Source organism: Cupriavidus lacunae, from assembly GCF_003353055.1.
Taxonomy (GTDB): Bacteria; Pseudomonadota; Gammaproteobacteria; order Burkholderiales; family Burkholderiaceae; genus Cupriavidus; species Cupriavidus lacunae.
Genome location: NZ_QKWJ01000010.1, coordinates 1 through 57,479 on the forward strand (window position 1 = coordinate 1; position 57,479 = coordinate 57,479).

At 67.6% G+C, this 57,479-nt stretch carries 46 protein-coding genes, 1 tRNA gene and 4 pseudogenes (1 of these 51 running past the window's edge); 29 read left to right on the forward strand and 22 right to left on the reverse strand.

The window, feature by feature from the left end; all coding sequences use genetic code 11:
- Positions 1 to 35 precede the first annotated feature (35 nt).
- Together DN412_RS10870 and DN412_RS10875 are read right to left on the reverse strand one after the other, a co-directional pair.
- On the reverse strand, positions 36 to 662 hold the full coding sequence (locus DN412_RS10870) for an N-formylglutamate amidohydrolase (RefSeq protein ID WP_244222624.1): 627 nt from the start codon (positions 660 to 662) through the stop codon (positions 36 to 38).
- Positions 663 to 706: 44 nt separating this feature from the next.
- Positions 707 to 886 (reverse strand): annotated as a pseudogene (locus DN412_RS10875) (helix-turn-helix domain-containing protein); the annotation flags it as partial.
- Positions 887 to 1,170: 284 nt separating this feature from the next.
- Here DN412_RS10875 and DN412_RS10880 point away from each other — a divergent pair.
- Entirely contained in the window at positions 1,171 to 2,724 is a 1,554-nt protein-coding gene (locus tag DN412_RS10880; RefSeq protein ID WP_115014884.1) for a long-chain-fatty-acid--CoA ligase, read from the forward strand.
- Positions 2,725 to 2,801: 77 nt separating this feature from the next.
- On the opposite strand, the gene DN412_RS10885 is transcribed toward DN412_RS10880, so the two are convergent.
- From DN412_RS10885 to DN412_RS10895, 3 genes and pseudogenes are all read right to left on the reverse strand, one after another.
- A complete protein-coding gene (locus DN412_RS10885) occupies positions 2,802 to 3,593 on the reverse strand; it encodes a GntR family transcriptional regulator (RefSeq protein WP_244222625.1) in 792 nt (263 codons plus the stop codon).
- Positions 3,594 to 3,675: 82 nt separating this feature from the next.
- A pseudogene (locus DN412_RS10890) lies at positions 3,676 to 4,155 on the reverse strand (CoA ester lyase); the annotation flags it as partial.
- 95 nt (positions 4,156 to 4,250) lie between these two features.
- Positions 4,251 to 4,523: pseudogene (locus DN412_RS10895) on the reverse strand (hotdog family protein); the annotation flags it as partial.
- Here DN412_RS10895 and DN412_RS10900 point away from each other — a divergent pair.
- From DN412_RS10900 to DN412_RS10915, 4 genes are all read left to right on the forward strand, one after another.
- Positions 4,509 to 5,420 carry a CaiB/BaiF CoA transferase family protein gene (locus DN412_RS10900; RefSeq protein ID WP_244222626.1) on the forward strand — a complete coding sequence of 304 codons (912 nt, stop codon included), beginning with the start codon at positions 4,509 to 4,511 and terminating at the stop codon, positions 5,418 to 5,420. The pseudogene DN412_RS10895 and the gene DN412_RS10900 sit on opposite strands and share 15 nt — an antisense overlap.
- An 86-nt stretch (positions 5,421 to 5,506) precedes the next feature.
- Positions 5,507 to 6,673, forward strand: coding sequence for a thiolase domain-containing protein (locus DN412_RS10905; protein ID WP_078195901.1), 1,167 nt, complete (start codon positions 5,507 to 5,509; stop codon positions 6,671 to 6,673).
- Between the two features lie 17 nt (positions 6,674 to 6,690).
- The gene (locus DN412_RS10910; RefSeq protein ID WP_115015235.1) at positions 6,691 to 7,101 is read left to right on the forward strand and encodes a Zn-ribbon domain-containing OB-fold protein; all 411 of its coding nucleotides are present in this window, start codon (positions 6,691 to 6,693) and stop codon (positions 7,099 to 7,101) included.
- Positions 7,102 to 7,136: 35 nt separating this feature from the next.
- Complete coding sequence (locus tag DN412_RS10915; protein ID WP_115014886.1) at positions 7,137 to 8,876, forward strand: long-chain fatty acid--CoA ligase; 1,740 nt, start codon at positions 7,137 to 7,139, stop codon at positions 8,874 to 8,876.
- A gap of 257 nt (positions 8,877 to 9,133) precedes the next feature.
- Here DN412_RS10915 and DN412_RS10920 read toward each other — a convergent pair whose 3' ends face one another.
- Positions 9,134 to 9,838 carry a hypothetical protein gene (locus tag DN412_RS10920; RefSeq protein ID WP_115014888.1) on the reverse strand — a complete coding sequence of 235 codons (705 nt, stop codon included), beginning with the start codon at positions 9,836 to 9,838 and terminating at the stop codon, positions 9,134 to 9,136.
- 224 nt (positions 9,839 to 10,062) lie between these two features.
- Here DN412_RS10920 and DN412_RS10925 point away from each other — a divergent pair, with 224 nt between their 5' ends.
- Together DN412_RS10925 and DN412_RS10930 are read left to right on the forward strand one after the other, a co-directional pair.
- A complete protein-coding gene (locus DN412_RS10925) occupies positions 10,063 to 11,226 on the forward strand; it encodes a CaiB/BaiF CoA transferase family protein (RefSeq protein WP_115014890.1) in 1,164 nt (387 codons plus the stop codon).
- Positions 11,227 to 11,480: 254 nt separating this feature from the next.
- Positions 11,481 to 12,449 (forward strand): Bug family tripartite tricarboxylate transporter substrate binding protein, encoded by a 969-nt coding sequence (locus tag DN412_RS10930; RefSeq protein ID WP_115014892.1) that lies wholly within the window; start codon positions 11,481 to 11,483, stop codon positions 12,447 to 12,449.
- 33 nt (positions 12,450 to 12,482) lie between these two features.
- Here the strand turns inward: DN412_RS10930 and DN412_RS10935 are convergent, their stop codons facing one another.
- Together DN412_RS10935 and DN412_RS10940 are read right to left on the reverse strand one after the other, a co-directional pair.
- Positions 12,483 to 14,360, reverse strand: coding sequence for a LuxR C-terminal-related transcriptional regulator (locus tag DN412_RS10935; protein WP_115014894.1), 1,878 nt, complete (start codon positions 14,358 to 14,360; stop codon positions 12,483 to 12,485).
- A complete protein-coding gene (locus DN412_RS10940) occupies positions 14,351 to 15,232 on the reverse strand; it encodes a MalT transcriptional regulator family protein (RefSeq protein ID WP_133303043.1) in 882 nt (293 codons plus the stop codon). Before DN412_RS10940 ends, DN412_RS10935 begins: the two co-directional genes overlap by 10 nt.
- Before the next feature lie 327 nt (positions 15,233 to 15,559).
- On the opposite strand from DN412_RS10940, the gene DN412_RS10945 reads away from it, so the two are divergent.
- From DN412_RS10945 to DN412_RS10975, 7 genes are all read left to right on the forward strand, one after another.
- A complete protein-coding gene (locus tag DN412_RS10945; RefSeq protein ID WP_115014897.1) occupies positions 15,560 to 18,418 on the forward strand; it encodes a winged helix-turn-helix domain-containing protein in 2,859 nt (952 codons plus the stop codon).
- A 202-nt stretch (positions 18,419 to 18,620) separates the two neighbouring features.
- Positions 18,621 to 19,760: an acyl-CoA dehydrogenase family protein gene (locus DN412_RS10950; RefSeq protein WP_115014899.1), complete on the forward strand. Its 1,140-nt coding sequence runs from the start codon at positions 18,621 to 18,623 to the stop codon at positions 19,758 to 19,760.
- A 37-nt stretch (positions 19,761 to 19,797) separates the two neighbouring features.
- Entirely contained in the window at positions 19,798 to 20,985 is a 1,188-nt protein-coding gene (locus DN412_RS10955; protein WP_115014901.1) for a lipid-transfer protein, read from the forward strand.
- Between the two features lie 26 nt (positions 20,986 to 21,011).
- Entirely contained in the window at positions 21,012 to 21,452 is a 441-nt protein-coding gene (locus DN412_RS10960; RefSeq protein WP_115014903.1) for a MaoC family dehydratase N-terminal domain-containing protein, read from the forward strand.
- A gap of 14 nt (positions 21,453 to 21,466) precedes the next feature.
- A complete protein-coding gene (locus tag DN412_RS10965; RefSeq protein ID WP_115014905.1) occupies positions 21,467 to 21,883 on the forward strand; it encodes a MaoC family dehydratase in 417 nt (138 codons plus the stop codon).
- A gap of 40 nt (positions 21,884 to 21,923) precedes the next feature.
- A complete protein-coding gene (locus tag DN412_RS10970) occupies positions 21,924 to 22,748 on the forward strand; it encodes an SDR family NAD(P)-dependent oxidoreductase (protein ID WP_115014907.1) in 825 nt (274 codons plus the stop codon).
- Positions 22,749 to 23,028: 280 nt separating this feature from the next.
- Positions 23,029 to 24,177 carry a porin gene (locus tag DN412_RS10975; RefSeq protein ID WP_115014909.1) on the forward strand — a complete coding sequence of 383 codons (1,149 nt, stop codon included), beginning with the start codon at positions 23,029 to 23,031 and terminating at the stop codon, positions 24,175 to 24,177.
- Between the two features lie 50 nt (positions 24,178 to 24,227).
- Here the strand turns inward: DN412_RS10975 and DN412_RS10980 are convergent, their stop codons facing one another.
- The 3 genes from DN412_RS10980 to DN412_RS10990 form a co-directional block, all read right to left on the reverse strand.
- The gene (locus DN412_RS10980; RefSeq protein WP_115014911.1) at positions 24,228 to 25,103 is read right to left on the reverse strand and encodes a pirin family protein; all 876 of its coding nucleotides are present in this window, start codon (positions 25,101 to 25,103) and stop codon (positions 24,228 to 24,230) included.
- A gap of 140 nt (positions 25,104 to 25,243) precedes the next feature.
- Entirely contained in the window at positions 25,244 to 25,816 is a 573-nt protein-coding gene (locus tag DN412_RS10985; protein ID WP_244222627.1) for an acyloxyacyl hydrolase, read from the reverse strand.
- A gap of 192 nt (positions 25,817 to 26,008) precedes the next feature.
- A complete protein-coding gene (locus tag DN412_RS10990; RefSeq protein WP_115014915.1) occupies positions 26,009 to 26,764 on the reverse strand; it encodes a GntR family transcriptional regulator in 756 nt (251 codons plus the stop codon).
- 12 nt (positions 26,765 to 26,776) lie between these two features.
- Here DN412_RS10990 and DN412_RS10995 point away from each other — a divergent pair.
- The 4 genes and pseudogenes from DN412_RS10995 to DN412_RS11010 all read left to right on the forward strand — a co-directional run.
- Positions 26,777 to 27,289, forward strand: a pseudogene (locus DN412_RS10995) (GMC oxidoreductase); the annotation flags it as partial.
- Positions 27,290 to 27,382: 93 nt separating this feature from the next.
- A complete protein-coding gene (locus tag DN412_RS11000) occupies positions 27,383 to 28,750 on the forward strand; it encodes an amidohydrolase family protein (RefSeq protein ID WP_115014917.1) in 1,368 nt (455 codons plus the stop codon).
- A 25-nt stretch (positions 28,751 to 28,775) separates the two neighbouring features.
- Complete coding sequence (locus DN412_RS11005) at positions 28,776 to 29,651, forward strand: intradiol ring-cleavage dioxygenase (protein WP_115014919.1); 876 nt, start codon at positions 28,776 to 28,778, stop codon at positions 29,649 to 29,651.
- 244 nt (positions 29,652 to 29,895) lie between these two features.
- On the forward strand, positions 29,896 to 31,008 hold the full coding sequence (locus tag DN412_RS11010) for a porin (RefSeq protein WP_115014921.1): 1,113 nt from the start codon (positions 29,896 to 29,898) through the stop codon (positions 31,006 to 31,008).
- 46 nt (positions 31,009 to 31,054) lie between these two features.
- On the opposite strand, the gene DN412_RS11015 is transcribed toward DN412_RS11010, so the two are convergent.
- Positions 31,055 to 34,564 carry a pyruvate carboxylase gene (locus DN412_RS11015; protein ID WP_115014923.1) on the reverse strand — a complete coding sequence of 1,170 codons (3,510 nt, stop codon included), beginning with the start codon at positions 34,562 to 34,564 and terminating at the stop codon, positions 31,055 to 31,057.
- Between the two features lie 201 nt (positions 34,565 to 34,765).
- Between DN412_RS11015 and DN412_RS43390 the strand changes: the two genes are divergently transcribed.
- Positions 34,766 to 35,002, forward strand: a complete 237-nt coding sequence (locus tag DN412_RS43390; RefSeq protein WP_161563994.1) for a hypothetical protein — start codon at positions 34,766 to 34,768, stop codon at positions 35,000 to 35,002.
- Between the two features lie 78 nt (positions 35,003 to 35,080).
- Here the strand turns inward: DN412_RS43390 and DN412_RS11025 are convergent, their stop codons facing one another.
- Positions 35,081 to 36,010 (reverse strand): adenylate/guanylate cyclase domain-containing protein, encoded by a 930-nt coding sequence (locus DN412_RS11025; RefSeq protein ID WP_115014927.1) that lies wholly within the window; start codon positions 36,008 to 36,010, stop codon positions 35,081 to 35,083.
- 212 nt (positions 36,011 to 36,222) lie between these two features.
- Here DN412_RS11025 and DN412_RS11030 point away from each other — a divergent pair, with 212 nt between their 5' ends.
- Positions 36,223 to 39,639 (forward strand): adenylate/guanylate cyclase domain-containing protein, encoded by a 3,417-nt coding sequence (locus DN412_RS11030; protein ID WP_115014929.1) that lies wholly within the window; start codon positions 36,223 to 36,225, stop codon positions 39,637 to 39,639.
- 178 nt (positions 39,640 to 39,817) lie between these two features.
- Here the strand turns inward: DN412_RS11030 and DN412_RS11035 are convergent.
- The 6 genes from DN412_RS11035 to cysS all read right to left on the reverse strand — a co-directional run bounded on the left by DN412_RS11035 (position 39,818) and on the right by cysS (position 46,166).
- Positions 39,818 to 39,911, reverse strand: a tRNA-Ser gene (locus DN412_RS11035).
- Positions 39,912 to 40,037: 126 nt separating this feature from the next.
- Positions 40,038 to 41,288 carry an aspartate kinase gene (locus tag DN412_RS11040; RefSeq protein ID WP_115014932.1) on the reverse strand — a complete coding sequence of 417 codons (1,251 nt, stop codon included), beginning with the start codon at positions 41,286 to 41,288 and terminating at the stop codon, positions 40,038 to 40,040.
- 122 nt (positions 41,289 to 41,410) lie between these two features.
- Positions 41,411 to 42,868 (reverse strand): tRNA lysidine(34) synthetase TilS, encoded by a 1,458-nt coding sequence (gene tilS, locus DN412_RS11045; protein WP_425267407.1) that lies wholly within the window; start codon positions 42,866 to 42,868, stop codon positions 41,411 to 41,413.
- On the reverse strand, positions 42,834 to 43,805 hold the full coding sequence (locus DN412_RS11050; protein WP_115014937.1) for an acetyl-CoA carboxylase carboxyltransferase subunit alpha: 972 nt from the start codon (positions 43,803 to 43,805) through the stop codon (positions 42,834 to 42,836). The genes tilS and DN412_RS11050 overlap by 35 nt, the downstream gene beginning before the upstream one ends.
- Before the next feature lie 115 nt (positions 43,806 to 43,920).
- Complete coding sequence (locus tag DN412_RS11055) at positions 43,921 to 44,781, reverse strand: DNA-3-methyladenine glycosylase family protein (RefSeq protein WP_115014940.1); 861 nt, start codon at positions 44,779 to 44,781, stop codon at positions 43,921 to 43,923.
- Positions 44,778 to 46,166: a cysteine--tRNA ligase gene (gene cysS / locus DN412_RS11060; protein ID WP_115014943.1), complete on the reverse strand. Its 1,389-nt coding sequence runs from the start codon at positions 46,164 to 46,166 to the stop codon at positions 44,778 to 44,780. Before cysS ends, DN412_RS11055 begins: the two co-directional genes overlap by 4 nt.
- A gap of 241 nt (positions 46,167 to 46,407) precedes the next feature.
- On the opposite strand from cysS, the gene DN412_RS11065 reads away from it, so the two are divergent.
- The 4 genes from DN412_RS11065 (at position 46,408) to DN412_RS11080 (ending at position 49,168) form a co-directional block, all read left to right on the forward strand.
- On the forward strand, positions 46,408 to 47,124 hold the full coding sequence (locus tag DN412_RS11065) for a tetratricopeptide repeat protein (protein WP_115014945.1): 717 nt from the start codon (positions 46,408 to 46,410) through the stop codon (positions 47,122 to 47,124).
- A 72-nt stretch (positions 47,125 to 47,196) separates the two neighbouring features.
- On the forward strand, positions 47,197 to 47,781 hold the full coding sequence (locus DN412_RS11070) for a peptidylprolyl isomerase (protein WP_115014948.1): 585 nt from the start codon (positions 47,197 to 47,199) through the stop codon (positions 47,779 to 47,781).
- A 22-nt stretch (positions 47,782 to 47,803) separates the two neighbouring features.
- Positions 47,804 to 48,304 carry a peptidylprolyl isomerase gene (locus DN412_RS11075; protein ID WP_078195864.1) on the forward strand — a complete coding sequence of 167 codons (501 nt, stop codon included), beginning with the start codon at positions 47,804 to 47,806 and terminating at the stop codon, positions 48,302 to 48,304.
- Positions 48,305 to 48,370: 66 nt separating this feature from the next.
- Positions 48,371 to 49,168 carry a UDP-2,3-diacylglucosamine diphosphatase gene (locus DN412_RS11080; RefSeq protein WP_115014951.1) on the forward strand — a complete coding sequence of 266 codons (798 nt, stop codon included), beginning with the start codon at positions 48,371 to 48,373 and terminating at the stop codon, positions 49,166 to 49,168.
- 35 nt (positions 49,169 to 49,203) lie between these two features.
- On the opposite strand, the gene cysE is transcribed toward DN412_RS11080, so the two are convergent.
- Positions 49,204 to 49,947, reverse strand: a complete 744-nt coding sequence (gene cysE, locus DN412_RS11085) for a serine O-acetyltransferase (RefSeq protein WP_115015238.1) — start codon at positions 49,945 to 49,947, stop codon at positions 49,204 to 49,206.
- 305 nt (positions 49,948 to 50,252) lie between these two features.
- Positions 50,253 to 51,071: an RNA methyltransferase gene (locus DN412_RS11090; protein ID WP_167471083.1), complete on the reverse strand. Its 819-nt coding sequence runs from the start codon at positions 51,069 to 51,071 to the stop codon at positions 50,253 to 50,255.
- Between the two features lie 191 nt (positions 51,072 to 51,262).
- Here DN412_RS11090 and DN412_RS11095 point away from each other — a divergent pair, with 191 nt between their 5' ends.
- The 4 genes from DN412_RS11095 (at position 51,263) to DN412_RS11110 (ending at position 56,489) form a co-directional block, all read left to right on the forward strand.
- A complete protein-coding gene (locus DN412_RS11095; RefSeq protein WP_115014956.1) occupies positions 51,263 to 52,069 on the forward strand; it encodes an inositol monophosphatase family protein in 807 nt (268 codons plus the stop codon).
- Between the two features lie 200 nt (positions 52,070 to 52,269).
- Positions 52,270 to 52,485 carry an HP1242/YdcH family protein gene (locus DN412_RS11100; protein WP_115014959.1) on the forward strand — a complete coding sequence of 72 codons (216 nt, stop codon included), beginning with the start codon at positions 52,270 to 52,272 and terminating at the stop codon, positions 52,483 to 52,485.
- 279 nt (positions 52,486 to 52,764) lie between these two features.
- On the forward strand, positions 52,765 to 55,452 hold the full coding sequence (gene mutS, locus DN412_RS11105; protein WP_115014962.1) for a DNA mismatch repair protein MutS: 2,688 nt from the start codon (positions 52,765 to 52,767) through the stop codon (positions 55,450 to 55,452).
- A complete protein-coding gene (locus DN412_RS11110; protein WP_115014965.1) occupies positions 55,449 to 56,489 on the forward strand; it encodes a hypothetical protein in 1,041 nt (346 codons plus the stop codon). The genes mutS and DN412_RS11110 overlap by 4 nt, the downstream gene beginning before the upstream one ends.
- Positions 56,490 to 56,555: 66 nt before the next feature.
- Here the strand turns inward: DN412_RS11110 and DN412_RS11115 are convergent, their stop codons facing one another.
- On the reverse strand, positions 56,556 to 57,083 hold the full coding sequence (locus DN412_RS11115; RefSeq protein ID WP_115014968.1) for an FKBP-type peptidyl-prolyl cis-trans isomerase: 528 nt from the start codon (positions 57,081 to 57,083) through the stop codon (positions 56,556 to 56,558).
- 11 nt (positions 57,084 to 57,094) lie between these two features.
- Between DN412_RS11115 and DN412_RS11120 the strand changes: the two genes are divergently transcribed.
- Positions 57,095 to 57,479, forward strand: partial view of a cupin domain-containing protein gene (locus DN412_RS11120; RefSeq protein WP_208647593.1) — the 5' portion only. 821 nt of this gene lie beyond the right edge of the window; the window shows 385 of its 1,206 coding nt (coding positions 1–385); it begins with the start codon at positions 57,095 to 57,097; the stop codon falls past the right edge of the window.

Here is a 57,479-nt window from a genome sequence, read left to right on the forward strand (position 1 = left end):
CAAGCATAAATCTGCTGAAACGCAATAGATAAATACTAATTTACATGGCTACATAATAGCCTCAAAAATAGCCGAAACCCAGCGCCGATGCGGGTTCCGGCTATTCGAGAAGTCAAAGTTCGGTCTAGCAACTGGTCGAGATGGCCGCGCAACACCGCAAAGCCTGCTTGCGGCGAGAACTTTGCCTCGTCCATATAGAGCGCGCGATTGATTTCGATCTGCAGGCTGTGGCGGCCGCGCGCCGGGTCGGCATAGGCGCGGATCAGCTCCGCGCCCTTGTACGGCCAGTTGATGCCCACCCGGTAGCCGAAGCCGCGCAGACGCTGCGCCACCAGGTCGATAAATGCCGGCGAGCAGGTGGCGCCGTCGCCGTTGCTGACCACCACGTCCGGCCTCTCCGCACCGTTATCCACGTTCATCGCATTGCCGCGCGACTTCATCGAATGGGAGTCGATATGCCACACCGCGCCCGAACGCACCTGGTGCGCCGCCAGCAGGCCGGACAGCGCGGCGTGGTAGGGATCGTAGTAGGTCTTCAGCAGGTACTCCGCCATGTCGGGCGACAGCAGCGCGGCGTAGACCGGTACGCCTGGCAGCGCCAGCCGGCGCAGCACACCCATGCCGCGGCCGGCCTTGTCGCTGGGCCGCACGGCATAGGGCATGGCGCCGTCGATCAGCGCGGGATCGATATCGTCGCGGGCGCGGCCGCCGCCGGCGATTCGCGCGCGATCTGGCCGCGGTGCTCCAGCGTGGTCAGCAGGCGGAACGCGCGCGCCTTGGTCAGCCCGGCCCTGCGGGCCAGTTCGGTCACGCCCAGCGATGGGTGCTCGGCCACCAGCATCAGCAGGCCCAGGGCTTCGTCCACCGCTTCAACGATGTAGGTCATCGAATTTTCTTGCACAGATTTCAGAAATGTCCAACACGATTGTAGCGGTCGCCGCAAACATTCGGCACGCACCGTGCCTCACGAGTATCACCATGCCTGCGTATGCGTTCGAGGAATGCGTCGGAAAAGGATGAATTGGACTGAACGGCTCTGGCGATGGGAGGATCGCCGGCAAACCCGAACTTTCGGCAATTTCGAATCCACACCTCGGCCTATGATGCGCAGGACTCGCGGCGCCCGCGTCATGGCGCCCCGTGCACAGATAGGCGATAACGGAGACAACCTTGTACCTGACCAGAGCCCTGCACCGCTCGCTGCAGCAACAGCCCAACCAAGCCGTCACCATCTTCCGCGGCCGGCACCGCACTTACCGTGAATTCTGCGACCGCGTCGCGCGCCTGGCCGGCGCACTGCAGGCGCTCGGCATGCAGCCGGGCGACCGCGTCGGCATCCTCGCGCTGAACTCGGACCGCTACCTCGAATACGCCATGGCCGCCTGGTGGGGCGGCGGCGTGCTCAATCCGGTCAATGTGCGCTGGAGCGTGTCTGAAGTGGTCTATTCGCTGGACGACTGCGATACCGGCATCCTGGTGATCGACGACCAGTTCCTGCCGATGGCCGCGGGCATCCGCGACACGGCCAGACGCACGCCGGTGCTGATCCATGCCGGCGACGGCGCTGCGCCCGACGGCATGCTGTCGTTCGAGCAGCTGGTTGCGCAAAGCGCGCCGGTGCCCGACGCCCAGCGCGGCGGCGACGACCTGGCCATCATCATGTACACCGGCGGCACCACGGGCTTTCCCAAGGGCGTGATGCAGACCCACAGCACGCTGTGGTGCGGCTGCCTGCAGCGCATGGCGGATAGCCCCCCGGTACGCGGCGGGCGGACCTTGCATGCCAACCCGTTCTTCCACATTGCGTCGATGGCGCGCGTGCTGACCCAGTTCCTGGCGGGCGAGACGCACGTGATCATGCCGATGTTCGAGCCGCGCGAGATGCTGGAGACCATCGAACGCGAGCGCATCACCGAACTGGCGCTGGTGCCGACCATGGTCCAGATGCTGATCAGCCACCCGGATTTCCCGAAGCGCGATCTCAGTAGCGTGCGCCGCCTGGGCTACGGTGCTTCGGCCATCAGCGCGGCCGTGCTGGAGCAGACCATGGAAAAGCTGCCGGGCGTGGACTTCACCCACGCCTACGGCATGACCGAGTCCATGGTCGTCACCACGAACCCGCCCGAGAACCACAGCCCGGCGGCGCGGGCGCAGGGGCTGCACCTGTCCGCCGGATGCGCCGGCATCGGCATCGAAGTGAAGATCGTCGACCAGGAAGGCAACGAGGTGCCGCGCGGCACCGTGGGCGAGATCCTGGTGCGCAGCGCCGGTGTCACGCCTGGCTACTGGAACCGCCCGGAAGACACCGCAAAGGCCCTGCAGGACGGCTGGCTGCGCACCGGCGACGGCGCCTACATGAACGAGCAGGGGTATATCTTCATCGTCGACCGCCTCAAGGACATGATCGTCAGCGGCGGCGAGAACGTCTATTCCGCGGAAGTCGAGAACGTGCTCGGCCGCCACCCCGCCGTGGCGATGAGCGCCGTGATCGGCGTGCCGCATGAGAAATGGGGCGAGGCCGTGCATGCCGTGGTGGTGCTCAAACCCGGCATGCAAGCCGCCGAAGCCGATATCCAGGAACATTGCCGCGCGCATATTGCCGCCTACAAGTGCCCCAAGACGGTGGAGTTCCGCCAGGCAATGCCGCTGTCGGGCGCGGGCAAGATCCTCAAGCGCGACCTGCGCGCGCCGCACTGGGAAGGCAAGACACGCGCGGTGAACTAAGGCGCTGCGTGGCAAGTACGTGGTTGCCCCAGGGCCGCGGCATGGCGCCGCGCTTCGGGGCAATCCTGTAGCCCGGCCTACGCCTGCACCCGGCTGCGCTTGAGCTGGAACGCCACGGTCACCCGGTCCGCCGGGTAGATCGTGTCAGTGATCTCCAGGATCCGGCCTTGCGCGTCCTTGTAATGGCGGATCAGCCGCAGGCCGGCGGATCCCGCTTCGGCACCCAGCACCTGCGCCAGCCGCGCATCGATCAGCACGCCGTGGACGACCTGTCGGATCTCGGCAATGGCCACGCCGCAACCGCGTTCGATCAGCGCGCTGACCAGCAGCTTCGGATTATTGCGGATGGTATCCGCCAGGTGCGCCAGCGAGGCGTCGATGTAGATATCGGCGTGCGCCACCGGCGTGCTGCCCTTGCGCGCATCGACCCGCGTGCCGGAAAAGCGCAGCCATTCGCTGCCGATCGGCGCCTCCAGCAGGCGGGCCTCGGCGCGGTCCAGCGTGACGTTGCGCACCGCGTCGATGCTGCGGATCTCGGTGGCGGCCACGCGCACCAGGTCTTCGGCGGTGCCGAACGACTGGGTATATGACGCGTCGGGGTTGGCGCTCTCGACGATGGTCCCCACCGCCTTCTTGCGCGAGATATAGCCCCAGTCCTGCAGCAGCTTGAGCGCCGCGCGCACGGTATGGCGGCTGACCCCATGCTGTTCGGCCAGCTCATGCTCGGTCGGCAGCAGGCTGCCGACCACGCGGCGGCCCTCGACGATATCCCGGACCAGGGTGCTGGCCAGCTCGGCATAGCGGGTCGAGGCCGCCCCGCCAGTGGCCGCCGATGCTTCCGTCAGCTTGTCGTTCAGTTGCTTGCGCATTGTGATGAGATGGCCCGGGGCCGCGGCATGGAAATGGGTCCGCGCATTGTAAGACAAGCGGCGGCACCCGGAGCCGCGCCGCTCAGGCCGCGAAGAAGCGCTGGTCGGCTTCGGCCGGCACCGTCATGCCGGTGACCCTGGCCTTCTCGAGCACGCCCCAGAAATAGCGGTAAGTGGCGCGGTCGTGCAGCTCGCCCTTGTACTGGATCGGGCCCCAGTCCGCATCCTGCGCGGCGCACAGGATGCCGGCCGCGTCTTCCACCTCGGTGAAATCGGGGCGCATGGCATTGACGATAGGCAGGATCTGCGCGGGATAGATGCTCCACATGCGCAAAAAGCCGAACTCGTTGCGCGCGCGCGTGGCATCGCCGCCGATCACCGCGGCGTCCTTCAGGTTCAGGCAGACGTTGTGCGCCGGCACGATGCCGTTGGCCAGCGCGGCGGCCACCACGTCGGCCTTGGCGCGCGCCAGCAGCGCGTGCTCGAACTGGCCGGGGCTGCGCATCGCCGCCGCCGGAATGGCGCCGTGGTGGCCGCTGACAAAATCCAGCGGATCCAGGTCAGCACCACCTCGCCGTGCTGGTTGTGCGCGGACGAACGCACATGGACCACGCCGCTCCTGCGGTTCGAGTTCTCCTTCAACCCGATCACCTCGCTGTCCACCGACAGCGTATCGCCCGGATAGACATGGGCCAGGAAGCGCACGTCGGCATAGCCCAGGTTGGCCGCGGCATTGAGCGAGATATCCGGCACGGTCTTGCCGAACGCGGTGTTGAACACCAGCAGGTCTTCCAGCGGCCGGCGCGCCAGCCCGAGTTGCGCGGCATTGGTGTCGGCCGTGCCCAATGCCACACGGCTGCCGGTCAGGCCGATGTACAGGCTGCGGTCGCCTTCGGTCAGCGTGCGCGGCGCGGCGTGCCGCATGCGCATGCCCACGCGGGGCTGGCCTATGAAACCCTGCGCGAGACCAATCCGCGCCTGGTCTACGGCACCGTGCGCGGCTTCGGCGACCCGCGCAGCGGCGAAAGCCCCTATGCGCAATGGCCGGCCTATGACGTGGTCTCGCAGGCCATGGGCGGCATGATGGGCATCACCGGCCCGGACCGCGACACGCCCACCAAGATCGGCCCCGGCGTAGGCGACACCGTGCCAGCGCTGATGCTGTGCATCGGCATCCTGGCCGCCGTGCATCGCACGCGCGAAACCGGCGAGGGCCAGTTCGTCGACGTGGCCATGACCGATGCGGTGCTGGCCATGTGCGAGCGCATCGTCTACCAGACCTCCTACACCGGCACCGTGCCGGCACCGGAAGGCAACCGCCACCCGCTGCTGTGCCGGTTCGGCTTGTTCCGCGCCCGCGACGGCCATGTCTCCATCGCCTGCGCCACCGACGCGTTCTGGGCCAAGCTGGCCCACGCCCTCGGCCGCCCCGACATGGCCACCGACGAGGACTTCGCCACCAACGCGGCGCGCGTGCGCAACGCGCAGCAAGTGATTGACGCCATCGAAACTTTCAGCACGGCGCGCACCAAGGAGGAGATCGCCCAGTGCCTGGGCGGCAAGGTGCCGTTCGGCCCGGTCTACACCTCGGCCGAGATCTTCGAGGACCCACACTACCGCGTGCGCGAGATGCTGGTCGACGTCGAACAACCTGGCTCGGCCACGCCCGTCAGGATCGCGGGCGTTCCGATCAAGCTCAGCGCCACGCCCGGTGCCGTGCGCCAGCGCGCGCCGATGCTTGGCGAGCACACCGAGGCGATCCTGCTTGCCGCGGGCTATGCGAAGCAAGAGATCGTGGACATGCGCGCGGCGGGGGCCATCCGGTAGGCCGGTCTTCAGTTTCCTCAGGACAGAATGACCAAACCGCTGCAATATCCATGCGTACCACCATTTGACGCACGAGAGGAGAAATGATGAGCATCAACGGCAAGGCCTATATCGTCGGGGCCTATGAGCACCCGACCCGCAAGGCACCGGACAAGTCGGTGGCGCAGCTACACGCCGAAAGCGCCAAGGGCGCGCTGCAGGACGCCGGCCTGACGCTGGCCGACGTGGACGGGTACTTCTGCGCCGGCGACGCGCCCGGGCTGGGCGCGGTCAACATGGTCGACTATCTCGGCCTCAAGGTGCGCCATGTCGACTCCACCGACACCGGCGGCTCCGCCTACCTGGTCCATGTCTCGCACGCGGCGCAGGCGATTGCGGCCGGCAAGTGCAGCGTGGCCCTGATCACGCTGGCGGGCCGCCCGCGTTCGGAAGGCTCCAGCGGCACGCAGGCGCGCAACTGGGGCGCCAACCTGCCTGATATGCCGTTCGAAAGCCCGTTCAGCCCGGTCACCGTCAACCTGTACGCGATGGTGGCCATGCGCCATATGCACGAGTACGGCACCACGGCCGAGCAGATGGCCTGGGTCAAGGTGGCCGCGTCGCACCACGCACAGCACAACCCCCATGCCATGCTGCGCGACGTGGTCACGGTCGAGGATGTGCTGAATTCGCCAATGATTTCCGATCCGCTGCACAAGCTCGACTGCTGCGTGGTGTCGGACGGCGGCGGCGCGCTGATCGTGGCCCGTCCGGAAATCGCCGCCACGCTGAAGCGGCCCAAGGTGAAGATCCTCGGCGCCGGCGAGTACATCAAGGGCCAGCTCGGCGGCGAAGTCGACCTGAGCTGGTCCGGCGCGCGCTTCTCGGGCGCCACGGCGTTTGCTGAAGCCGGCGTCACGCCGGCCGACATCAAGTACGCGTCGATCTACGACAGCTTCACCATCACCGTGCTGATGCAGCTGGAAGACCTTGGCTTCTGCAAGAAGGGCGAAGGCGGCAGATTCGTCGCCGACGGCAACCTGATCTCCGGCGTCGGCAAGCTGCCCTTCAACACCGACGGTGGCGGCCTGTGCAACAACCATCCGGCCAACCGCGGCGGCATCACCAAGGTCATCGAAGCCGTGCGCCAGTTGCGTGGCGAGGCCCACCCGGCGGTGCAGGTCGCCAACTGCGACCTGGCGCTGGCGCAAGGCACCGGCGGCTACCTGGGCTCGCGCCACGGCAGCGCCACCCTGATCCTTGAACGTGAATAATGCGCGGGAGCAATGACATGACCACCCCTCATATCCCCTCTGTCTACAAGGCACCCGACGAACAGCCCGACAACCTGCCCTTCTGGCAGGCAACCCGCGAAGGGAAATTGCTGGTCAAGGTCTGCGACGACTGCGGCAAGCCCCACTGGTATCCGCGCGTGCTGTGCCCCTTCTGCATGGGCACCACCTCATGGAAGCAGGCCAGCGGCCACGGCACCATCTACACCTTCAGCGTGACGCGCCGCGCCGGCCCCAACCCGTTCTGCATCGCCTACGTGAAGCTGGACGAGGGCGTGACCATGATGACCCATATCGTCGACTGCGACCTCGACACGGTGCGGATCGGACAGAAGGTGCGGGTGAAGTTCTCGCCAAGCGATGGCGGCGCCCCGGTACCGACCTTCACGCCGGGCGACAACGACGTCTGACGGCGAAGGTCACATACATGAAGGAGGAGACAACCATGACCCCCAACGATCCGCCCGACGCAAGCGTCGTCGCCGCGCCCACTGGACCGCTTGCGGTCGACGGCAGCGTGGTGCTCGGCGACGTGCCGCGCGTCTTCCATGTGCCGCACACCACGCTGGCCGAGAACCTCGAGATCTCGGCCCGGCGCTTCCCCGGCAAGGTCGCGGTCCAGTTCTACCACGGCGCCACCACCTATGCCGGACTGCTGGCACAGGTCGAGCGCATGGCCGGCTACCTGCAGCAGGCATGCGGCGTGCGCCGCGGCGACCGCGTGGTGCTGCTCAGCCAGAACAGCCCGCAGTTCATCGTGGCCTACTACGCGATCCTGCGCGCCGACGCCGTGGTGGTGCCGGCCAACGCCATGCTGCTGGAAGACGAGCTGCGCCATATCGTCAACGACAGCGGCGCCGTGGCCGCGTTTGCCGCGAACAAACTGGTCGGCCAGGTCGCGCCGCTGGTCGGCACCACGCCGCTGCGCCATGTGATCGTGCATCACTACGGCGACGCCCTGCCCGCGCAGCCAGATGACAGCCTCGCGATTCCGGACTGGGTGCAGCAGCGCTCGTCCGGCGCGGCGCTGCCGGCCGGCGCGGTCCACTGGCTGCAAGCCATGGCCAGCGACTTCACGCCGGCGCCGCGCACCGCCGGCCCGGACGACCTGTGCATGCTGCCCTACACTTCCGGCACCACCGGCGCGCCCAAGGCCTGCATGCATACGCACCGCACGGTGATGGTGTCGGTGGCGGGCTCGCAGCTATGGCGGCGCTCACACGCCGAATCGACCTTCCTGGCGGTGGCGCCGATGTTCCACCTGCTCGGGCTGCAGAACGGTGTCAACGCACCGGTCTATATGGGCGGCACCATCGTGCTGCTGCCGCGCTGGGACCGTCGCACCGCCGCGCAACTGGTAGCGCGCCATCGCATCACGTTCTGGGCCGCGCCGCCGCCGATGCTGGTGGAGTTCTTCGCGCAGCCCGATATCGAATCGTTCAACCTGAGCAGCCTGGCCTGCGTGGTCGGCGGCGGCGCGGCGGTGCCAGACAGCCCCGCGCGGGTGATGAAAGAACGCTACGGACTGCAGTTTGTCGAGGGCTACGGCCTGACGGAGACCGCTTCGTTCATCATCGCCAACCCGCTCGCGGCGCCGCGCTCCGGGCACCTGGGCGTGCCGACCTACGGTGTCGATGCGCGCGTCATCGATCCCGCCACGCTGGCAGAAGTGCCGCGCGGCGAGGTCGGCGAGATCGTGGTGCATGGCGCGCAGGTGATGCTGGGCTACTGGAACCAAGCCGCCGCCAATACCGAGAGCTTTATCGCCATCGACGGCAAGCGTTTCTTCCGTACCGGCGACCTTGCGAGCGTCGACGCCGACGGCTACTTCGTCATGCGCGACCGTCTCAAGCGCATGGTCAACGCGTCGGGCTACAAGGTGTGGCCGGCCGAGGTGGAGGCGATCCTGCATACCCACCCTGCGATCCTGGAAGCCTGCGTGATCGCCGCGCGCGACCCGCACCGGGGCGAGACCGTGAAGGCGGTGATCGTGCGGCGTAACGGCTTTGGAGTTTCCGAGGAAGAGTTGCTGGCGTGGTGCCGCACCAGCATGGCGACCTACAAGGCGCCGCGCATCGTGCAGTTCATTGATCGCCTGCCTCGCTCGGCCACTGGCAAGATTGCGTGGCGTGAACTGCAGGAGGAGGAGATGCAGGGGGCGCCGTTGCCGAACCACGGGGGCTAGGATATTGGCGGGTCATCGCAGGGGTTGCTGGTTTGGGGTATTCAGGGATATTGTGCTTGCGGTTGGCATCTGTCGTAGGTCGACGGTCCCTGTTTCGCCCCTAAAGGGGCGAGTCACTTTTTGTCGCTCGGACAAAAAGTGACCCGCCCAGCAGGGCGGAACAGAGCCGTCGACCTACGACAACATTGGAATCACCCCCAGATACCCCTCAACAACCTTATCTCTCCACCCATCACAACAGCCAACGAACACCCCCCTCAGGCCATCAATACACCCCTCGCCGGCACCGCGACGCCACGCCGGCTGATGGTCCATGCCGTAAAGGGATCCGCCGAACTACGGTGCTGGGTCCAGCGCGTGTGGCAGGTATCGCACTGATGCTCGCGCGTCTGGCATTGCACGCCCGCGGCCAGGCTGCGCCACTGCATGTCGCCCAGCGGGCGCAACGCACCGTGGCCATTGGCGCAGCGCGCATCCAGGCGCAGCCGCTCGCAGCGCCGGCATAGCTGGCGTGCCGATGCAGCCGGCGGCACCTGATCGGATGCCACCACCGCAGGCTGCGCTGCGGCGCCCTGCGCATCTTCCATCTGCGCGGTCATGCCGACGCGGCTGCGCGTGCGATGCAGCGCCGCCCAGTACAAGGCGCGCACCGCGTCGGAGCCGTCGCACATCGCCGCAGCGCGGCAGCGCTCGGCATGGCGGTGAAGCGGCAGGCCGAACTCCGCGGCCGAGGCAAAGCAGATCACTTGCGCGCGTGGCGAGCCGTCTTCGATCCAGCGCTCGAACAACTGCGCCAGTTGGTTGCGGCAGGCGTCGTCGCCGCCCGCTTGCGCGAGCGCGAGGCGATGCGCATGGCGGCTCAGCGAACGCACCTCCTGCCTGAGCTCGCTCAGGACCGGCAACAGGCGTGCGGCCTGCCGTGTCCGCGTTGGCGATGCGATTGCGCGCTGGGTATTGCTCACTGCTGGCTCCGGCTCACTTCGTCTTCCGGCCCGCACTGGCGGCCGCATGGTGAACCGATTATAGGAGCGCGATTGTGCACTGCAGAGAGGGTGGGCGGGGTCCTACCTGATACGGGTGGGGCTCGGTGGCGCCTGCTTTTGGTCTACTTGCAACCAGTGCAAAAGAGCAATCAACGACATGGGCACGTCCCGTGCATACAGGACTGGGCAAGAGGAGAACCACCATGGGTGTACTGAGCGGAATCCGCGTACTGGAATTCGAAGCCATCGGGCCGGGCCCGTTCGGCGCAATGCTGCTGGCCGACATGGGCGCCGATGTGCTGCGCGTCGACCGCCCGGCGGCGCCGGCAGACCTGGGGCCAAAGTCGGCCACCGGCAAGCGCGTCGATATCACCGGGCGCGGCCGGCGCTCGGTCACGCTGGACCTGAAGCAGCCGGATGCACAGCGCGCGGCGCTGGCGCTGGTAGAACGTGCCGACGTGGTGATCGAAGGCTTCCGCCCGGGCACGATGGAGCGCCTGGGCCTGGGGCCGGACACCGCGCTGGCGCGCAATCCAAAGCTGGTCTATGCGCGCATGACTGGCTGGGGCCAGACCGGCCCGCTGGCCGACCGTGCCGGCCATGACCTGAACTATGTCGCGCTGTCCGGCGTGTTGTCAGGTATCGGGCGCGCCGGGCAGGCCCCGGTGCCGCCGCTGAACCTGGTCGGGGACTATGGCGGCGGCGGCATGCTGCTGGCGCTCGGCGTGGTGGCGGCCCTGCTCAATGTCCAGCGCGGCGGCAAGGGCCAGGTGGTCGATGCGGCCATGACCGAGGGCGCCGCACAGCTGGGCGCCGTGTTCTGGGGCCTGCTGGCCTCGGGCAACTGGCGCGAGGAGCGCCAGTCCAACGTGCTCGACGGCGGCGCGCCCTGGTATGACAACTACCGCACGCGCGATGGCAAGTACATGTCGATCGGACCGGTCGAAGGCCGCTTCTACGCCGAGTTGCTGGACAAGCTGGGCCTTGCCGGCAAGGAGCTGCCAGCCCAGTACGACCGCAAGGGCTGGCCGGTGCTGCGCGAGCAGTTCGAGGCCGTCTTCCTGACGCGCACGCGCGACGAATGGTGCGCCGTGTTCGAAGGCAGCGATGCCTGCATCGCGCCGGTGCTGGAATTCAGCGAAGCGCCCAACCACCCCCATCACCGCGCGCGCGGCAGCTTTGTCGAAGTCGCGGGCGTGGTGCAGCCCGCGCCGGCACCGCGTTTCCTCGGCACGCCGTCCGAGATCTCCGGTCCCGCCCCGGCGCGCGGCGAGCATGGCGCCGCCGCGCTGCGCGACTGGGGTTTCGATGCCGATGGCGTGGCGCAGTTGCAGGCGCAGGGCCTGGGCGCGATGCCGCCGCGCTGAAGCGCACACCCGCGCGCGGCAGCCGCCGCGCCATGCAGTCCTGTCTCCACCTGGCCGCCGCTGTGCGGCCGCGTGTTTTGCTCCGGCCCCGCGCCGGAGCATTCTTTTTGTGGACGCCGACCGACCAGGCGACAACACCTAGGGCAATCCCGCCCAGCCGATATGGGGGGCATGCAAGGTGCCGCGCATCCGATAACTTCCTGCATGCAGTCTTTGCTGCGCGGTTTCCTACTCCTTTCCCGAGGTATCACATCATGCGTATGAAATCCCTGATCGCGATGGCAGTGATGGCATGGAGCGCCGTCTGCGGCGCCCAGAGCTACCCGTCGCGTCCGATCACCTTCGTTGTTCCGGGGCCGCCCGGCGGCGCCACCGACACCGTGGCGCGCGCGCTGGCCGAGGACATGGGCAAGCGTCTCAGACAAACCATCATCGTCGACAACAAGCCCGGCGGCGCGGGCGTGATCGCCGTGCAAGCCGTCACGCGCGCCGCGCCGGACGGCTACACCATCCTGCTCACGCATTCGTCGCCGCTGATCAATACGCCGCACCTGTACAGCAGCGTGCCGTACGATGTGCGCCGGGATCTGGCCTTCATCACCGAACTCTGCGTCGCCAAGATCGTGCTGGCCGTGAACCGGAATGTACCGGTCAAGAACGTGCAGCAATTCCTGGACTGGGCCGCGAAGGACAAGGGCAAGGTCAGCTACGGCTCCTACGGCGTCGGCACCTTCCCGCACCTGGTCGGCGCGCACCTGAACCAGGTGCGTGGCCTGGACATGGCGCACGTGGCCTACAAGGGTGAGGCGCCGATGGCACAGGACATGATCGCCGGCAATATCGCCTGGGCCATCGGCTCGATGAGCACGCTCGGCCCGCATATCAAGAGCGGCAGGCTGACCGCCCTGGCGGTGATGGGCGACAAGCGCATCAAGGAACTGCCCGACGTACCGACCATGGCGGAGGCCGGGCTGAAGGAGCAGGAACTGCGCTCGCCGGCCTGGCTCGGGCTGCTCGCACGCTCCGGCACGCCGGCGGCGGTCCTGTCCAGGCTGGAGACAGAAGCGCGGGCGTCGATCCTGTCGCCGATCATGCGCGCGCGGCTTGAAGCGCTGGCCATGGACCCGGTGGGCAACTCACCGGCAGAGTTCCGGCGCGAGTTCGACGCGACCGAGCCCGTGGTCGCCCAGATGATCAAGACCAGCGGCGCCACCGCCGAATAAGGCAAGCGCGCAGCCGGCTGGCGGCGAACGCGGTCAGCCCGGCCGCTGAGCCGCGCTGCGCGCCACCAGAATGGCATCGTAGCGCCGCGACACATTGAGCTTGGCGTAGATCTGCCGCAGGTTCCACTTGACAGTGTCGACACTCAGGTTGAGCGCCAGCGCAATGCGCTTGTTCGACATCGCCTGCTCCAGCGGCGCCAGGATCTCGCGCTCGCGCGGGGTCAGCAGCCGGCCCTTGCCGACGTCGGCTGGTGGTAGTGCCGCGGGCACGGCGGGCGCGGCAGGCGCAAGCGCTGTCTCGTGCGTGGATTCGGCGGACCCGGCCATCGGTGCCGGCAGCGCGGCGGCTTCACACAGGCGTGCCACGTAGGCGGACCTTGCCGGCGCGTCCCCGGCCACGCTCGCCAGCAAGGCACAGGTACGCTCGCCCTCGTCGATAAAGGTACGCACCAACCCCAGACGCTCGCCGGCGGCCAGCGCGGCGTCAAGGTACTGCCGCGCCGCGTCGGGACGGTACAGATCATCGAAGGCGATCGCCTGCAGCAGTTCGGCGGTCACCATCAGATGTTCCCGGATCGATGCCGTTGGCAAGGCACGCACCACGTCAAGTGCCGCCAGCGCGCCGGCGGGGTCACCCTGCGCCAGCGCCAGCCGGGCACGGGCCAGCGCTGCCGCCGCGGCGATTTCCTGGCTGCGCGGCGTCTCGCCCGGATACTGGCGCACCAGTTCCTCCAGCGCGGCCTGCAGCCGCTGCGCATGGCGCAGGTCATTGCCCAGCAACGCCAGCCGCTGGCGCTCGGCCACCATGCGCGCCACGCCGCGGGGCAGGCCGCGGCGGTGGAACATGGCTTCGGCTTCGGCCAGTTCCGCCAGGGCCTCGTGGCGCGCGCCCGCCAGCCATTGCAGCCTGGCGTGATACAGCGCCGCTTCGATCAGCACGTCCGGCGTGCCGGTGCGCAGCGTCTGCAGGCGTCCCGCCAGCACTTCGCTGGCGTCGGCGATGCGGTCCTGCTCGTACAGCGCCGCCGCCACCGGCACCGCGCACAGGCTGGCCGCGATCGAGCGGCGCCCAAAGGCGTGCTGCGCTGCCGCCAGCACGTCAGTGCCGAGCCGCAGCGCCTCATAGGCATTGCCCTCTATCCATGCCACCAGGGCCAGCGTGCCGGCGCCCATCAGCGCGATCTCGGTATCGCCGGCTTGCGCCGCGCAGCGGTATGGCGCGCGCGAGCGGGGCTGGCGGCCCAGCATGGTGCCGCTGCGCAGCGCCAGGCTCATGCGGGCCTGCTCGAGTGCGGGATTGTCCAGCGGCTGGCCCTGCAGGCTGTCGAGCAGTGCCAGCACGCGCGGGTGGTCATCCTGCTGCGCGGCGATGGCCGCGCGCATCACCGTGGCCTGCACGCCGGTATTCACGCCGGGCCCGGCACTGGCTTCCCAGCGCCGGATCCAATGCTCGGCGTGCTGCGGCCGCACTGAAACCACGCACGCCCATGCCGCGGCCAGCAACAGTGCCGGATGCATCGCCAGCCGAGCCGGCGCGATGCCATCGGACCACTGCAGGAAGTCGCGCAGCGGGCTGATACCCGGCAAATGGGACGCGGTGGCCTGTGCCAGCGCCAGCACGCGATCGAAGTCGCCGCTGTGCAGCGCGTGGCCGATGGCTTCCGCCGGCTTGCCGCAGCGGGCCAGCCACGCGGCCGCGAGCCCGTGCAACCCTTGCAGCGTGGCGGGCTGGTGCTGTTCCAGGTCGTGCAGCAGGTGCGCCCGGAACAACGGATGCAGGCGATACCAGCCCGCGCTGGCCCCGTCGGCACTCGCTTCGTCCGACTCGGCCGGAGCAGGTTGCAGGAACAGGCCGCGCGCCGCGATCTCGGCAAGCCACGCCGGCGCCTGCGCGCGGCCGCTCAGCTGCAAGGCCAGCTCGGCGTGGATGCGGCGAGGCAGCGCAGGAAGTCAAGCAGCGCGGGCGGCAGCCCGGCGGTCACTTCCTCGCGCCAGTAGGCGTGCAGCGCTGCCGACTGCGGGTGCGGCCACGCCGCTTCGCAGGCGGTCCTGAGCGAGCCGGCAACCAGTTCAAGCCCGGCAGGCCAGCCCTCGGTGACCTCCTGCAGCACGACCGCCGTATCGATCACCGCTTGCGAGCTCTCCCGGCGCGCCGTGCGCCCTTCCACGCGCCTGGCCACGAATGCCAGCGTCTCGGGCAGGCTGAATGCCAGTTCGGCGCAACCGGCTTCGGCCAGTTCCCGGCCGGCGCGCAACCGGCCGAGCGCCAGCCCGACCTGCCCGCGCGCGGCGGCAACCAGGTGCAGATGCGGCAGGCGCGCTTGCAGCACACCCTGCAGGAAGGCCAGCGTGGCGGGGCAACGCAGCCGGTCGAGTCCGTCCAGTATCAGGTAGATCTCGCCCGGCACGCCGTCCATCAACTCGACGAACGCCGGCAGCAACGCGGCCGGGTGCGCCGGGTCGTAGCTGAACTCCGGCCCGGCCCGGCACAGGCGGATGCCGGCCTGCCGCAGGCTGGCAGCGAGGCTGGCGCAGAACTGGCCCAGGTCGTCATCTTCCGGCGCGAGCGTGAGCCAGGCTGCGCGCGCGCCTTCGGCCAGCAAGCGGTGGCGCCACTGCACCATCGCGGTGGTCTTGCCGTAGCCGGCGGGCGCGGTCAGCAATACCAGCCGGCCAAGCCTGGCGTCGTGCAGGCACTGCAGCAGAGCCACGCGCGCGATCCAACGCCGGCTCTGGCGCGGCGGCACGAGACGGGTCACGACGGCGGCAGGTATGGTTTCCATGGGCGTCCAGCGGTGCGCAATTGAAGCGGGGGCAAAGGGACGAAGCGGCGCGGCAACGAACGGCGAAGGGGCACAGCGGCACACGCTCTGCCGGCGGGCTTGCCGCAGCGCGAATATAGGGGGTGGCCTTGCGGCCGGACACCCGGCAAACCCTTCCCCACCTGTTCCGGGTGGCCTGGGGGTGCAGTGCGCGCCTCACACTGGCCACCCCGAGAGCCGGCCAGGGGTGGCTTGGCCGCCATGCCGCGTCTGCCAGTACAATCGTCACAACGTGCTGCCTCACTGGCATTGCAACCCGCCTCTCACCTGCACCCTCCAGCCTCGCCCATGCCCCAGACGCCAGCCAATCCGCCAGCCGCCCCCCGTAGCCAGCCCGCCGCGCCAGTCTCGCAGCCGTCCCGGCCGGCGTCGCTGCGCAGCGCGGCGCGCGTGGTCGCACGCGAGCGCCTGCTGGCGCAACTGACCGAGGCCAGGCGCCGGCGCTGCATCGTGCTGCAGGGCCCGGCCGGCTACGGCAAGACCGCGCTGCTGACGGCGTGGCGGCTGGACCTGCTGGCGTTTGGCTTCGACATGGCCGCGCTGGCGCTGGAGCCGGCCGACAACGAGCGCCAGCGCTGGCTGGACCGCCTGCTCGGCAGCCTGTCCGAGGTCAGCCCCGCGCTGTCGCGCGAAGCCATGGTGCTGGCCGACCGCGGCACCGACGACGAAGCCGTCGAGCGCGCCATCATCGCGCTGGTGCGCGGCATTGCCGCCCATCCGCGCGACGTGACGCTGGTGCTCGACGACGTGCACCACCTGACTTCGCCGCGCGTGCTGGCGCCGCTGCAGTGGCTGCTCGACTACGCCCCGGCCAATTTCCACGTGGTGCTGGCCTCGCGCGCGGCGCTGGCGCTGTCGCTCGGGCGCCTGCGCGACCAGGGCATGCTGCTGGAGCTGGACCAGCGCGACCTGCGCTTCACGCTGGCCGAATCGCAGCATTTCCTGCGCACCCAGCTGGGCGACATCAGCGCGCGCGATGCGCGCATGCTGCATGAACTGACCGACGGCTGGGTGGCCGGGCTGCAGCTCTTTGCCGCGCACTGGAAGCGCAAGAAGGCCAACGCCAGCGGCCTCACCTTTGCCACCGGATTCGTGCAGGCCAGCGTGCAGGATGCCGGCGCCTTTGCCGAATACTTCGAGCGCGAGGTGCTGTCGCGCCTGGCGCCGGACGAAGCCGAGCTGCTGGTGCGCGCCGCCGCGTGCGAACGGTTCACCGCGTCGCTGTGCGAGGCGCTGGGCGAGCAGGCGCTGGGCGAAGGCGAGATCCTGGCGCTGCTGACACGGCTGGAGCAGGAGAACCTCTTCATTACGCCGGCGCCGGGGCCCGAGCGCGAAGCCTGGTACCGGCTGCATCCGCTGCTGCGCGAAACGCTGGCCCAGCGTTTCCGCTCGCGCAGCGAGGCGCAGCAGCGCGCGGTGCACGGGGCGGCATGGCGCTGGTTCCGCGACCATCGCATGCTGGAAGAAGCCGTGCGCCACGCGGTGCTGGCCGGCGATGCCGACACCGCCGCCGACCTGGTGCAGCGCTATGCCGACACCCTGATCATGCGCGGCGAGGTGCGCAAGGCGCTGGGGCTGCTGCGCACCATCCCCGCCGACCAGGTGCAGGCGCGCCCGGAACTGCGCCTGCTGGCGCTGCGCACGCAGATGTTCTCGCGCGAACTGGACGCGTGCGCCGCGGCCGCGGACCGGCTCGAGGCCGATATCCCGCCGGGCGACGCCTCGCTGCGCTACCGGCTGGCGCTGCTGCGCTTTTCGCTGGTGCTGCTGCGCGACGACAGCCAGGCCGCGCTGGCGCTGCTGCCGCAGATCGAGAGCGCTCCCGCCGACATGCCGGCGCTGTTTATCGGCTCGCGCAACAACCTGCTGTCGTGGCTCTACATGCACCTGGGCGACTACGAGCGCGCCCGCCGCATCCAGACCGAAGCGCCGCCGCTGGTGGTGGACGGCGTGCCGCTGCTGGGCACCGCCAGCGGCATGCTCAACGGGCGCTGCATGATCGGCTTCAGCCATGCGCTGGAAGGCAACATGATCCAGGCCGAGCGCGTCGCCCGCGACGTGCTGCGCGAGGTCGAACAAGCGGGCCATGGCGGCGCCGGCGCCGAGCCGGAGTACTTTGCCGCGGCCCTGCTTGGCGAGGTGCTGTACGAACAGAACGACCTGGAGGCGGCGCGCCGGCTGCTGGAGGACCGGGTCGACGTGCTCGAACGGGTATCGATCCCGGACTCGGTGCTGCGGGTGCACACCGTGCTGGCGGCCGCGCACTGGATCAGCGGCCACCGCCTCGATGCCTTCGCACAGCTGGAGCGGCTGGAAGACTACGGCACGCAACTGCGCCTGGACCGCCTGGTCGCGCAGAGCCTGGCCAACCAGATCCGGCTGCACTTGTCCGGCGGCGACATCGCCGCCGCCGAAGCTGCGCTGGCGCGCCTAGACGCCATTGCCGCGCGCCATCGCAATGCCCCGCGCGGATCGCTGGATGCAATCCACATGGCGACCGAGCGCGCCCACGTGCTGGTCGGCCTGGCGCATGACGACCTCCGCGGCGCCGAGGCCCGCACGGCCGCGCTGATCGCGTACTGCGAGGCACGTGGCTGGCAGCGCCACGTCGCGCAGATGCACATGCTGGCGGCGGTGGTGGCATCGCGCCGCGGCGAGACCGAAACCGCACGCGAGCATGTGCTGGAAGGCTTGCGCCGGGGCCACCGCCTCGGCCTGATGCGCAGCCTGATCGACGCCTGCCCGGGCGCGCTCGGCCAGATCGTCGGCGTGGCCGCCGACACCACGCTGGATCCGGTGCTGGCCTTCTATGTCGAACGCCTGCAGGCCACCGTGCCGCCGCCTGCCGCTGACGCCGGGGCGGCCGCCGGCACTGGCATGACCTCGGGCGCAGTTGCGGCCAAGGGCGACGCGCGCTTCGAGGAACTGAGCGACCGGGAAGCCGATGTCGTGCGCCTGCTCGGCCAGGCCCTGCCCAACAAGAAGATCGCGCGCACGCTGGGCCTGTCGCCGGAAACGGTGAAATGGCACTTGCGCAACATCTTCCGCAAGCTGGGCGTCAGCAGCCGCGACGAGGCCGTGGCCCGCGCCCGCGACCGCGAACTGGACCAGGCCGGTGGCGCGCAGCCGCCGGACGCGTCGCGCTGACGGCGTAACCGTCCCCCCTCTCTCTACCCCCCTCCCCTTCCCCAACGCCGCGCCCCCCACGCGCGCCCCCCCTTTGCTGTCTCCGGCCACCTGACGCGGGTGGTGTTCGCGGCCCCCTCCTCCCCGGTACCTTAGCGCCATACCAGTGGCCGCAAACCTTGGCCGAGGCAACCTCCCGCAGACCGATATCCGGAGTCACCCAATGGAAATCAACCGCACCATCTATCGTGACGACCACGAGATGTTCCGCACCACCGTACGCCGCTTCCTGGAACGCGAATGCCTGCCCAGGCAAGCCGAATGGGACAAGGCCGGCAAGGTCGACCGCGAGACCTGGCTCAAGGCCGGCCGCGAAGGCCTGCTGTGCGTGACGCTGCCGACCGACTACGGCGGCGGCGGCGGCGACTTCGGCCACTCCGCGGTGTTTGCCGAGGAATACGCCCGCGTCGGCCTGAGCGGCGTCGGCTTCGGCGTGCACTCGGACATCATCGCCCCGTACATCGCCCGCCTCGGCAATGAAGAGCAGAAACAGCGCTGGCTGCCCAAGGTCTGCTCTGGCGAATACATCCTGGCCATCGGCATGACCGAGCCGGGCACCGGAAGCGACCTCAAGGCGATCCGCACCACCGCCACCCGCGACGGCGACGAGTACGTGATCAACGGCAGCAAGACCTTCATCAGCAACGGCCTAAATGCCGACCTGATCATCATGGTCTGCAAGACCGATCCCAGCGCCGGCGCGCGCGGCGTCAGCCTGATCGTGGTCGAGGGCGACCGCGACGGCTTCCGCCGCGGCCGCAAGCTGGAGAAGGTCGGCCAGCACGCGCAGGACACTGCCGAGCTGTTCTTCGACAACGTGCGCGTGCCGGTGGCCAACCTGCTGGGCGAGGAAGGCAAGGGCTTTGCCTACCTGATGACCGAACTGCCGCAGGAGCGCCTGTCGATCGCCGTCAGCGCCGCGGCCAAGCTGGAAGTCTGCCTGGAGCACACGCTGGCCTACGTCAAGGACCGCAAGGCCTTTAACCAGACCGTGTGGGACTTCCAGAACACCAAGTTCAAGCTGGCCGACATCAAGACGCAAGCGATCTCGGTGCGCCTGATGATCGACCACTACATCGGCGAGCACATCCGCCGCCGCCTGACGCTGGAAGAAGCGGCCATCGCCAAGCTGCACTCGACCGAAGTGCTGGGCACCGCGCTGGACCAGATGGTGCAGCTGCACGGCGGCTACGGCTACATGATGGAGTACCCGGTGGCGCGCGCCTTTGCCGACATGCGCGTGACCCGCATCTACGGCGGCACCAGCGAAGTGATGCGCGAACTGATCGCGCGCAAGCTGTAAGCACCGGCACTTGACAAACTTTCATCGGAGCACACACATGACTCGCAAGGTATTCGTCGCCGGCGCCGGCATGATCCCGTTCAAGAAGCCGGGCAGCAGCGACAGCTATGACGTGATGGGCGCCACGGCCGTGCGCCAGGCGCTGGAAGATGCCGGCCTGAGTTACGAGGACGTGCAGCAGGCCTACGCCGGCTATGTTTATGGCGACTCGACCTGCGGCCAGAAGGCGCTGTACCAGGTCGGCATGACCGGCATCCCCGTCATCAACGTCAACAACAACTGCGCCACTGGCTCGTCGGCGCTGTTCCTGGCGCGCCAGGCGGTGCAGAGCGGCGCGGTGGACTGCGCGCTGGCCGTCGGCTTCGAATTCATGCAGCCCGGCGCGCTGAAGTCGCGCTGGGACGACCGCGCCCCGGCGCTGGAGCGCGCCATCGGCCTGGTGGACGAACTGGTCGACCGCAAGGACCTGCCCAATGCCATCCGCCAGTTCTCCGGCGCCGGCAAGGCCCATATGGACAAGTACGGCACCAAGCTTGAAACCTTCGCCAGGATCCGCGCCAAGGCCAGCCGCCACGCCGCCAACAACCCGCTGGCCGTGTTCCGCAACGTGCTCACCACCGAGGACGTGCTGGCCGCGCCGGCGCTGTGGGAAGGCGTGCTGACGCGCCTGATGGCGTGCCCGCCGACGTGCGGCGCCGCCGCGGCCATCGTGGTGTCGGAAGAATTCGCCCGCAGGAAGGGCCTCAAGACCGACGTGCTGATCGCCGGCCAGTCGCTGACCACCGACCGCCCCAGCACCTACGACGCGCGCGACATGATCCGCGTGGTCGGCTTCGACATGACCCGCGAAGGCTCGCAGCAGGTGTACGAGCAGGCCGGCGTCGGTCCGCAGGACATCGACGTGATCGAGCTGCACGACTGCTTTGCGCAGAACGAACTGCTGACCTATGAAGGCCTTGGCCTGTGCCCGGAGGGCGGCGCCGAGAAGCTGGTCAACGACGGCGACAACACCTACGGCGGCAAGTGGGTGGTCAACCCGTCTGGCGGCCTGCTGTCCAAGGGCCACCCGCTGGGCGCCACCGGCCTGGCGCAATGCTACGAGATGGTCCAGCAGCTGCGCGGCACCGCCGACCAGCGCCAGGTCGAAGGCGCGCGCCTGGCCCTGACGCACAACCTCGGCCTGGGCGGCGCCTGCGTGGTCACGCTGTACCAGAAGCACGCCTGAGCATACACCGACACAGGAGCCCATCCATGATCGACAAAAAACACATCGGCCGGGTGATCGCGGACTTCCACACGTCCGCGCCGGCCAGCCAGCTGCGCTTTTTCGCCAAGGCCACCGGCCAGACCGATCCGGTCTATATCGATGAAGCCGCCGCGCGCGACGCCGGCCACCCGGGCCTGCCGCTGCCGCCGACCTTCCTGTTCTCGCTGGAGCTGACGCAGCCGCCCAGCACCTGGCGCCAGGAGCTCGGCATCCGGCCGGACCGCATCCTGCACGGCGAGCAGTCCTTCGACTACCACCGCATGGCCTACGCGGGCGACACGCTGCACTTCAAGACCACCATCACCGACATCTACGACAAGAAGGGCGGCGCGCTGGAGTTCGTGGTGCGCGAGACGCGCGTCGCCAACCAGGACGGCGAGCACGTGGCGGACCTGCGCAGCGTGCTGGTGCATCGCAACGGCTGAACCGGAGAACCCACATGAGCAAACTGAGCTTCGACCAGGTCAAGGTGGGCGACACCCTGCCCCCGCTGACGCTGGAACCGATCAACCGCACCACGCTGGCGCTGTTTGCCGGCGCCTCGAACGATCACAACGCCATCCACATCGACACCGACTACGCCCGCAAGGCCGGCATGCCCGACGTGTTCGCCCACGGCATGCTGTCGATGGCCTACCTGGGCCGCCTGCTGACGCAGTGGGTGGACCAGCGCCAGCTGCGCCAGTTCGGCGTGCGCTTTGTCGGCATCACGCACCTGGGCCATCGCATCACCTGCACCGGCCGCGTGGTGGAAAAGCTGGAAGTCGGCGGCGAGCAGCGCGTCAGGCTGGAAATCCAGACCGCCAACCAGTATGGCGAAAGCAAGATCCTCGGCGACGCCGTCGTCGCACTGTAAATCTCAATCGAACGCAACGTCGCACACAAAGGAGTCAATCATGGGAGCACTTGAAGGCAAGGTGGCACTGGTCACCGGTTCGGGCCGCGGCATCGGCAACGCCATCGCCATGCGCCTGGCACGCGAAGGCGCACGCCTGGTCATCAACGACCTGGACGCCGAGCCGGCGCAGCAGACCGTCGAAGAACTGAAGGCGATGGGCGTCGAAGCCGTGGCCTGCGTGGGCAACGTGTCCGCGCCGGACTTTGCCGACCGCTTCATCAACACGGCGATGAGCAATTTCAAGAGCATCGACATCATCGTCAACAACGCCGGCTTCACCTGGGACGACGTGGTGCAGAAGATGAGCGACGAGCAGTGGTACGCCATCCTGGACTGCCACATGACCGCGCCCTTCCGCATCCTGCGCGCCGCCTACCCGCACATCAAGACGCTGGCCGCCGCGGACAAGGAAGCCGGCCGCGAGCTGTACCGCAAGATCGTCAATATCTCGTCGACCTCGGGCCTGAACGGCAATGCCGGCCAGATCAACTACTCCGGCGCCAAGGCCGGCGTGATCGGCATGACCCGCGCGATGGCGCGCGAGTGGGGCCGCTTCAATGTCAACGTGAACGCGGTGGCGTTCGGGCTGATCCACACCCGCATGACCTCGGCCGACGCCAAGGCCGGCGCCACGGTCAATATCGAGGGCCGTGAGATCCGCGTCGGGCTGAATCCGGAGATGCTGAAGTCGCACGCCCAGCGCAATCCGCTTGGCCGTGGGGGCACCCCGGAAGAAGCCGCCGGCGGCGTGTACCTGTTCTGCTCGCCGGACTCCAACTACATCACCGGCCAGGTGATCGCTGTCGCCGGCAACGTGCAGTAACGCCCGGCAGTGCCGACACGGGGGGCGCGCAGGCGCCCCCCGTTTTCCGTTTACGCCTGACCCGCTACAGCGCAGACCAGTGGACATTGGCTTCCGTCCGCTTTGCTTCACGTCAATAAGTAGCCCCCTCTGCCAGCAACCGTGCGCCGTTGCAACACCCAGCCCCCGATTCACTCCTTTTAGGAGGGGGCCTGACAAAACGCGCAAAGGTCTAATGGATCCGCGCCGGGCATAGCACCCGGCCTGAGACTTCCATAAAAACCAAAGGAGACGACTTAGCATGAAGAAATCGCTTATCACGCTGGCTGTACTGGGCGCGGCCGCGGGCAGCGCCAATGCACAGTCCGGCGTGACGTTGTATGGGGTCATCGACGGATCGATCGAGTATGTCAACCGCGTCGCCGCGTCGGCCGCCACGCCAAACCAGGGCGGCAGCCGGTTCGCCATGCCCCAGGTCGGCGGCCTGTCCGCCTCGCGCTGGGGCCTGCGCGGCGTGGAAGACCTGGGCGCCGGCAACCAGGCGCTGTTCGTGCTGGAAAGCGGCTTCCAGTGGGACAGCGGCAACCTGCAGAGCACGCCGCTGTTCAATCGCCAGTCCTATGTCGGCCTGCAGAACAACACCTTCGGCAAGCTCACCTTCGGCCGCCAGTACACGTCGTTCTTCGACGGCATGGCCAACTTCGCGCCGCTGCGCTTTGCCGCCACCTATGAGCCGGGCATCTGGTGGATGGGCCTGAACTACCGCGAAGACAATATGGTCAAGTACACCGGCCAGTTCGGTCCGCTGCAGGCGGTGGCGCACTTCTCGTTCGGCGCCGGCGTGGCGGTGCAGAATGCCGCCATCCTGCTGGCCAACGGCGGTGCGGGCGAGGTGCCGGGGCACTTCAGCGACAACATTGCCTACGGCGGCTCGCTGCTGTACCTGAACAGCAGCGGCTTCGGTGCCTCGATCGGTGCCGACGTCTGGCGCCCCGCCGCGGTCACCGGCCAGCCCGGGACCATGGCCAAGCTCGGGGCCGCCGCGCTGTACAACACCGGCCCGTTCAAGTTCACGCTCGGCTACCGCTATAACAAGGGGGAGTTCGCCAACGGCAGCACGCTGCTGCGCGACGACTACTGGTGGGCCGGCGTCAACTACCAGGCCACGCCGGCACTGGGCCTGTCGCTGGCCTACTACTACGCCGACGTCAAGGGTGCGCGCGCCACCGCCACGGCGCCCGAGACCAACCCGGCGAACATGCAGCAGGTCAGCTTTATCGCCGACTACAACTTCAGCAAGCGCACCGACGTGTACCTGTCGGCCGGCTATGCGCGCAACGGCGGCCTGAGCTTCGACAGCGCGGCCACCGCCTTTGCCTTCAAGTACCCGACCATGGCCGGGCAGAAGAGCATGGTGGGCGTAACCGTGGGGATCCGGCAGATCTTCTGATGCCGGCGCGGGGCGAACCGCAAGGCTCGCCCCGTTGCCGCGGCTGGCGCCTACCGCCGGCCAGCCGCCATGCTGCCGAAGCGGCCGCTGCTGAAGTCGCGGAAGGCCTCGGCGATCTGCTCTTCGGTGTTCATCACGAACGGGCCGTGGCCGACGATGGGCTCGTCGATCGGCTCGCCGCTGAGCAGCAGCACCACCGCGTCGGTGCTGGCTTCGATGTTGACATCTTCGCCGGCGCCGTCCAACACCACCATCTCGGCATCGCGCACGGTCGCCTCGGCGTTGACCGTGACCTTGCCGCGCAGCACCACCAGCGCGGTATGCCAGCCCTCCGGCAGCGCCAGCCGGGTGCTGGCGCCCTGGTTCAGGCGCATGTCCCACACATGCATCGGCGTAAAGGTGCGGGCCGGGCCGGCCTTGCCGCCGTACTCGCCGGCGATCACCCGCACCGTGCCGGCGCCATCGGGCATTGGCACTGCCGGAATATCGCGGTCGACGATCGCCTGGTAGCCGGGCGCGGCCATCTTGTCGCGGGCCGGCAGATTGACCCACAGCTGCACCATTTCCAGCGCGCCGCCGCTTTGCGTAAAGGCCGGCGAATGGAACTCCTCATGCAGGATGCCCGCGCCCGCCGTCATCCACTGCACGTCGCCGGGGCCGATCACGCCGCCCTGCCCGGTCGAGTCGCGATGCGCGACCTCGCCCTTGTAGACGATGGTCACGGTCTCGAAACCGCGGTGCGGGTGCTGGCCCACCCCGCGCGGGCGCTGCGTCGGCGTGAAATCGGCCGGGCCGGCGTAGTCCAAGAGCAGAAACGGGCTGAGCTGCTTGCCGTGGCTCATGTACGAGAACATCGAGCGCACCGGAAAGCCGTCTCCGACCCAGTGCTGACGCGGTGCGCTGTAGACACCCAGAATGCGCTTCATATCTGATCTCCGAGTATGCCGGCCGATAGCGACAGGCAATGATCCATGAAGCGATGATAGACGTCACCACCGACGCGCGGTAGGCGGTGGGATTGCGATGCAGAGTCCTGCGAGTGGAACGATGCCCGGCTGCCACCGCGTCAGAAGCGGCAGCGCACGTAACCGATGCTGAAGTTGGTGCCGGGATTGGGCTCCTGGATGCCGGCATTGGACAGGTGCTGGAAACGGTAGCCGATGGCAAGCCGCTGCGCCTTGCCGAAGGCCACGCCCACGCCGACCATGTCGGCGAACTGGAAGGCCGAGCCCATGCGATGGCCATCGGCGATCTCGGTGTGGCTCAGCACGCGCAGCCCCACTGAGGCTTCGACGAACGGCGTCGCGTACTCGCCCGCATAGCTGAGCCGCAGGATCGGCGACACACCAAACTCCGTCAACTGGCTCGACGGCCGCGACGACAGCGCCCGCCAGTTTGCGACATTGACCTCGCCGTCCAGGGCCAGCGCAACGCGGCTCGACAGCTGCCACTGCACGATATCGTCCCAGCGCGCGGCCACTTCGTACTTCTCAACGCCGTGGCCGTTGTCGCGGCCATAGCCGCCCTGCATCGAGAAGGTTCCCGCGCCGGCCGTGGCCGGCAGCGCGCACAGGCTTGCCGCAAGGGGAATGGCGGCCGCAAGGTGCGCCAGCCGCATTGGTGTGGTTGCTTTCTTCACTGATATCCGTGTGTTTTGGGCAGCGTCCACGGGGATCGCGGCGCCACCATTTTGTTTTGATCACGGCACTCCAAGATATCAGCAACTCAGATTTGCGGAAGCCTGCCAGAAGCAAACACAGTGTTCCAAGTCCGGAACAATGCGGATTTACGGCATGGAAACCCGCGCGGCATGCAAGCCCGGTGGGCGCGGTTACCGCCCTTCCAGCTCGAAACTCTGCTTGTAGCTGTAGCGCTCGGCGGGATGCACGCTCAGCGTGACCTCGATGACTTCGTCATCGACAAAGTAGGTACGGACGATGCGCAGCGCGGCGCTGCCCGGCTCGACCTGCAGCAACGCCGCCTCGTCCTGACTCACCAGCGCGCCCTGGATGTCCTGGTCGACGCGCGTCACGCGCGCGCCGAACTTCCGCTCGATCAGGGCATGCACCGGCACGTTCAGCGTCGCGCCCAGCCTGGGCAGCCGTGCGTAGCGGGGACTGACGTAGATGTCCGCCAGCGAGATCGGCAAGCCTGCGCCCAGCGCGCTGCGCAAGCCGGCGATATGCAGCCATTTGCCCCCTACGTCCACCCCGTCCGCCGGCAGCGGCACCCGGCCCTCGGCCGGCGCCACCATTTGCTGGGAAAGAATGCGGAAGTCCGTCTCCTGCGCATAGCGGGCAATGTCGTCGAGCCCGGCGATGCTCTGGTTGTAGCGCGCGCGGGCCTGGTTGCTGAGGACGCGCGTACCGATGCCCTGCTGGCGCGAGACCAGGCCCAGGTCGATCAGCGCCTTGATGGCCTGGCGCACGCCGTAGCGGCTCAGCTGGTACTTGCGGACCAGCTCGGGCTCGGCGGGCAGCTGTTCGCCCACCGCCAGGCGTCCGGCCAGGATCTCTTCCATCAGTTCATTGGCGACCGCCAGGTAGTGGAGCTGGGGGGCCTGCAGGCGTTGTGGCTGGGAAGTCATGCGGATCCGGGAATCATTCGCGACCCGCGCGACCTGGCCCGCATCACCGAGGCCTTCCGCTTTACCGCCTCGCTCTTCGATTCACTGCACGGCATCTGCGGCACACCCTACGTCCTGGCCGATGCCGGCAACCTGAGCCGCCTGATGCGCTACAACGAGCCGACCCGCGCCAACGCCGTGCGCGCCGCGGCCGCGGCGCGGCTGATCGATGCCATGCCGAAGCTGGGCCAGCGCACCGTGGCACGGCTGTCGAAGATGACGCCGGCCACGGACGTGCTGCGCAGCGGCGAAACCCTGGCCGACTATGCCCGCCGCAGCATCAGCGGCACCGGCCACGTCAGCGGCACCTGCCGCATGGGCGCGGCCAACGATCCGCTGGCGGTGGTGGATCCGCAAGGGCAAGTGCACGGCATGCACGGCCTGTACGTGGCCGACGCCTCGGTGATGCCCACCGTCCCCAGCGCCAACACCCACCTGCCGACCATCATGGTCGCCGAGAAGATCGCGGGAGGGCTGTCACGCTGACCGGCATCGCGCCGGGACATCCAGACACTAGCAACACCAAAGCAACCAGAAGCAACCAGAAGCAACCAGAAGCAAGACCACAGGAGACACCTCATGAAACGCACTCTTATCCGCAACGCCAGCGTCATCAACGTCGACCCGGCAATCGGCAACCTCGACAAGGGCGACGTGCTGATCGAAGGCACCAGGATCGCCGCGGTCGGCATCGGCCTGCAGGCAGACGATGCCGAGATCATCGACGGCACCGGCACCATCGTGATGCCGGGCATGGTCGATACCCATCGCCACGTGTGGCAGACCACGCTGCGCAACATCGCCGCCGACTGGACCCTGGACCAGTACTTTGCCGGCGTGCGCGGCCAGCTTGGCGAGCACTTCCGCGCCGGCGACATCTACACCGCCAACCTGGCGGGCGCCTGCGAGGCCCTCAACGCCGGCATCACCACCGTGCTCGACTGGTCGCACAACATGAACACGCCCGCGCATACCGATGGCGCGGTGCAGGGCCTGCGCGACTTGGGCGGGCGCTTCGTGATGTGCTACGGCAATTCCAACGCCGAATGGCTGCCGGTCAGCGACCTGCCGACCTCGCGCGATGCCTACCGCGTCAAGAAGGAGCATTTCTCGCGCACCGATGACCTGGTGCAGATGGGCATGGCCTTGCGCGGCCCCCAGTACGCCAGCGAGAAAGTGACCATCGACGACTGGGCCCTGGCGCGCGACCTCGGCGCGCTGATCTCCGTGCACGTCGGCGACGGCGCCTGGGGCAAGAACCGGCCCGTGGCCTGGCTGGCCGAAAACGGATTGCTGGGCGAGGACGTCGTCTGCGTGCATTGCAACTCGCTCGCCGACGATGAGTTCCGCATCATGGCCGACCACGGCGCGTGGGGCTCGATGACGCCCGACATCGAACTGCAGATGGGCCACGGCTGGCCCGCCACGCGCCGCCTGCTCGACGTCGGCCTGGCGCCCACGCTGGGCGTGGACATCGTCACGTCCAACAGCGGCCACCTGTTCCAGGTCATGCGCACCGTGCTGCTGGTCGAACGCGCCTGGGCGCACCATCACGCCGACCAGGCCGGCGAGACCGTGCAGCGCCTGCCGATCGACACGGCCGACGTGCTGGCCTTTGCCACCATCAACGGCGCGCGTGCGCTGGGCCTGGCCGACCGCATCGGCTCGCTGACGCCGGGCAAGGACGCCGACATCGCCATGCTGCGCGCCGACAACCTGGAAATGGCGCCGCTCAACAACGCCGTCGGCGCGGTGGTGCTGGCCGGCCATCCGGGACTGGTGGATTCGGTGTGGGTGGCCGGCAAGGCCGTCAAGCGCCACGGCAAGCTGGTGAACGTCGACGTGGCGCGGCTGATCGGCGACCTGGAGCGCTCGCGCGATCATGTGCTGGCCCAGGCCGGCGTGGCGCCCGGCGAGCGTTTCCTGCCGGCGCCCTACGCTCACTGAAACGAACCGAGCCAAGGACACCACCATGCAAAACATGACTGAAGCCCAACTGACCGACGTCGTCCTGCAGCGTTACCAGGACACCCCCGATCCGCGCCTGCGCGAGATCCTGCAATCGCTGATCCGGCACCTGCACGCCTTTGTGCGCGACGTGAAGCTGACCGAGGACGAGTGGCTGCGCGGCATCCTCTACCTGACCTCGGTCGGCCAGATCTCGGATGACAAGCGCCAGGAGATGATCCTGCTCTCCGACAACCTCGGCATCTCGATGCTGGTCAATATGGTCAGCGCGCGCGTGGCGCATGCCGCGACGGAATCGACCGTGGTCGGGCCGTTCTACGTGCCGGGCTCGCCGGAGCGCCAGTGGGGGGAATCGATCCAGCAGATGCCGTGCGACGACCCGCCGCTGTTCGTGACCGGGCGCGTGCTTGACCTCGATGGCGCGCCGGTGGCCGGCGCGCAGATCGAGCTGTGGCAGACCAACTCCAACGGCATGTACGACATCCAGGACCCCGAGCAGCCCGAGCACAACCTGCGCGGCTGGTACCGCGTCAACGATGCCGGCGAATTCCTGGTGCAGACCGTGCGCCCGGTGCGCTACCCCATCCCCACCGACGGGCCGGTCGGCGAGCTCCTGCAAGCCACCAAGCGCCATCCGTGGCGCCCTGCCCACCTGCACGTCAAGATCACCGCGCCGGGCTGCAAACCGCTGGTGACGCATATCTTCGATGCCGAGGACCCCTACCTCGATTCCGACGTGGTGTTCGCCGTGAAGCAGTCGCTGGTGCGCCGGTTCGAGCCGGTCGCGGCTGGTGAACGCCGCCGCGAATATGGCATCGGCGGTCCCTGCCTGGAGCTGCGCTACGACTTCACGATCGAGCGCGTGACGCCGGCGGGCTAAGCCCCTCCACTACCCGGTCGCGCCGCGGCGCAACCGGGCCCCTCGCGCAAGCTGCGAGCCCTGAGCCACCCGCGCGGTGTGGCAGGGGCCCGTCTTGCCGCTCGCGCCGCCAAGCCTGCCTGGCCTGCCTGGCCTGCCCGCGTTCGCCCCGTGCGCGCGCGGCGGGGAGCGTTTTGCCTGTCGCAAGCCTGGCTGCACGCAGCGGTACCCGATACCTGAGTCTTCCTATTGCACGGAGCCAGAGATGTTTTCGAACAATGCAGCATCCATCATCCATCCACGTCGAGCCGTGCCCTGCTTCCGCCCGGCCTGCGTCGCCGCCACCCTGTTCATGGCGACGGGCGCCTGGGCACAGAGCAGCGTCACGCTCTACGGCCGTGTCGTCGGCGGCATCGACTACGTCAGCAAGGTCGCCACCGCCAACGGCGGCAGCGCCGGCGTGTTCCGCAACGGCGGCCAGTGGGGCGTGAGCTGGTGGGGCCTGCGGGTCCAGGAAGACCTGGGACAGGGCCTGAGCGCCGTCGCCAACCTGGAAAGCATGTTCACCGCCGAAAACGGCCGCACGGTGGGCGACAGCCTGTTCAACCGCTACGCCGTCGTCGGCCTGTCCAGCCGCGACTACGGCACGCTGTGGCTGGGCCGCGCCATGGCCCTGACCGACGGCGAGCTATGGGAAGTCGACCCGTTCGCAATGCAGTTCACCAGCCTTGGCACGCTCGCCTACGGCCGCAACTGGGGACCGCGCGACCACGCCATTACCTATAACTCGCCGGTATGGAACGGCTTCTCGTTCCGCGCCCAGGGCGGTCCCGGCGGCGTGCCCGGCAGCATTACCGCGGGGCGCCAGCTCAGCGGCAGCGTCAGCTACAAGAACGGCCCGGTCCTGCTCAAGGGCGTCTACGAAGAAATCCGCGACAACAGCGGCAACTTCACCAACCTGTACGCGACCTCGCGCGAGTATGCGCTGGGCGGTGCCTATCAGGCCGGCAGCGTCAAGCTGTTCGCCGGCTACAGCCTGATCCGCTCCGGCGGCGCCACCGTTGCCGACACCAACAACCCCACCGCCTCCAACCAGCACCAGCTGTACTGGCTGGGCGCCAACTGGGCCGCCACGCCGGCCCTCACCCTGCTGGCCGGCGGCTATCACGCGCGCCTGAACCGCGATGGCGGCAATGCCACCCTCCTGGCGCTTGGCGCCAATTACGCGTTATCCAAGCGAACGCTGCTCTATGCGACCGTGGGCACGGTCGTCAATCGCGGCAATGCGGCGTTTTCGGTGGAGGTCACGCCGGATACCAAGCCGCTGGCCGGGGTCACGCAGCAAGGGGTGTATACCGGCATCGTGCACTCGTTCTAGGGAGCGAGGGCGCGGCGGGCACCGGCAGACAAGACCTTCGCCAGCGTCAACCCACGTCCTTCAGCTCGATCAACAGATCCTTCGCCGCCACGCGATCCCCTTGTTTAACATGCACCGCCGCAATCTCGCAGTCCCGCTCCGCCGCGATATGGGTCTCCATCTTCATCGCCTCCAGCGCAAGCAGCGTCGTGCCCACGGCCACGCGCTGCCCCGGCTGCACCGCCACCGTGACGATCGAGCCAGGCATGGGCGCGGCGACATGCAGCGGGTTGTCGGGCTCGGCAACCGGACGGCTGTGGCGCGCCGCCGCCGCTTGCGTGGTGCTGCGCTGCTCGACCAGCGTGGTGCGCGACTGCCCGTTCAGCTCGAACTGGACCTTGATCAGACCCTCTTCGGCATCGGGGTGCGTGCCTTGCAGCGAGACCAGCAGGGTCTTGCCGGCGGCGATGTCGATGGCCACTTCTTCCTGCGGCTGCAGGCCGTACAGGTATGCCGGCGTGGGTACCACCGAGGTGTCGCTGTAGTTGCGCACATGCGCGTGGTACTCGCCGGCCTGCTTCGGGTACATCAGGTACGAAGCCAGCTGGCGGTCGTCGAGCGGCTGCTCGCACGTTGCTTCGCCCGCGGCGCGCGCCGCGTCGAGGTCGACCGCCGGGATCTGGTCGCCGGGCCGGTACGGCGCGGGCGGCTCGCCGCGCAGCACCTTGCGCGACAGCTCCGCGGGGAAGCCGTCGGGCGGAAAGCCCAGTTCGCCCTTGAACAACGACACCACCGATTCAGGGAAGGCGGTTTCCTTGGCGGGATCGCACACGTCGGCGGCGCTCAGGTCGTTGGCCACCATCATCAGTGCCAGGTCGCCGACCACCTTGGACGTCGGCGTCACCTTGACGATGTCGCCGAACATCTGGTTGACCTCGGCGTAGGCGCGCGACACCTCGGTCCAGCGGTGCTCGATGCCGAGCGAGCGCGCCTGCTCGCGCAGGTTGGTGTACTGGCCGCCGGGCATCTCGTGGCGGTACACGTCGGCGGTACCGGCGCGGATTTCGGATTCGAACGGTGCGTAGTAGCGGCGCACCCCTTCCCAGTACATCGACGCTTCGTGCAGACGCTCCAGGCTGAGGCCGGGATCGCGCTCGCTGCCGGCCAGGGCCGCGGCGATGCTCGACAGGTTGGGTTGCGAGGTCAGCCCGCTCATGGCATCGAGCGCGCCGTCGACCGCATCGCAGCCGGCCTCGATCGCGGCCAGTGCCGAAGCAGCCGAGATGCCGCTGGTGTCGTGGGTATGGAAATGCACCGGCAGCCCGGTCTCTTCCTTGAGCGCCTTGACCAGCGCCGCGGCCGCCTGCGGGCGGCAGATGCCCGCCATGTCCTTGATGCCCAGCACATGCACACCGGCCTGCTGCAGCTCGCGGGCGATGCCGACGTAGTACTTCAGGTCGTACTTGGCGCGCGACTTGTCGAACAGGTCGCCGGTGTAGCAGATCGCGCCTTCGCACAGCGCGCCGCTTTCGCCGACGGCATCGATCGCGACACGCATGTTGCGCACCCAGTTCAGCGAATCGAACACGCGGAACACATCCACGCCGGCGCTGGCGGCCTGGCGCACGAAGAAGCGCACCACGTTGTCCGCGTAGTTGGTGTAGCCGACGGCGTTGGAGCCGCGCAGCAGCATCTGGAACAGCACGTTGGGCACGCGCTCGCGCAGTTGCTCAAGGCGCTGCCACGGGTCTTCCTTGAGGAAGCGCAGCGCCACGTCGAAGGTGGCGCCGCCCCAGCACTCCAGCGAGAACAGTTGCGACAGTTCGCGCGCATAGAACGGCGCGATCGGCAGCATGTCGGCGGTGCGCATGCGCGTGGCGAACAGCGACTGGTGCGCGTCGCGCATGGTGGTGTCGGTCAGCAGCACCTGCTTCTGCTCGAGCATCCAGCGCGAGAACTTCTCCGCGCCCAGCTCGCGCAGCCGGTCGCGCGTACCGTAGGGCAGCGCAGCGCTGGTGTCGAAGGCGGGCAGAACCGGTGCGGGCAGCGGCAGCGATGGCAGCGCACGGCCGCTCATCTCCGGGTGCCCGTTGACGCTGACTTCGCCCAGGTAACGCAGCAGCTTGGTGGCGCGGTCCAGGCGCTTGGTGAACGCCAGCAGTTCCGGCGTCAGGTCGATAAAGCGCGTGGTGACGTCGCCGGACTTGAACGCGGGATGGTTGATGACGTTCTCGAGGAACTGCAGGTTGGACGCGACGCCGCGGATGCGGAACTCGCGCAGCGCACGGTCCATGCGCCGGATCGATTCGGGGGCGGTCGGCGCCCAGGTGGTGACCTTGACCAGCAGCGAATCGTAGTACGGCGTGATCACCGCGCCGCCATAGGCGGTGCCGGCATCCAGGCGCACGCCGAAGCCGGCCGCGCTGCGGTAGGCGGTGAGGCGGCCATAGTCCGGCAGGAAGCCGTTTTCCGGGTCCTCGGTGGTGATCCGGCATTGCAGCGCATGACCGTTCAGCGAAATCGCTTCCTGCACCGGCACGCCCGCAGCGCGCACGATGATCTCGCCGTTTTCATTACGCGTGTTCTCGGTCATGCCGATATGGCCGCCTTCCGTCACGCGGATCTGCGCCTTGACGATATCGATCCCGGTGACCATCTCCGTCACCGTGTGCTCGACCTGGATGCGCGGATTGACTTCGATGAAGTAGAACTGGCCGGAGTCGGCATCCATCAGGAATTCGACCGTGCCGGCATGCGTGTAGCCGACCGCGCGCATCAGCCGCAAGGCCGATTCGCACAGCGCGGCCCGGCCGGCAGCGTCGAGGTACGGCGCCGGCGCGCGCTCGACCACTTTCTGGTTGCGCCGCTGCACGGTACAGTCGCGCTCATAGAGATGCACGAGGTTGCCGTGCGTGTCGCCGAGCACCTGCACTTCGACGTGGCGCGCGTTACGCACCAGCTTTTCGACATACACCTCGTCGTTGCCGAACGCGGCCAGCGCCTCGCGCCGCGCCGCGGCGAGCGCCCCCTCGAGATCCTGCTCGCTTTCCAGGACGCGCATGCCGCGTCCGCCGCCGCCCCAGCTTGCCTTGAGCATCAGCGGATAGCCGATGCCTGCGGCCAGGCGCTTGCACGTTTCCAGGTCAAGCGGCAGCGGATCGGTTGCCGGCATCACCGGCACGCCCGCCTCGATCGCCGCATTGCGCGCCGCCACCTTGTTGCCAAGCTTGCGCATGACCTCGGGCGACGGGCCGATCCAGCGGATTCCCGCGTCGATCACGGCCTGCGCGAAGTCCGGGTTTTCCGAAAGAAAGCCATAGCCGGGGTGAATGGCGTCGACCTTCGCCTGCCTGGCAATGCGCAGGATGTCGTCGATGTCGAGGTAAGCCGCCAGCGGCTTCTTGCCTTCGCCGACCAGGTAGCTCTCATCGGACTTGAAGCGATGCAGCGCGAGGCGGTCTTCCTTCGAATAGATCGCGACCGTGCGCACGTTCATCTCGGCGGCCGCGCGCATCACGCGGATGGCGATCTCGGAACGGTTGGCAATCAGCAGGGAGCGGATAGGGGCGTAGTCCATGGGGGTGTGAGGAAACGAACCTGCCGTGCGCAACCGCCACGGCAGGGTCAGGTGATCAGGAAGGCAGCACGGGCGCAAGGCTTGCCCGGGCGGCTAGTCGTAATGTGCAAATGCGGCGTGCGAATCCATCCAGTCATCATGCGCCGATGCAGCGGCCCACGCCCAGTTGGTTCGCTTTGGCGACTGCTTGTCACGATCGCCGTGCTCGTTTCGATTCTGGCCGGCACATGGCTGATCGCCATCTCCGGCAAGCTCGCGGCTGTGCGCGCCGGCTCCGTTTCGTCCGTAGTACATCGCGGTGCATTCCTCTTCAAGGCCAAAGGCGCCTGCCCTCAACGCAACACGATGGCCAGGGCGACGGCAGATTGCAGGCACGATGAAATCCGCGCCTATCCCGTCCGCAGGGCGCAAGAAACGGGCCACGCTGCATCCTTTTGATTTGAAAGGGATTTCAGAGTACGGAACACAAGATGAATTTCACAACTGAAATTCACCCTTTCAACTTAAGCATGCCGGCTACCGCGCCACACCAGTCCTGTCGACGCACAGCGCGAACTCGACGCACTCCGCGGTCGGCCCTGCCCACGGACCGAAGCCGATCCAGCCGTGCCCCCTGAGCGTGACTTCATCGCGCCGCAGGATGAACGGCTCGCTGCCGTCCATGCCGACATGGGTGCCGTTCGAGCTCCTGTCGATCAGCACATACCTGCCGGCGCGGGGCTCGGCCATGGCCTGGAAGCGGGATGCCCGCCGGTCCGACACGACAATCGTCATGCCGGCGTCGCGCCCGATGGTGACTGGCGCGGAGGCGGCGCTCATTTCCACCACGGTGTCCCGATAGCGGAGCGTGAGAAAGCTGGCGTTCAATAAGGGGGCGTTGAAACCCGCAATCAGGGTCAGGTCAGTGGCCTGCTGCCAGATCGCCTCGTACAGCTCGACCGGCTGCTCCCTGCCGCGCACCTGGATCGGGTACAGGTAGCGCGTCATCTGGCGCAACGGCGCGGGCAGGTCCGCCACTGCATCCTTGCTGGTGATGATCTGTCCGCGCGAGGCAAGCTTGGACAGGCGGGCGGCAAGATTCACGGCATCGCCGAACACATCGCCCGATGCCTCGCACAGGATCGGGCCATGGTGGAACCCGATATGGGCCGACATGGAAAAGCCGGCGACCGGCGGAAGTTCGGAAACGGCGACCTGCATGTCGAGTGCTGCCCGCAGCGCCTGTTCAGCGGAGGGGAACAGCACCATGACCTCGTCGCCAATGGTCTTGACGAGGCGGCCCTGTGTCGCCTCGGAACAGGATCGCATCGCACCGATGCAGCGGCCGATCGCGGCAAGGGCGGCGGCGTTGCCAGCCCGTTCATAGAGCCGGGTACTGCCGCTGACATCCGCAAACAGTACCGACCCCTCTGACGCTTCATGCAGCAATTCCCGGTCCATGTGCATCCCGATCTGTCCGGCCAGCCAGCGCCGGGCGGCCCGGCAAGATGTGTGACCACATGCCCGGCGCCACGCCCCGCATGTAGGGAATTCTGGCACCGCCGATCCTGATGCTCAACATGAATCTGCCTGCTGCGCCGGGCGCCTTCCCGCCCATTGATACCCCGGTGCGGAAGGCGTCTAATCGTTCATACAAGGGCCGGATGCGAAGAGGCGATATGCGCTGCACAAGCTGCGGCTCCGACAATCCCGACGGAGCCAGATTCTGCAAGGAATGCGGGGCCAGGCTTGCACGGCGCTGCCCGAACTGCGGCCATGAAGCGGGCGCCGCGGACAAGTTTTGCACCGAATGCGGCGCATCCTTCACCAGCCCCGCCGAAGGGCCATCCGTCGGCGCCCAGCCCACTGCGCCCGCTCCCATCGACTACACGCCACGTCACCTGGTCGAGCGCATTCTGGCCGAGCAGGCCGCCATGGAGGCCAGGGGATCCGCCGCGGGTGAACGCAAGACCATCACTGCCCTGTTCGCCGACATGGCCGGTTCCACGGCCTTGATCCACGATCTCGATCCCGAAGAGGCACGCCACCTGATCGACCCCGTCATGGCCCTGATGATGGAGGCCGTGCATCACTATGAGGGTTATGTCGCCAAGTCCCTGGGAGACGGCATACTGGCCCTGTTCGGCGCCCCCATCGCCCACGAAGATCATCCACAGCGAGCGCTGTATGCGGCGCTGCGGATGCAGGAAGCCATGCGTCGTCACAGTGACCGCATCCGGCTCGAGCAAGGCATACCGCTTCAGATCCGGGTGGGAATCCACACCGGAGAGGTGGTGGTACGTTCCATCCGCAGGGACGACCTGCACACGGACTACGATCCGGTGGGACACACGATCCACATCGCCTCAAGGATGGAAACCATTGCCACGCCGTCATCCATTCTCGTCAGCGAGTCGGTCCGCAGGCTGACGGACGGGTATTTCGACTTCAAGGCCCTCGGCGCGACCCAGGTAAAAGGCATACCGGAACCCCTTGCCGTGTACGAGGTGCTGCGCCCGGGGGTATTGCGCACGCGCCTGCAAGTGGCGCAGCGTCGCGGCCTGGCGCAGTTCGTCGGACGTCAGGACGAGCTGGCGCGTCTGCATGAGGCCCTGGACCGGGCCAGGACGGGAAGCGGGCAGATTGTCGGGGTGGTCGGGGAAGCCGGGGTCGGAAAGTCCCGACTGTTCCACGAGTTCAAGGCGCTGTCACAGCACGGCTGCATGGTCCTGGAGACGTTTTCCGTCTCGCACGGCAAGTCCTTTGCCTATTTGCCGCTGATCGAACTGGTGAAGAACTACTTCCAGATCGAGCTACAGGACGATGAACGGAGGTGCCGAGAAAAGGTTGCAGGCAGGGTGCTGATGCTCGACCGCACGCTGGAAGACCTCTTGCCCTACCTGCTCCATCTGCTGGGCATCGCCGACCCGATTTCGGCATTGCCGAACATGGACTCGCAGATCCGGCGCCAGCGCACGTTTGAGGCGATCACGCGCCTGCTGGTCCGAGAAAGCCAGAATCAGCCGCTCGAACTTCTGTTTGAGGATTTGCAATGGCTGGACAACGAAACCGAGGCGTTCCTGGATGTGCTCGTTGACCACCTGCCGGGCGCCAGGATTCTGCTGCTGCTGAATTACCGGCCCGAGTATCAGCATGACTGGAGTGCAGAGGATAACTACACGCAGCTTCGGCTGGATCCGCTGGGCCAGGTCGAAGCCGGGCAACTGCTCGCCGCGCTGCTTGGAGAGGATGCCACGCTCACGCCTCTCAAGACGCTCATCATGGAGAAGACGGAGGGCAACCCCTTCTTCATGGAGGAAGTGGTGCAGACCTTGCTCGAGGAGAAGGTGCTGCACGGCGAGCCTGGCCACTACCGCATCGAAAAGACCCCCACGGCGCTGCATATCCCGACCACGGTACAAGGCGTGCTGGCGGCCCGTATCGACCGGCTTCCCCGCGCCGAGAAGGACTTGTTGCAAAGCCTTGCCGTGATCGGCAAGGAGTTTCCTTATGGCCTGATCCAGCGGGTCGTGGCGCAGCCTGATGACCCATTGCACCGGCTACTGGCTCAACTGGAGGCTGGCGGATTTATCTACGAGCGGCCCGCATTCCCCGACACTGAGTACACGTTCAAGCATGCGCTGACCCAGGAAGTCGCCGGCAGCTCGCTGCTCACGGAACAACGCACCGCGCTGCATGAACGCACGGCCCATGCGATCGAGGCCCTCTTCCACCATCAGTTGAAGGATTACTACAGCGAACTGGCACGGCATTACAGCCTTAGCGGCAATGATCCGAAAGCTGTGGAGTACCTTCTGGCGACCGGACAGCAGGCCGTACAGCGCTCCGCCTACGAGGAAGCCATCCGTCAACTGCACGCAGCCCTGGCATTGCTCAAGCGCCAGCCCGATACCCCCGAACGCGCACGCCAGGAACTCGCTTTGCGACTTGCCATCGGGCCGGCGTTGATTGCCGCCCGAGGATTTGCCTCGCCCGAGGTGGAGGCAACTTACAGCCGTGCCCTGGTATTGTGCAGCCAGGTTGGGGAAACGCCGCAGCGCTTTCGAACGCAAGTGGGATTGCGCACCTACTTCTCTCTGCGAGCAGAACATGCGAAGGCATACCAGCTGGGGAAGCAACTCCTTAGCCTGGCCAGGAATGCGCAAGACCCCGAGTTACTGGCGGAGGCGCATGTCTCGCTAGGAACGACGTTGTATTACTCGGGAAGGTTCAGGGCCGCGGATGCCCATCTGAAGGATGCGCTCGCGCTCTACGGCAAAGAACCGCATCACGGCCACATTAATTTCCATGGCGTCGATCCGGAGGTACGCGCGCTATCCATTTCAGCCCTGGTCTTGTGGTCTCTCGGCTATCCCGACCAGGCCAGCAGGAATGCGCAAGGGTCCCTCGCGCTGGCCCGGAAGCAGTCCCACCCGTTCAGCCTGGCGCATGCCCTTTGCTTTGTCGCGGAGCTGCACCAGTTCCGCCGCGATCCCAGGCTCACGCAAGAGTACGCCGAGGCTTGCATCGCGCTCTCGACCGAACAAGGCTTCCCGTTCTGGCTGGCATGGACGACTATCCTTCGTGGCTGGGCGCTCGCCGAGCAGGGACAGCAGCAGGAAGGCATCGCGCAGATGCGCCAGGGACTGGCCGCCTATCAGGCGACGGGCGCGACGCTGGGATATTCGCACTTCCAGGCACTGTTGGCCCAGGCCTATGGGCACATGGGACAGATCGATTCAGGCCTGAGCGCGCTTGCCGAGGCAAAGGACGCGGTGGAAAGGGTCGGGGAACGCTATTGCGAAGCGGAGTGGCATCGGGTCAAGGGAGAACTGATACTTCAGAGTTCAGGCCTCCACGGCCTCAGGTCTGGCGGTGAGGCGGAAGCAGAAGCGTGTTTTCGCAACGCGATCGCGGTAGCCCGCCGGCAGCATGCCAGATCCCTTGAGTTGCGGGCGACCCTGAATCTGGCGCAGCTCTGGCGAGAGCAAGGCAACATCGAGCCGGCCAGGGAGTTGCTGACGGGGATCCGGCGCGCGTTCACCGAAGGTTTCGACAGCGCGGATATGCAGGATGCCGGCGTCGCGTGCGGTTGATTATTCGCGTTTGCCGCAGCGGGACGACCTGGCGGTTGTGCTCGAGGGTAACTGGGGCGACCCTGACGAGGTCTCGCCCCCGGGCATACGGGTCCACACGCGGGGCGCAGCAGAAATCGCCTTCCAGAAAAAACAAAACCCCGGAAGACCGCGATCTTCCGGGGTTCGCCGCCATTGCTGGCGGAGACGGAGGGATTCGAACCCTCGATCCAGGTTTTGGCCCAGATGCTCCCTTAGCAGGGGAGTGCCTTCGACCTCTCGGCCACGTCTCCCAAACTTGCGTTGTGTGAGGGAGCCACACAACGAAGCGCGTATTCTAACGACGCCGTGCGCGTTGGTCAACGAAAAATTGATGACACCACACAAAAATCGCGCCGTCAGAAGTGTTCACGAACGGATCACGCCTGTTCCAGTTCAAAGGCCTTGTGCAGGGCGCGCACGGCCAGTTCCATGTACTTCTCGTCGATCAGCACCGAGATCTTGATTTCCGAGGTAGAGATCATCTGGATGTTGATGCCCTCTTCCGACAGGGTGCGGAACATCTTGCTGGCGATGCCCACGTGCGAGCGCATGCCCACGCCCACCACCGAGACCTTCGACACCTTCGGGTCGCCCGACACGCTGCCGGCGCCGATATGCGACTTCACCCCATCGTTCAGGATGGCCAGCGCGCGCTGGTACTCGCCGCGCGGCACGGTGAAGGTGAAGTCGGTCTTGCCGTCGACGGACTGGTTCTGGATGATCATGTCGACGTCGATATTGGCGTCGGCGACCGGGCCCAGGATCTGGTAGGCGATGCCCGGCTTGTCCGGCACGCCCAGAACGGTGATCTTGGCTTCGTCACGGGCAAAGGCGATGCCGGAGATGACGGCTGCTTCCATGGTGGAGTCTTCCTCAAAAGTGATCAGCGTGCCCGAGTGCATTTCCTGCTCGAGCGGCATAAGCGGGTCGGTCAGCGACGACAGCACGCGGGTCTTCACGCGGTACTTGCCGGCGAACTCCACGGAGCGGATCTGCAGCACCTTGGAGCCGAGGCTGGCCATTTCCAGCATCTCTTCGAAGGTGATCTGGTCCAGGCGGCGGGCGTCTTCGACCACGCGCGGATCGGTGGTGTACACGCCGTCCACGTCGGTGTAGATCAGGCACTCGTCGGCCTCGATGGCGGCGGCGATGGCCACGGCCGAGGTGTCCGAGCCACCGCGGCCCAGCGTGGTGATGTTGCCGTCGTCGTCGATGCCCTGGAAGCCGGTGATCACGACCACACGGCCGGCGTCGAGGTCGCCTAGGATGCGCTCGTCGTCGATCGATTCGATGCGGGCCTTGGTGTACGACGAGTCGGTCTTCACCGGCACTTGCCAGCCGGTGTAGCTGACCGCGTCGATGTTCTCGCCGTGCAGCGCGATCGCCAGCAGTGCCACGCTGGCCTGTTCGCCGGTGGAGGCGAGCATGTCCAGTTCACGCGGATTGGGCTGCGGCGAAATTTCCCTGGCGAGTCCCAGCAGGCGATTGGTCTCGCCCGACATGGCCGAAGGCACCACGACTACGCGGTGACCGGCGCGGTGCCACTTGGCAACGCGCTTGGCGACATTCTTGATGCGTTCCGTGGAACCCATCGAAGTGCCGCCGTATTTGTGAACGATGAGAGCCATCTTCTTGTCGACGCCAGCGATTGTGCAAACCCTTGAAAATACACGATCACGTCCCGTCAGGCAAGGCGGTAGCGGGGTTCCGGGTGCAGATCGGAGGTGATGCCGGCGGTAATCCGGGTGTTTCAGTGCGGCGGCGTCGCCACTGCCGGCGGCCGCGGATGCCATTCCACGCGCCAGCGCGGCGCCGCCTGGGTGTCCGGCCAGCGCCGATGCATGCCGAGGCCGGCGGCCAGCACCAGGGTGTCGCCCGCCCACAGCAGCGGCAGCCAGGCCCGACGCCAGGCCGGAATGCCGGCTTCCTGGCAGGCTTGCTTCAGCGCCCGGGCGGGGCCGCCGGGGCGCAGCACGATGCGCTCGCCGCCGCTGCGCGCGGCCAGGCGCAGGGGTTGGTGCAGCACCGCTTCGGGCACGCCGAAGGTATCGTCGCGGAAGAAGTGAAGTTCGCCGCGCCATGCCGGCACGACAATGCGCGCCTCGCCCCGCCAGTCCAGCATCACGGGTGCCGGCGCAACTTCCGGTGGCGGCGTGCAGGCCAGCACGCGTTCGCGGAAACGGCGCAGCATCAGACCCTCATGCGCGATCGCGGGCTCGCCGCCGGCATGCGTGACCAGTTGCTCGCGCATCGCCGCCAGCCGCGCAGTGGACGGCGCGCGCACGCCGAGGTCGCGCAGCCAGAAGCGCAGCACGGCATCGGCATGCGCCGCGGGCAAGGCGCGCAGGCCAGCCAGGTCGAGTTCGGCAAGCGTGTTGGGATCGCGGCCAGGGTGCGCCAGCGCCGCCAGCGAGGCCGAGGCCAGCTCATCGATCAGTTGGCCTGCCTGGGCGAAATGCGCTGCCGCCTGCACCACGTTGACCGACAGCGCCGGAAAAGCCGCTACCAGCGCCGGCAGGTGCGCGCGCAAGGCATTGCGCGCGTAGCGGGCATCGGCATTGGACGGATCGTCGACCCATTGCAAGGCGTTGGCGGCGCAGTAGTCCTCGATCCCGGCACGGGGCACATCCAGCCAGGGGCGCAGCAGCAGCACGCCGCTGCCATCGTCCAGCGAGCGCATGGCGGGCATGCCGGCCATGCCCGCCACGCCGGCGCCGCGAAACAGCCGCAGCAGCACGGTCTCGACCTGGTCGTCCTGGTGATGGGCAAACAGCAGCAGGCGCGCGCCGCTGTCGGCGCACATCGCCGCCAGCGCAGCATAGCGCGCGCGGCGCGCGGCCGCCTCCACGCCCTCGCCCGCTTCTGGCTGCACCGACACCCGCCGCACGAAATAGCCGACCTGCCACTGCGCGCACAGCGCGGCGCAGAAGCGGTCCCAGTCGTCGGCCTCGGCTTGCAGGCCGTGGTGGACATGCAGCGCCACCACGCGCGCGCCAACGCCCCACTGCGCCGCGGCCGCGCGTGCGGCGTGCAGCAGCGCGACCGAATCGCGCCCGCCCGACAGGGCCACCGCGATCGTCGGCGCGCCCTGGCCCGTACCGCCGCCAGAAACAACAAAGGCCGCACCGGCCTGGAGGGCCTGTGCGACCTTGTCGGTCAGCCGGGCGGACGGGTCAGTCCTGGGTGCCGGTTTCCTTGAACTTGCCATAGGCGAGCAGGCGCTCGTAGCGGCGAGCCTGCAGCTCCTTCACGCTCATGCCCTGGAACTGGCGCAGCGACTCGGCCAGCGAGCGCTTGAGCATCGCCGCCATACCCTTGTAGTCGCGGTGCGCGCCGCCCAGCGGCTCGCTCACGATCTTGTCGATCAGGCCCAGCGCCTTCAGGCGGTGCGCGGTCAAGCCGAGCGCCTCGGCGGCTTCCGGCGCCTTCGCGGCGGTCTTCCACAGGATCGAGGCGCAGCCTTCCGGCGAGATCACCGCGTAGGTGGCGAACTGCAGCATCTGCACCACGTCGCCCACGGCAATCGCCAGTGCGCCGCCCGAACCGCCTTCACCGATGATGGTGGCGATCAGGGGCACCTTCAGGCCGGCCATCACATACAGGTTGTGGCCGATGGCTTCGGACTGGCCGCGCTCTTCGGCGTCGATGCCGGGGAACGCGCCCGGGGTATCGACAAAGGTGAAGATCGGCAGGCCGAACTTGTCCGCCAGTTCCATCAGGCGCTTGGCCTTGCGGTAACCCTCGGGCTTGGGCATGCCGAAATTGCGCATGGCGCGCTCTTTCGTGTCACGGCCCTTCTGGTGGCCGATGACCATGCACGCCTGGCCATTGAAGCGCGCCAGGCCGCCGATGATCGACAGATCGTCGGCAAAGGTGCGGTCGCCGTGCAGCTCGTGGAAATCGGTGAAGATCTCGCGCACGTAGTCCAGCGTGTAGGGACGCTGGGGATGGCGGGCGATTTGCGCAACCTGCCACGGGGTCAGGTTGGCGTAGATGTCTTTGGTCAGCTGCTGGCTCTTGCCGGCCAGCCGCGAAATCTCTTCGGAAATATCGACAGCCGAATCGTCCTGCACAAAGCGCAGTTCTTCGATCTTTGCCTCGAGTTCGGCAATGGGCTGCTCAAAATCCAGGAAGGTGGTTTTCATAAAATCACACGTACCTGTCTGTGAAGGGGCGCATTCTACCGGAATTTGGTCGCTATCTTAGCGCCTGCCAGATAGCCCGGACTGCACCTGCCACTAAATTTTCTTGCCGCAATGACTAATACGTCACTGGCAGCGGGTCGAGACTGCGCCACATGTACCACGTAGCGACTGTGCGCCAGGGCTCCCAGTTGGCCGCCACCTCGCGCGCCTCGCTGCGCGTGACCGGTTCGCCACTGAAGTAATTGGTTGAGATCGCATTGATCAGGCCGACGTCGTCGAGCGGCAGCACATTGGGCCGCATCAGATTGAACATCAGGAACATCTCGGCGGTCCAGCGGCCGATGCCGCGGATCTGGGTCAGCTCGGCGATGACGGCCTCGTCGTCCATCTGCGCCCACTCGGCGACGTGCACCGTGCCCGCCTTGAAATGGTCGGCCAGGTCAATCAGGTATTCCGCCTTGCGCTTGGACAATCCGCAGCCGGCCAGCTTCTCGGGTCCGGCGCGCAGGAACTGCGCCGGCGCCAGCTTCGGGCAGGCCGCATGCAGCCGCTCCCACACCGACTGCGCCGCCTTGACCGAGATCTGCTGGCCCACCACCGCGCGCGCCAGCGTGACGAACGGATCCCCGCGCGACACCAGGTGCGCCGGGCCGTAGGTCGGGATCATCTTGCGCAGGATGCGGTCGCGCTTCATCAGGTCGGCGCAGGCCTCGTCCCAGTAGGCGGGGCGCACCGCATCGATGACGGTTTCAACCGGCAGCGGCACCGCATCCGCCTCGGGCAGCACGGCCTTGGCGTTACGCGTCTTTGCCGCGAGTTTGCCCGCGTCCTTGCCCGTGTCCTTGCCATCCGGCAGCGGCGCCTCTTTGGCGCCGGCCTTGCCCGGGCGCGGGCCGGCCGCCTTCGCACGGCCCCGCGTGGCGGCAGGCGTGACGGGCGTCGTGGCGGTGGCGGGCTTGCGCGCGGCAGCGTTCAAGCACGCCTCCACTCGGTGGCACCGCCGGGCTTGTCTTCCAGCACGATGCCCGCTTCCAGCAGTTGCGCGCGGATGCGGTCCGCCTCGGCAAAGTTGCGCCCGACCTTGGCGGTCTTGCGCGCGGCGATCAGCGTCTCGATCTCGTCCGGCGACGGGCCGTCGTCGGACTTGCCGCCCTGCAGGAAGGTGTGCGGATCGCGCTCGAGCAGGCCCAGCGTGCCGGCCAGCGCCTTGAGCTGGCGCGCGGCGGCGGTCGAGCCGGTGCGGTTGATCTCGCTGGCCAGGTCGAACAGCACCGCCATTGCGATCGGCGTGTTGAAGTCGTCGCCCATGGCCTCGGCAAACCGCTTGGCGTGCGGCTCGTCCCAGTCCACCGCGCAGCCGCCCGGCTGGCTGTCCTTGAGCGCCGTGTACAGGCGCGTCAGCGCGTGGCGGGCATCGTCCAGGTGCGCGTCGCTGTAGTTCAGCGGGCTGCGGTAGTGCGCGCGCAGGATAAAGAAGCGCACGACCTCGGCGTCGTACGACTTCAGGACCTCGCGGATGGTGAAGAAATTGCCAAGCGACTTGGACATTTTTTCGTCGTTGATGCGCACGAAACCGTTGTGCATCCACATATTGACGAAGGGCTTGCCGCTGGCGCCTTCGGACTGCGCAATCTCGTTCTCGTGGTGCGGGAACTGCAGGTCAGCCCCGCCGCCATGAATGTCGAAATGCTCGCCCAGCAGCGTGCAGCTCATGGCGGAGCATTCAATGTGCCAGCCCGGGCGGCCGGCGCCCCATTTCGAGTCCCACTTGCTCTCGGGCGGCTCGCTGGCCTTGGCGGATTTCCACAGCACGAAGTCCAGCGGGTCCTGCTTGGCATCGTTGGCGCTGACGCGCTCGCCGGCGCGCAGGTCTTCCAGCGACTTGCCCGAGAGCTTGCCGTAGCCGTCAAACTTGCGCACCGAATAGTTCACGTCGCCGTCGCTGGCCTGGTAGGCCAGGCCCCTGGCTTCGAGCTTGCCGATCATGTCAAGCATCTGCGGCACGAAGTCGGTGGCGCGCGGCTCATGGTCGGGACGGATCACGCCCAGCGCGGCGGCATCCTCATGCATGTACTGGATGAAGCGCGTGGTCAGCTCGCCGATGGTCTCGCCGTTCTCGGCCGCGCGGCGGATGATCTTGTCGTCGATGTCGGTGATGTTCTGCACATACGTCACCTCGTAGCCGGCGGCGCGCAGCCAGCGGTGCACCATATCGAACACCACCATCACGCGAGCATGGCCAACGTGGCAGTAGTCGTACACGGTCATGCCGCACACATACATGCGGACCTTGCCGGGTTCGATTGGCACGAATGGCTGTTTCTCACGCGCGAGCGTGTTGTAGATGTTCAGAAGCTGCATGAAACGAAGTGAGTGGTGAGAGGAGACTGCCGGGTTCGACAGCAGGCCGCCGGCGGGGACGCAGCCACTGGCGCAATACCGTCGCGCCCCATATCTTACCGGAAGGCGGTGCGCGGGTTGGGCACGCAATGAAGCATGCCGGGGCGCAAGCAAGCCGCGCGCCATGACTGCCATGGCATTGCCTTCGTGCCGGACTTGCCGCTTTGCTAGAATGCCGCGGAGTATAACGGACCCGTCCTCAATGAGCCTGCCGCTGCCCTCCCCGTCTTACGCCACGTCCGCCGCCCGCGCGCGCCGGCGCGGCCATCGCGCCGTACTGCCCCTGCTGGCCCTGGCCGCCGCGCTGGCGGCCCCTGCGTACGCGCAGACCGGCCCGCTGTCGCTGGCCGCGCCCACGGCACCGGTCGGCGGCATCCAGTCGACCGACCCGGGCATGGGCGAGGCCCAGCAGGCCGCCAATGCACGCCGCTATGACGATGCCATCAAGGGCTTCGACCGCGTGCTGGCCGCCAACCCGCGCAATGCGCAGGCTCGCTTCCAGCGCGCCTGGGCCCTGGCCCAGTCCGGCCGCGAGGATGCGGCCATCCAGGCCTTTGCGGAAATGGCGCAGGACTTTCCGGAACTACCCGAGCCGCACAACAACCTGGCGCTGCTCTACGCCAAGCGCGGCGACCTGAAGCGCGCCGAGGCCGAGCTGCTGCTCGCCACCCAGGTCAAGCCGGGCTTTGCCATCGGCTACACCAACCTGGGCGATGTTTACCGCCGCCTGGCCGAGCAGTCCTATGCCGAGGCACTGCGCCGCAATCCGGGCGATGCGCGCGCCAGCGCCGGCCTGCGCCAGCTGAACCCCGCTTCCGCCCCGGCGGCGGCGCCGGCAAAGCCGGCCGCGCCTGGCGGCAGCCGCAAGGCGGCACCGGCCGGGCACCAGGCACCTGCCAGCGCCCCCGCAGCCGACTGACGGCACCCATCCGCATGCCCGGGGCGCCACGCGCCCGGGCCGTGTCCATCCAGACCTACCGGAGTTCCATTCATGATCCGTTCCCGTCGCATCGTCCTGGCCGGCCTGACGGCAGGCGCCCTGGCGCTGTCCTCGTTCAGCGCGCTGGCCCAGCAGAAGGGCGCCGAGCGCGTCCAGTTCGTCACCAGTGCCGGCAAGTTCACTGTCGAGCTCTACCCGGAAGCGGCGCCCAAGACCGTCGCGAACTTTCTGGAATATGTGAAGAGCGGCTTCTACAGTGGCACCATCTTCCACCGCGTGATCAATGGCTTCATGGTGCAGGGCGGCGGCTTTGACCGCGACATGAAGGAAAAGCCCACGCGCGCGCCGATCCCGCTGGAAGCCCGCAACGGCCTGAAGAACAAGGCCGGCACGCTCGCCATGGCACGCACCAGCGACCCCAACTCGGCCACCGCGCAGTTCTTCGTCAATGTGGTGGATAATCCGAGTCTTGACTACCCGCAGCCGGACGGCAACGGCTACGCAGTCTTCGGCAAGGTGGTGGAAGGCATGGACACGATCGACAAGATCAAGACCGTGCCGACCACGGCCTACGGCCCGATGCGCAATGTGCCGGCCGCGCCGATCGTGATCGAGTCGGCCACCGTCGTCAAATAATTACCGAACAGAGGAAACCGCCATGTCCAAGGTACAGCTCCAGACCAACAAGGGTGTGATCACCCTGGAACTCGACGCCGAAAAGGCCCCGAAAACGGTCGAGAACTTCCTGTCGTACGTCCGCAAGGGCCACTACGACAACACCGTCTTCCACCGCGTGATCAAGAACTTCATGATCCAGGGCGGCGGTTTCGAGCCCGGCATGAAGCAAAAGGGCACCGACGCCCCGATCGATAACGAGGCCGGCAACGGCCTGAAGAACGACCGCTACACCGTGGCCATGGCGCGCACCAATGCGCCGCACTCGGCCACCGCGCAGTTCTTCATCAACGTGGTCGACAACGACTTCCTGAACTTCTCCTCGCCCACCCCGCAGGGCTTCGGCTATGCCGTGTTCGGCAAGGTAGTCGACGGCACCGACGTGGTCGAGCAGATCAAGGCCGTACGCACCGGCAGCTCGGGCTTCCACCAGGACGTGCCGCTGGAAGACGTCGTGATCGAGAAGGCCATCATCGTCGAGTAAGCCGATGCCTGCCGATTGCGGTCCCGTGCGCGCCCACGTGCCGGCTCTACTCTCCCGACACCACGCATGACCGCAATCCCCCACACGCCGGTGGCCGGTCCCCTCGAGGTACAGGCGCCGGCGTGGTTCATTTCAGACCTGCACCTGACGCCCGGCATGCCCCGCACGCTGGCGGCCTTCGAGCGCACGCTCGAACGCGCCGCGCAGCGCGCGCGCGCTCTCTTCATCCTGGGCGACTTCTTTGAATTCTGGGTCGGCGACGAAGAAACCGACTCGCCGTTCGCGCAACACGTGACGGGCGCCCTGCGCGCGCTCGCCGCGCGCGGCGTGGCGGTCTACCTGATGCACGGCAACCGCGACTTCCTGCTGGGCCAGCGCTTCGCCGGCGCCGCGGACGCCACGCTGCTGCCCGACCCCACCGTAATCCACTGCGCCGGCCAGCGCGTCGTGCTGAGTCACGGCGACATGCTGTGCATCGACGACGAACGCTACAACCGTTTCCGCCGCTGGACCCGCAAGGGCTGGGTACAGCGCGTATTCCTGGCGCTGCCGCTGAAGCTGCGTTTGTCGATCGCCCGCAAGCTGCGCGCGGACAGTGAAGGCAACCGCGCCAGGCAGTTGAGCGCAGGTGCGGCCGTGCCGGTGATCTATGGCGATGTGGCACCGGCAGCCGCGGCCGAATTGCTCGGCGCGGCCGGGGCGTCGTTGCTGGTGCATGGCCACACGCATCGCCCCGCGCGGCATGAGGAAGCCGGGGGCGTGCGCTGGGTGCTGACAGACTGGGACCTGGACGGCGCGCATCCGCGAGCCGCGGTGCTGCAACTGGATCGCGACGGGTTCCGTCTGCTGCAGCAGACGGACTGACCGGCAACGCCGGCACTGACCGTCTTACCATCCGCTCACTTCATCAGCTTGCGCAGCTCGCTCGCATCAAAGGGATCGTTCGGCGTGTTCTCCAGGTGTTCGCCGAGCCGGTCGAGCGCGGCCAGCACCGCCTCGATGCGGTCATGCTGGGCCGCCGCATTGTCGATCAGGCTTTTGAGCGCCAGCGATACCGGGTCGTCCGCATTGGGCGTGATGCCGTAGGCCGAAAACTCCTGCCTGGCGCCCTGCTGCGCTGACGGCGCATCCGGCAGGATGACGCGGGCCGGGATGCCCACGGCGGTCGCGCCCGGCGGCACCGGCTTGAGCACGACCGCGTTGGAGCCCACGCGCGCACCGTCGCCCACCACGAATCCGCCCAGCACCTTGGCGCCAGCACTGACCACCACGCCGTCGCCCAGCGTCGGATGCCGCTTCTGGCCCTTGTACAGCGAGGTGCCGCCCAGCGTCACCCCCTGGTAGATGGTGCAATCGTCGCCGATCTCGGCGGTCTCGCCGATCACCACGCCCATGCCGTGGTCGATGAATACGCGCCGGCCCAGCCTGACCGCCGGGTGAATTTCGATGCCGGTCAGAAAGCGCGACCAGTGCGAGATCCAGCGCCCCAGCCAGTGCAAGCCCGCGTTCCAGCATCCGTGCGCAAAGCGGTGGAACACCACGGCGTGCAGGCCGGGATAGCAGGTCAGCACTTCGAGGCGGCTGCGCGCGGCGGGATCGCGCAGCATGATCGTGTCGATATCTTCCTTCAGGCGAGAGAACATCTTGGTCGTGTCGTGGTGCCGCGCCGTGCGCCGCGCCACACGGGCTGTTGCCCGGGGCAGGGTCGCCGGCGAGATCGGTGGCCGGTGGGGACGGGATCAGGGAGTGTAAGTGATTTGCCGGGCCAGTTTCTGGCGCCGGCGTTTGGCCCCTGATCCGTCAGGGACATTCCATCGATGCCGCGATCAACATCGCCCAGGCTCGCGCAAACCCGCAGCGGCAGGACAACAACCCGCGCACCAGCTGCGTGCGCTTGCCTTGTCCTGCATCGAATCGCCATGGGTTGCTGCCACTGTCCTTGCTCCTGTCACCGGTCCCCTTGCGGGCCCGGATGTTTTTGCGCGGCGATCAGCATGTGCTTGGCGATGCCGCGCAGGATGTTCACTTCCTCGCGCTCCAGGCCACTGCGGGCCAGCAGCCGGCGCAGCCGGGTCATCAGCCTGCGCGGATTGGACGGATCGAGAAAACCGATCGCCTCCAGGCCCGTCTGCAGATGCCCGAACATGGCCTCGACCTGCTCGGCCGTGGCCGGCTCACCAGCATAGCCGATATTGGCGCCCGCGTCCGGGGCAGCCTCCAGCAGTGCCAGCCGCATCTCGTAGGCGATAAGCTGCACCGCCTGCGCCAGGTTCAGCGAGGTATACGCGGGATTGGCGGGGATATGGGTGACGGCGTTGCAGCGCTCGACCACCTCGTTGGGCAGTCCATAGCGCTCGTTGCCGAACACGAAGGCAACGCCGCCGCTGCCGGACAGCGTCTGGCGCGCGCGCTCGGCGGCGGCGCGCGGCAGCAGCCGCGGCGGGCCAAACTCGCGCTGGCGGGCAGTCATGGCCACGGTCAGCGCGGCGCCGGCCAGGGCTGCGTCGATCTGGTCGACGATCACGGCGCCGGCCAGCACATCGTCGGCGCCGCTGGCCATGGCGATGGCATCGGGGTGGCGCAGCACGTCCGGCTCGCGCGGCGAGACCAGCACCAGGCTGCCGAAGCCCATGGTCTTGATCGCGCGCGCCACCGAGCCGACGTTGCCCGGGTGGCTGGTTTCGACCAGCACGAAGCGCACGCGGCCGAAGGTGTCGCCGCCGTTATCGCCGGAAATGGGCTGGCTCGTATCAATTGCCGGGTTCATATACAATTCGGGGTTCTTCTTTGGCGCGGCGCCAGGTTTTTGCTTGCTCGCGAGACTTTCGCGGCACTTTCGCAGCAGAACCGGCGACGCCCGACGTTCTTCTACAATCCGTTGTGTTGTCAGCTGCCCATGAGCGGGCGTGCGGCGCTTTGGCGCCCCGCCGCGCGGTCGTGGCCGGCCTGGAGAGATTCATGCATCCGATGCTCAATATCGCCATCAAGGCGGCCCGCAAGGCGGGATCCATCATCAACCGCGCGTCGCTCGACGTCGATCTGGTGCGCGTCTCGCGCAAGCAACACAACGATTTTGTCACCGAGGTGGACCGCGCCGCCGAAGCCGCGATCATCGAGGTCCTGCGCACGGCCTACCCGGAACACGGCATTCTAGCGGAAGAATCCGGCCAGTCCTGGGCCGAGGGCGAAGACGCCCGCGAGTACACCTGGGTCATCGACCCGCTGGACGGCACCACCAACTTCATCCACGGCTTCCCGCAATACGCGGTCTCGATCGCCCAGCTGCACCGCGGCACGCCTGTGCAAGCCGTCGTCTACGACCCGACCCGCGACGAGCTGTTCACCGCCAGCAAGGGCGCCGGCGCCTTCCTGAACAACCGCCGCATCCGCGTCACGCGCCGCGACAAGCTGGCCGACTGCCTGATCGGCACCGGCTTCCCGTTCCGCGACCTGGAAGGCATGGACGAATACCTGGAAATGTTTGCGCTGATGACCCGTAGCTGCGCCGGCCTGCGCCGCCCGGGCGCCGCCGCGCTGGACCTCGCCTACGTCGCCTGCGGCCGCCTGGACGGCTTCTTCGAGCGCGGCCTGAAGCCGTGGGACATGGCCGCCGGCATGCTGCTGATCACCGAATCGGGCGGCCTGGTCGGCAACTACGCCGGCGAACCGCGCCAGATGGAACAGGGCGAAGTGCTGGCCGGCAACCCCAAGGCGTTCGCCCAGATGGTGCGCCTGCTGTCGCCGTTCTCGCTCGACAACGCCTGATACCGGCACATGGCCTGACGGCCATGCCCCCGACGCCCGCCGCGCCCCGGCGGGCGTTTTGCTTTGTGCGCGGCGCCGGTCAGATCGTTCTCATTCCTCCGACGGCCATGATCCTGGTCAAGGTCGCACCACCCTGCCCTCCCCAGAATGAACCCATGCGCCACGCCCCGTGCGCGCGGATCCAGCACAGGAGAGCCAGCATGTTCCCCGAATACCGCGACCAGATCACCGCCCTGAAGACCCAGGATGCCCGCTTCGCGCGCCTGTTCCACCGCCACAATGCGCTGGACCAGGAAATCCATAACATGGAGTCCGGGCTGATACCGGCCTCCACCTTCGAGATCGAGCGGCTGAAAAAAGAGAAGCTCCGGCTCAAGGACCAGCTCTACGAGATCCTGCGCGCCACGGCTGCCTGACGGAGGACCGCAGATGACCGATCGCGACACCCTCCAGTCTTCCCGCGCTGGCAAACTAATCCACCGCAGTGCCGCCGCAGCCGCTCCGCGGCGCTGCGGCGGCAGCCCCGTGCTGTACCATATCGCCCATATTCGAAAACGCCCCTTCGCGCCCTGGCCACAGGCCGCCGGATGACCGCCCGGACGCCCCGCGCGGCCGCCATCCGGCATGCGCGAGGCGGTGATCCGAGCGGAACGGGCGGCATCGCGCAGGCCCACCGCCAGACAGGCTAAATGGCAATGGGATTGCAGAAAAAGACCGACCCGGAACAGGCGCAGGCAGATTCGTCCGCGAGCCGCCACACGCCAATGATGCAGCAGTATCTCCGCATCAAGGCAGACCACCCCGACACCCTGCTGTTCTACCGCATGGGTGACTTCTACGAGCTCTTCCACGACGATGCCGAGAAGGCCGCCCGCCTGCTCGACATCACGCTGACCGCGCGCGGGGCCTCCAACGGGGTGCCGATCCGCATGGCCGGCATTCCCTTCCATTCGGCGGACCAGTACCTGGCGCGCCTGGTGAAGCTGGGCGAGTCGGTGGCGATCTGCGAGCAGATCGGCGACCCCGCCACCAGCAAGGGGCCGGTAGAACGCAAGGTGGTGCGCATCGTCACCCCCGGCACGCTGACCGATGCCGCGCTGCTGCCGGACAAGGCCGACACCTTCCTGATGGCGGTGCACCAGCAGACCACGCGCCGCGGCGTCAGCAAGACCGGGCTGGCGTGGCTGAACCTGGCCAGCGGCGAGCTGCGCCTGATGGAATGCGAAGCAGCCCAGCTGGGCCGCGAGCTGGAACGCATCCGTCCGGCCGAGCTGCTGTATGCGGACGGCATCGAGCTGCCCGTGCTTGCCTGCGCACGCACGCGCCTGCCGGAATGGCATTTCGACCAGGACGCCGGCACGCGCCGGCTGCGCGAGCAGCTTGGCGTAGCCAGCCTGGACCCGTTCGGCTGCGCCGGGCTGGGTGCCGCGCTGGGTGCGGCGGGTGCGCTGCTGAACTACGCCGCCACCACGCAGGGCCAGTCGCTGCGCCATGTGCAGGGCGTGAAGGTCGAGCGCGAATCGGAGTACGTGGGCCTGGATTCCGCCACGCGGCGCAACCTGGAACTGACCGAGACCCTGCGCGGCGGCGAGTCGCCGACGCTGTTCTCGCTGCTGGACACCTGCTGCACGGCCATGGGCAGCCGCGCGCTGCGCCACTGGCTGCACCACCCGCTGCGCGACCCGGCAGTGCCGCAAGCGCGCCAGCAGGCCATCGGCGTGCTGATCGACCAGGGCACCGATGCCCTGCGCGCGGCGCTGCGCCGGCTGGCCGATGTCGAGCGCATCACCTCGCGGCTGGCGCTGCTCAATGCCCGCCCGCGCGACCTGTCCTCGCTGCGCGACACCCTGCGCGCGCTGCCGGACGTGCGGGCGTGCATCCTGGCCGACCAGGGCAGCATCCTGCTGGCGCAGACCCTCGACGACCTGGGCGTGCCGCAGGACTGTCTTGACCTGCTGGTGCGCGCCGTGGCCGAAGAGCCGGCCACCGTGGTGCGCGACGGCGGCGTGATCGCGCGCGGCTACGATGCCAACCTCGATGAGCTGCGCGACATCTCCGAGAACTGTGGCCAGTTCCTGATCGACCTGGAAGCGCGCGAACGCGCCCGCACCGGCATTGCCAACCTGCGCGTCGAGTTCAACCGCGTGCACGGCTTCTATATCGAGGTTACCAACGGCCAGGCCGACAAGGTGCCCGACGACTACCGCCGCCGCCAGACCCTGAAGAACGCCGAGCGCTATATCACGCCCGAGCTGAAGGCTTTCGAGGACAAGGCGCTGTCGGCGCAGGACCGCGCGCTGGCGCGCGAGAAGCAGCTCTTTGACGGACTGCTACAGGCACTGCTGCCGCATATCGGCGAGCTGCAACGGGTGGCGGGCGCGCTGGCGCGCCTGGACGTGCTGACGGCACTGGCCGAGCGCGCGCAGACGCTGGACTGGTCCGCGCCGGAGCGCGTGGCCGAGAACGTGGTCGATATCGTGCAGGGCCGCCACCCGGTGGTCGAAGGCCAGCTCGCGGCGGAGTCGGTAGCGTTCATCGCCAACGACTGCCAGCTCAACGAGGCGCGCAAGCTCTTGCTGATCACCGGCCCGAACATGGGCGGTAAATCGACCTTCATGCGCCAGACCGCGCTGATCGTGCTGCTGGCCTGCGTGGGCGCCTATGTGCCGGCGCGGCGCGCGGTGATCGGGCCGATCGACCGCATCTTCACCCGCATCGGCGCCGCCGACGACCTGGCCGGCGGGCGTTCCACCTTCATGGTGGAAATGACCGAGGCCGCCGGCATCCTGCACCACGCCACCCCGGCCTCGCTGGTGCTGATGGACGAGATCGGACGCGGCACCTCGACCTTCGACGGGCTGGCGCTGGCGTGGGCGATCGCGCGCCACCTGCTGTCGCACAACCGCAGCCATACGCTGTTTGCCACGCACTATTTCGAGCTGACGCAGCTGCCGCAGGAATTCCCGCAGGCGGCCAACGTGCACCTGTCGGCGGTCGAGCATGGCGACGGCATCGTGTTCCTGCATGCGGTGCAGGACGGCCCCGCCAGCCAGAGCTACGGCCTGCAGGTGGCGCAGCTGGCCGGCGTGCCGCAGCCGGTGATCCGCGCCGCGCGCAAGCACCTGGCCTGGCTGGAGCAGCAATCCGCCGAGGCCACGCCCACGCCACAGCTGGACCTGTTCGCGGCACCGCCGACGCCGGAAGACGACGATGACGATTTCGGCAGTGCGCCGGCGGCCATGCCCGCCGCGCTGGCGCCCGAGCAGGCTGCGCTGATCGACGCGCTGGCCGACCTGGACCCCGATACCCTGACGCCGCGCGCCGCGCTGGAGGCGCTGTACCGGCTCAAGGCGCTGGCAGGCGAGACAGCCGAGACGGCATGAACGCCCCGCGCCGGGCCCTGCTCACGCTGCTGCTGCCACTGCTGTGCATGGCCGGCATGGCGGTGGCCGCGCCGGCAGGCCGCGCGGGCAAGGCTCCTGCCAAGCCTCAGGTCACGCGCGTCGCGCTGATCGCCGACCTGCCGCAATGGCCGGCCGCGGAAGCCAATGTGGCGGCGCTGCTCGACGACTTTGCCGAGCGCAAGCTGGACCTGGTGATCCATGCCGGCGGCATCAAGGGCGATACGGAGTCGTGCAGCGATGCCGTGCTGAGCAGCCGCCAGCAGCTGCTGGACCAGTCGCCCCTGCCGCTGGTCTACGTGCCCGGTGAAACCGACTGGTCCGAGTGCCGGCTGCCGGTCAACGGCGGCTTTGACTCGGTCGAGCGGCTGAACCGGCTGCGCGAGCTGTTCTTCCCCGAGGATGCCACCCTGGGACAGCATCCGCGGCCGGTGCTGCGGCAGTCGGACCAGGCACTGTTCCGCAGCTTCCGCGAGAACATGCGCATGAGCGTGGGCGATGTGCTGATCGTCGGCCTGAACGTGCCGGGCGATAACAACCACTACCGCAATGAAGGCGGCCGCAACAGCGAATTCGAGGACCGGCGCGAGGCCAACCGGCAGTGGCTGGCGCGCGCGTTCTCGGTGGCACGGCAGCGGGACCTGAACGGCATCGTTGTGGTGGCCCACGGCGACCCGCATTTTGCCAACGGCTGGGAGAAGAAGGGCCGCCCGACGCTGCTGGATGGCTTCTTGCGCCACCGCACCCGCGATGGCTACCTAGAGTTCAAACGCCAGCTGCGCGAGCTGAGCGCGCGTTTCAGCGGCCAGGTGCTGCTGGTGCATGCGAGCGAGAGCGGGACCGAAAACGGTTTCGGCATCGACAAGCCGCTGCGCGATGCCGCCGGCAAGGTCCTGCAGAATTTCACGCGCGTCTCGCTGCCGACCGGCACGGTCTCGCAATGGGCTGAGCTGGTGATCACGCCCTCCGCGGCGTCACCGTTCGCGGTCGTGCTCAAGGACGCACCAGCGCCGCACTGACCGGCGGCCGAAAGCAAAGAAGCCGGCAACGGCCGGCTTCTCTGTGGATACGCTGTATGCGTGCGCTCAGTGCAGCGTGCGCGGCGTATCGTCGTCCTCGTCCTCATCCACCACTTCAACGCCCGAGGCGCCGTGGGCGTGGCCGTGTTCGATTTCCTCGGCGGTGGCTTCGCGCACTTCGGAGACCTTCAGCCAGAAGCGCAGCGCCATGCCGGCCAGCGGATGGTTGCCGTCCAGCACGACCTTGTCCTCGGCCACGTCGGTCACGGTGTAGATGACGGAGTCTTCTTCGTCGCCGTCCTCGGGCATGCCTTCGAACTGCATGCCGACTTCCAGCGGCTCGGGGAAGCGGTTGCGCGGCTCGACCTTCACCATATCGGCGTCGTAATCGCCGAACGCGTCTTCCGGTTCCAGCTGCAGCTGGGTCTCGAAGCCCGTGTCATGGCCGTCGAGCGCTTCCTCGATCTTGGGGAACGTGCCATCATAGCCGCCGTGCAAATAGACCATGGCTTCATCTGACTCCTCGATCAGATTGCCTTGCGCGTCCGATAGCTTGTACATCACGGACACTACCGTGTTCTTAGCGATTTTCAATTCTTGACTCCATGAACGATTCCGCATTATACGCGCAGGCCCTGCCCCCTGGCCCCGTCGATCCAGACACTCCGCTCGACCTGCTTGGTGGCATGACGCCTGCTGCATTCATGCGGGATGTCTGGCATCACAAACCCCTCCTCATTCGACAGGCGGTGCCGGGAATCGTGCCACCTGTGTCGCGCGATGCGCTTTTCGACCTTGCCGATCGCGACGACGTCGAATCGCGCCTGGTGACGCACTTCCGCAACCGCTGGAAGCTCGCGCATGGCCCATTTGCGCGCGAAAACCTGCCCGCCGTCAAGAGCCGCCAATGGACTTTGCTGGTGCAGGGCGTCAACCTGCACGATGCCGCCGCGGCGGAACTGATGGGTCGCTTCCGCTTTGTGCCCGATG

What these genes read in the sequence shown, in the direction of transcription:
- DN412_RS10870 (WP_244222624.1), bottom strand. Translation starts at nt 662, where the DNA reads ATGCCCTATGCCGTGCGGCCCAGCGACAAGGCCGGCCGCGGCATGGGT.
- DN412_RS10885 (WP_244222625.1), bottom strand. Translation starts at nt 3,593, where the DNA reads ATGCGCAAGCAACTGAACGACAAGCTGACGGAAGCATCGGCGGCCACT.
- DN412_RS10905 (WP_078195901.1), top strand. Translation starts at nt 5,507, where the DNA reads ATGAGCATCAACGGCAAGGCCTATATCGTCGGGGCCTATGAGCACCCG.
- DN412_RS10910 (WP_115015235.1), top strand. Translation starts at nt 6,691, where the DNA reads ATGACCACCCCTCATATCCCCTCTGTCTACAAGGCACCCGACGAACAG.
- DN412_RS10915 (WP_115014886.1), top strand. Translation starts at nt 7,137, where the DNA reads ATGACCCCCAACGATCCGCCCGACGCAAGCGTCGTCGCCGCGCCCACT.
- DN412_RS10925 (WP_115014890.1), top strand. Translation starts at nt 10,063, where the DNA reads ATGGGTGTACTGAGCGGAATCCGCGTACTGGAATTCGAAGCCATCGGG.
- DN412_RS10930 (WP_115014892.1), top strand. Translation starts at nt 11,481, where the DNA reads ATGCGTATGAAATCCCTGATCGCGATGGCAGTGATGGCATGGAGCGCC.
- DN412_RS10940 (WP_133303043.1), bottom strand. Translation starts at nt 15,232, where the DNA reads ATGGAAACCATACCTGCCGCCGTCGTGACCCGTCTCGTGCCGCCGCGC.
- DN412_RS10945 (WP_115014897.1), top strand. Translation starts at nt 15,560, where the DNA reads ATGCCCCAGACGCCAGCCAATCCGCCAGCCGCCCCCCGTAGCCAGCCC.
- DN412_RS10950 (WP_115014899.1), top strand. Translation starts at nt 18,621, where the DNA reads ATGGAAATCAACCGCACCATCTATCGTGACGACCACGAGATGTTCCGC.
- DN412_RS10955 (WP_115014901.1), top strand. Translation starts at nt 19,798, where the DNA reads ATGACTCGCAAGGTATTCGTCGCCGGCGCCGGCATGATCCCGTTCAAG.
- DN412_RS10960 (WP_115014903.1), top strand. Translation starts at nt 21,012, where the DNA reads ATGATCGACAAAAAACACATCGGCCGGGTGATCGCGGACTTCCACACG.
- DN412_RS10965 (WP_115014905.1), top strand. Translation starts at nt 21,467, where the DNA reads ATGAGCAAACTGAGCTTCGACCAGGTCAAGGTGGGCGACACCCTGCCC.
- DN412_RS10970 (WP_115014907.1), top strand. Translation starts at nt 21,924, where the DNA reads ATGGGAGCACTTGAAGGCAAGGTGGCACTGGTCACCGGTTCGGGCCGC.
- DN412_RS10975 (WP_115014909.1), top strand. Translation starts at nt 23,029, where the DNA reads ATGAAGAAATCGCTTATCACGCTGGCTGTACTGGGCGCGGCCGCGGGC.
- DN412_RS10980 (WP_115014911.1), bottom strand. Translation starts at nt 25,103, where the DNA reads ATGAAGCGCATTCTGGGTGTCTACAGCGCACCGCGTCAGCACTGGGTC.
- DN412_RS10990 (WP_115014915.1), bottom strand. Translation starts at nt 26,764, where the DNA reads ATGACTTCCCAGCCACAACGCCTGCAGGCCCCCCAGCTCCACTACCTG.
- DN412_RS11000 (WP_115014917.1), top strand. Translation starts at nt 27,383, where the DNA reads ATGAAACGCACTCTTATCCGCAACGCCAGCGTCATCAACGTCGACCCG.
- DN412_RS11005 (WP_115014919.1), top strand. Translation starts at nt 28,776, where the DNA reads ATGCAAAACATGACTGAAGCCCAACTGACCGACGTCGTCCTGCAGCGT.
- DN412_RS11010 (WP_115014921.1), top strand. Translation starts at nt 29,896, where the DNA reads ATGTTTTCGAACAATGCAGCATCCATCATCCATCCACGTCGAGCCGTG.
- DN412_RS11015 (WP_115014923.1), bottom strand. Translation starts at nt 34,564, where the DNA reads ATGGACTACGCCCCTATCCGCTCCCTGCTGATTGCCAACCGTTCCGAG.
- DN412_RS11025 (WP_115014927.1), bottom strand. Translation starts at nt 36,010, where the DNA reads ATGCACATGGACCGGGAATTGCTGCATGAAGCGTCAGAGGGGTCGGTA.
- DN412_RS11030 (WP_115014929.1), top strand. Translation starts at nt 36,223, where the DNA reads ATGCGCTGCACAAGCTGCGGCTCCGACAATCCCGACGGAGCCAGATTC.
- DN412_RS11040 (WP_115014932.1), bottom strand. Translation starts at nt 41,288, where the DNA reads ATGGCTCTCATCGTTCACAAATACGGCGGCACTTCGATGGGTTCCACG.
- tilS (WP_425267407.1), bottom strand. Translation starts at nt 42,868, where the DNA reads ATGGCAAGTTCAAGGAAACCGGCACCCAGGACTGACCCGTCCGCCCGG.
- DN412_RS11050 (WP_115014937.1), bottom strand. Translation starts at nt 43,805, where the DNA reads ATGAAAACCACCTTCCTGGATTTTGAGCAGCCCATTGCCGAACTCGAG.
- cysS (WP_115014943.1), bottom strand. Translation starts at nt 46,166, where the DNA reads ATGCAGCTTCTGAACATCTACAACACGCTCGCGCGTGAGAAACAGCCA.
- DN412_RS11065 (WP_115014945.1), top strand. Translation starts at nt 46,408, where the DNA reads ATGAGCCTGCCGCTGCCCTCCCCGTCTTACGCCACGTCCGCCGCCCGC.
- DN412_RS11070 (WP_115014948.1), top strand. Translation starts at nt 47,197, where the DNA reads ATGATCCGTTCCCGTCGCATCGTCCTGGCCGGCCTGACGGCAGGCGCC.
- DN412_RS11075 (WP_078195864.1), top strand. Translation starts at nt 47,804, where the DNA reads ATGTCCAAGGTACAGCTCCAGACCAACAAGGGTGTGATCACCCTGGAA.
- DN412_RS11080 (WP_115014951.1), top strand. Translation starts at nt 48,371, where the DNA reads ATGACCGCAATCCCCCACACGCCGGTGGCCGGTCCCCTCGAGGTACAG.
- cysE (WP_115015238.1), bottom strand. Translation starts at nt 49,947, where the DNA reads ATGTTCTCTCGCCTGAAGGAAGATATCGACACGATCATGCTGCGCGAT.
- DN412_RS11090 (WP_167471083.1), bottom strand. Translation starts at nt 51,071, where the DNA reads ATGAACCCGGCAATTGATACGAGCCAGCCCATTTCCGGCGATAACGGC.
- DN412_RS11095 (WP_115014956.1), top strand. Translation starts at nt 51,263, where the DNA reads ATGCATCCGATGCTCAATATCGCCATCAAGGCGGCCCGCAAGGCGGGA.
- DN412_RS11100 (WP_115014959.1), top strand. Translation starts at nt 52,270, where the DNA reads ATGTTCCCCGAATACCGCGACCAGATCACCGCCCTGAAGACCCAGGAT.
- mutS (WP_115014962.1), top strand. Translation starts at nt 52,765, where the DNA reads ATGGGATTGCAGAAAAAGACCGACCCGGAACAGGCGCAGGCAGATTCG.
- DN412_RS11110 (WP_115014965.1), top strand. Translation starts at nt 55,449, where the DNA reads ATGAACGCCCCGCGCCGGGCCCTGCTCACGCTGCTGCTGCCACTGCTG.